This window comes from Nocardia sp. NPDC058658 (assembly GCF_042716665.1).
In the GTDB taxonomy this organism is placed as follows: Bacteria; Actinomycetota; Actinomycetes; order Mycobacteriales; family Mycobacteriaceae; genus Nocardia.
In genome coordinates this window covers 506,549-561,641 of the sequence record NZ_JBHXRR010000001.1, presented here as the reverse complement: position 1 = coordinate 561,641, position 55,093 = coordinate 506,549, and the positions used below count along the sequence as shown (strand labels likewise).

The window sequence follows — 55,093 nt, the reverse complement described above, 5'->3', positions numbered from 1 at the left end:
CCGCCGACGCGGTCATTTGAGGAGCCGGAGATTCGTCCCTTCGAGGGTCCGAAAGTACCCGTCCCTGATCACTCGTACGAAGTCTCACCAGTGCCGGCACCACCCCTCGATGGTCTGGAATTCCCCGCCCCGGCCCGCCCGTTCGACGGCCCGGAAGTGCCGGCACCACGGCTCCCGTTGCCCGTCCCACCGCCGCCGGCCCCGCTACCCGCTCCCGCACCGCCGGTCCCGTTGCCTGCTCCCGCACCGCCGAAACCGCCGCCGGCGCCCCTGCCCTCGGCCCCCGCCCCACCGGCGACACCGCCACCCGCCCCCGAACCACCACGGACATCTGCCCCGGAACCAACACCTACCCGCGAACGGCCACCGTCACCATCACCCACTCCGAGCGTGTCGGTCAGCCCCGAACCGGCCCCGCTGCCCTCACCCGCGGAACCTCCGCCCACGCCAGTCCCCACGCCGGCGAAGTTGATCGCACAGCCCGCGAGAGAGCCGGAAGCCGTTGTCGCCCAGCCGGTGGTGGTCGAACAGCGGCGCTGGGCACTCACTGCCGTGCTCCTGATCATCGGCAGCACGGGCGCGGCCAGGGCAGCGATGAGACGTTCGTAGAATCTGCCGACAATCGGTCAATCGCGGACTGGAATCCCCAGCTGTCGTGACTTCGCTGCCTCGATGATCGCGAGGAGGTCTGTGTGCAGTTGTTCGGTGCGGGCGGTGCCCAGGAGTTGGCCGAGTCCTTCTTCGATCGAGGGGATTGTCGATTGGGCGATGGTGATGACTTCGCGGCCTCGGTCGGTGGGGACGACGAGTTTGGCGCGCCGGTCCTTAGGGTCGGGTTCGCGGGTCACGTAGTGGTGTTGTTCCAGGTAGGCGACGAGTTCGGCCATGGATTGCTTGGTCATCTGCGCTCGTTCGGCGAGCGTGCTGACCGTGGTCCCGGTGCCGTCGAGATGCTGGAAGACCACCCCGTGCGCGGGGCGGACGGCGTCGTGACCCGCCGCGGCGAGGCGGGCGAGCGCGATGTCGTTGAGCGCGGCGAACGCCTCGCGCAACAGCACAGCGGTGTTGGTGGGGCACGAGCCGCCGTCGGCGACGAGAGGAACCGTTGACATCGACAGGGATCCTGTCTATCGTGGGGATATGGACAAGTTACCTGTCGATCGTACGACATCCGAATGCTGGCAGCTCGGCACCGATCAGATCACCGTGCTCACCAGCTCCGCCCAAACCCACGGACACCTTTTCGCGGTCGAAACCAGAATGCCGCCCGGCGGCGGGCCGCCGGTGATGCACCGCCACGACCACAGCGAGGTGTACTACGTCACCGAAGGTGAGTTCACCTTCTACGTCGGTGGCGACAGCGTCACCCGCCACCGCGCCGGCCCCGGCGACGTGGTCCCGCTCGCCGGCGGCACCCCCCACACCATCCGCAACGAATCCGACTCCGACGCAGTAGCTTTCGTCGTCCACACACCCGGCGCGGCGATGGAAGGTTTCACGCGTGCCGCCGCTGTCCTTGGCGCGCCGGGCCGGCGGCCGACGATGGAGCAGGTGCTCGCCCTGGCCCAGGAACACGGCATCGAAATGCTCGGCCCGGTGCCCGCCGAAGTTTGAGCTGCGGTTACACCGAGACCGACGCCCGCAGGGCGAGGTGGTCGCCTTCCCAGCGGCTGCGCAGGCGGCGGTCGTGGCTGACGATCACGATGGCGCCCGGGAAATGGGCGAGGGCGGTTTCCAGCTCCTCGACCAGGGCCGGTGACAGGTGGTTGGTGGGCTCGTCCAGGAGCAGGACGTCGACGGGTTCGGTGACCAGGCGGGCCAGGGCGAGGCGCTGGCGCTGGCCGGTCGACAGGTCCTCGACGCGGGTCGTGAACTGGGAGACGTCGAACAGGCCGAGGGAGAGTAGCTGGTTGCCGTGGAATTCGGGGTCGCCGGGGCGATCGCGGGCGAAGGCGACGAACATCATGCGGCCGCGGACGGCGGGCGGTGGTTCCTGGGCGAGATAGCCGATCTTGCCGTGCTTGGTGACGGTGCCGGCATCGGGTGTCAGTTGACCGGCCAGCGTGCGCAGCAGGGTTGTCTTGCCCGCGCCGTTCGGGCCGGTGATCAGCAGGCGGTCGCCCGCATTCAGTGTCAGGCTGGTCGGCTCGAGCCTGCCCGTGACGGAGATGTCGGTGGCCTCGAGCATGGTTCCGCCGGCGCCCGCGGTGGTCAGGGCGGGCGCGAAACGCAGGGGTTGCGGTGGTGCGGGGACCGGGTCGGCCAGGAGGCGACGCAGCCGTTCCTGTGCGTTGCGCACCCGGCTGGACACCGATTGCTGCACCCGACCGCCCGCACGGCTGTAGGCCATCTTGTTGTTGTCGGCCATCCCCCGACCAGGGGCGACCCGGCGGGCGGTGGTGTCGGCGGCCTCGCGGTAGCGTTCGGTGTCGGCCAGCCATTGCGCGTGCGCCTGCACCCAGCGCGCTCGTTCGGCCTTCTTCTCCGCCAGATATCCCGGGTAACCGTCGCCGTAGCGGACCACGCGCTGCCGGTCCGCGTCGACCTCCAGCAGGCTCGTTGTCACCCGCTCGAGGAATGCCCGGTCGTGCGAGACCGCCACCGTCGTGCCGCGCCGGGCGAGCAGGTGGTCTTCGAGCCAGGTCAGGGCGACGTCGTCGAGGTGATTGGTCGGTTCGTCCAGCAGCAGCACTTCCGGATCCGCCGCCAGCACCGCGGCCAGGCGCAACCGGACCTGTTCACCGCCCGACAGCTCGCCGATCCTGCGGTCGCGATCCACCAGATCCAAGCCGAGTCCGTGGAACGCCTGTTCCACGCGCGCGTCCGCGTCGTAACCGCCGTGATGTTCGAAAAGTATTGTCAGCTCACCGTATTCGTCGATCCCGGACTCGTCGCCCTCGGCCATCGCGACCTCGAGCCGACGCATCTCGGCTTCGACCGCGCGCAACTCGGCAAGGGCTCGGTCGATGAGCTGCTGCACCGTGAGGTGCTGGGGCAGCTGCTCGTCCTGCGCCAGGTACCCGACGCCACCCTCGGCATGGACCACGATCTCACCGCTGTCGGGCTGCACCCGCCCGGCGAACAACCGCAGCAACGTGGTCTTGCCGGACCCGTTCTCCCCGATGATCCCGGTCCGCTCGCCGACCTCGAGCGCACACGTCACATCCGTGAGGACGGGATCGCCGTCGAAAGACTTACTGACCGCGAGCGCGGTGATCTGGGTGGGCATGGAACTCTCCGAACTGTCGCACCACGGTAGCAACCCGTCGATTGCCTGCTCACAGCCGCGTGCGGTGCGTTTACCCGAGTCGGCGGATATCGCCGCGGACGCGGTAGAAACCGCCTCGGGCGGATTCGGAGACCGCGTCGACGACGTAGCGGGCGCCCGCGTGACGGATGTCGCGGGGGAATTGAACGTTCCAGCCGGGGTCGTAGCCCGGAGAGACCACGTGGACGCGCAGGGAATCGCCGTGCTGGAGGCATTCGACGATGACGCCGGTGCCCACATCGGTGGTGACTTCCAGGGTGGTGCTGGGGACCACAGCCGAGAATTCGGGGGCCTTCACCGAGCGGGTGGTCGGTAGCACGCCTCGGTCGGCCTCGCGGATGGCGGATTCGCTGACATCGAGGCAGGCCAGGGCGCCGGAGGTGGTGACGAGGTAGAGCTTCTCGTCGTGGTACTGCATGGAGTAGGCGGAGCCGCAGCCGGTAGCGAGTTTCCACAGGCGGGTGCCGGTGGCGTCGAAGCAGTAGACCGAGGAGTGGGAGTCGCCGGCGAAGACATAGCGGCCGTCGGGGGAGGCGGCACAGGAGAAGACGGCGGCATCGCACTGGTAGATGCGGGTGGGCTCGCCCTGCTTGGTGATCTCCTCGACCTGGTTGTGTGAGGTGCCCGCGTAGACGGTGTCGGATTCCTGCCAGCCGAACAGGACCGCGCCACGGGTGGACGAATTCCACTGTGAGCGACCGGTTTCCAGGTGGTATTTGGTGACGCCGGCACTGTGGCCGTGGTAAACGCCGGTGGGGTCGACGCGGACCATCCAGCCGGAGTTGCCCTTGCTTCGAGCTGACCAGAGGGATTCCTCTTCGTGGTCGATGACGGTCAGGCCGCCCGCGGCGTCGGAGGCGGCGAGGATGCCGTCGTGGATATCGAGCCAATAGACGTCGTCGGCGGAGACGTCGTAGGCGGCGCGGGGGACCTTGCCGGACAGGTCGTAGACGCGACCGTCATCGCAGCCCGCGTAGATCCAGAAGTCGTCGGCGACAATGCATTTGACGGCGTCGGGCAGTTTGAAACGGTTGGTCACCACGCCCGCGGGAGTGAGGGTGAAGACCTCGCCGGATTCGTTGCCGACCCAGCAGCGCTGACCGTCGACGAAGATGCCGAACGCGGCGGCACCGGAGTCGAAACGCCACAGCACGGGCGCGGACTTGGCGGTGGAGCGCTGGCTGGTGATGCTGCGCCGGGTGACGGTGCGGCGTTCCCGCGCGCCCATCACAGCGGGCGCGTACCCCTTGCGCACCTTCTCGCCGATCTTCTTCTGCGCGGCCGAGCGTGCCTTGTCCTCGGTCGCGAAGGAGCTCGCCTTGGACTGGCCCTGCTCGCCGATGCGACCGAACCGGATGCTCACCTCGGTTCCGGCGACGATCACCTCGTAGAACTTGTGCGAGGAGCCCGCGTCGTCGGACAGTTCGAGATAGGTGGTTTCGGCGGTCATGCGTCCTCGCTCAGTTCGTGGAGATCGATCTCGCGAAAAGTAGCAAGGGGCACCGACATCCGCGAGTACGTGCGGTTTTCACCGCTGGTGCGAAAGGGTTTCTCGTACAGTGGAACCAAGTGTTCGTTTGGGGGAGAGGCCGCGGGTGGCGACGAATTTGGCGAAGGGGCAGAACGGTCCGCTGAGTGTTGGGGATGTCGTGGTGTCGGTGCAGGTCGCGGCGTCCGCGGAGTTGTCGGCGCTGCTGGTTACCGAGACGGGGAAGGTGCGCAGCGATGCGGACTTCGTGTTCTACAACCAGCCGATGGGGCCCGGAGTTCGCCTGCAACCGGCGATGCCGGGGCAGCCGTCGGCGTTGGCGGTGTCGCTGGGTCAGGTGCCGGGCGATATCGCCCAGATTCGGGCGGTGATCACCCTCGATGACGTGGGCGCCACGTTCGGTCGTTTCGTGGCACCGTCGGTGGTCGTCGCCGACGGCGGCGGGAATCGGTTGTACGAGTACCGGATCGACGGTTTGACGACCGAGTCCGTGGTGATCGCGGTCGAGCTCTACCGGCGGCAAGGTGGCTGGAAGGTGCGTGCGGTCGGCGCGGGGTACGCGGGTGGGTTCGCGGATTTGGTCACCGATCACGGCATCACCGTCGACTCGCCACCACCGGTCGTCACCTCCGCTCCGGTCTATCCCGCCACACCACCGCGGCCGGTGACCGACCCGCCGCGCCTCCCGAATGCCGGTCACCGGCCGACACCACCGGCCTCCGCCGGCGAGGTCACGTTGTCGAAGAATCGCCGCGTCACCCTGGCGAAAGGGCAGCGGGTCACCCTCCGCAAGGACGGCGGCGTCGCACTGACCTTCATCCGGATGGGCTTGGGCTGGGATCCGGTCCGGCGCGGTGGGCTGTTCGGCCGCCGCGAGATCGAGATCGACCTGGATGCCTGGGTGGCGATGTTCGCCGACCGGAACCTCGTCGACGTCGCCTACTACGGCCAACTCGCGTCCAAAGACGGCTCGATCCGCCACCAGGGCGACAACCTCACCGGCGAGGGCGACGGCGACGACGAGGTCCTGCTCGTCGACCTGACCCGCGTCCCCGCCCATGTCACGACGCTCCTGTTCGTCGTCACCTCTTATCAGGGCCACACCTTCGAGAAGGTCACCAACGCGTTCTGCCGCCTCGTGGACAACACCACCGACACCGAACTGGCCCGCTACTCCCTCACCGGCGGCATGCCGTTCACCGCGATGGCCATGGCGAAAGTCTTTCGCGGCGAAGGGGACTGGCAACTACAAGCCCTCGGCGAGGGCTTCCACGCCAAGCACCCGGGCGAGGCAGTACCACTACTGGGTCGCTTCGTGAACTAGGCCGCAACAATCTCGCTGGCGCCGCTGAGTTGGGCGTAGCGGCCGCCGTGGTCGAGCAGTGTGGGGTGGTTGCCCAGTTCGGCGACTCGGCCGTGGTCGAGGACGGCGATCTGGTCGGCGTCGCGGATGGTGGTGAGGCGATGGGCGATCGTGATGACCGTGCGGCCCTGGGCCACGACGTCGATGGCGGCCTGGACCGCGCGCTCGGTTTCGTTGTCGAGGGCGCTGGTCGCCTCGTCGAGCACCAGGACGCGCGGGTCGCGTAAGAGGGTGCGGGCCAGGGCGATTCGCTGCTTTTCGCCGCCGGAGAAGCGGTGGCCGCGGGCGCCGACCACGGTGTCGTAGCCGTGGGGGAGCGAGGCGATCAGGTCGTGGATCTGGGCGGCGCGGGCGGCGCGTTCGATCTCGGCGTCGGTGGCCTCGGGTTTGGCGTAGCGGAGATTCTCGCGAATGGTGGTGTGCAGCAGGTAGGACTCCTGGGACACCACGCCGACGATGCGGGCGAGGGTGTCGAGTTCGAGGTCGCGGACGTCGATGCCGTCGATGCTCACCCGGCCGCCGGTCGCGTCGTGCAGTCGCGCCACGAGCGAGGCGAGAGTGGTTTTGCCGGAACCGGTTTCGCCGACGAGGGCGAGTGTCGATCCTGGCGGCACGACCAGCGACACGTCGTCGAGCACGTCGGGGCCGGCGGCGTCGTAGCGGAAGCTGACATTGTCGAAGCGGACTTCGCCCACGACATCGCGAGGGTCCAAGTCGACCGGCTGAACAGGCTCGTCGATCTCGACCGGAAGGTCGAGGTAGCCGAAGATGCGGCTGAACAATGCCATCGAACTGGTGACTTCGACACCGACATTGAGCAGCGCCATCAGTGGCCGGAAGAGCCCGGCTTGCAGAGTGGTGAAGGCGACCAGCGTGCCGATCGTCATGCCGCTGCTGGTCGCGGGCAGGCCCGCGGCGAGGTAGATCACCGCGGGAATGGCGGCGAAGACGATGCTCATGGTGGCCATCCGCCAGCGGCCCGCCAGCTGCGCGCGCACTTCGAGGTCGACCAGCTCGCGCGAGGTCTCCTCGAACTGAGCAGAGGCGAGCGGCCCGGTGCCGAGCGTCTTGCCCAGCTGCACCCCGCTCACCGAAAGCCCCTCCTCGACCTGACCGTGCAGGTCGGCGAGATGACGTTGGCGCTGAGCGCTGATCGTGCGGCGCAGCAGAGCCACCCGCCGGGTCAGCCAGATCGCCGGCGGCAGCACCACCAGCGACAGCAGCGACAACCGCCACGACAGCACCGCCATCGCGACGGCTGTGCCCACCACGGTGGTGACATTGCTGGCGATGGAGGTGGCCGTGCTTGTGACCACCGACTGCATGCCGCCGACATCGTTGATCAGCCGCGACTGCACCTCACCGCCGCGGGTGCGGGTGAAGAACGCCAGCGACTGCCGCTGCAGGTGGCGGAACACATCGGCACGCAGGACATGCATGACCCGCTGTCCGACGGTGGTGGAGATGAGGGTCTGGCCGACGCCGAGCACCGCGGTGAGCACGGTGACGGCGAGCATGCCGCCCACGGCCCAGAGCAGCAGCGACACATTCTGCTGTGGCAGCGCGTCATCGATCACCAGGCGCAGCAGGAACGGCGAGGCGAGGCCGATCGTCGAACCCGCCACGATCAGGACGGTCAGTAGGGTGAGCTGAAGACGGTACGGCGCGAAGAGCGCGGCGACCCGGCGCAGGGACACCGGCGACTCACGCAGCTGGTCGCGGTCAGCCGGGTCGGTGCGGCGGGTACGCCGTGATTCTTTGTCTGTCATATATGCAACCCCCTTGGGTTGTGCAGTTATGCTGAGGTTACCTCACTATCTGGTTGGGTAAACGAATCGAGAGGCGAGTTTATGCCCGACAACGAGAGCGACCTCCTGATGCAGGTGGCCAGGACGCTCCGTCGGCGCTGGTCAGCGGCCTACGCCCCGCTGGGACTGACCCCACACCAGGCCCGCGCTCTCCGCGTGACCGGCGAACACGACGGCCTTCGTCCCTCGGCCATCGCCGATGCATTGCGCATCAGCCCCCGCTCGGCCACGGAAGTGGTGGACGCACTCGAGGAAGCCGAACTGGTCACTCGGCAGCCCGACCCGACAGACCGCCGCGCGATCCTCGTGTCGGTGACCGCACTGGGCAAGCGAACACTGTCCACCCTGGCCGAGGCCCGCGCGAAAGACGCCGACGACTTCTTCGGCCGACTCACCGACCGCGAGCGCGACGCACTACGCGACATCCTCGGCAAGCTCGTTCCTTGATCGAGCTCATCGAGCGTCGTGGCGCCCGGCATACCTCTTGGCGACTTGAACGACGCCGACCAACATGGCGACCAACAAGAGCGTGCTGAGCAGAGGGACGAGATCGAGGGGCAATGTGTAGGCCATGACGAGGCGGGCACCGGCGTCGAGCAGGAAGGCGCAGCCCCAGGCGAGCGTCAGCAATCGCATCGCACGGCGGAAGGTGGGGTCGTCGCGCCAACTGTCCTGCCAGGAGCGGGCGGTCGGCTCGGGCATGAGCGACAGCGTCGCGCTCAGCACGAACGGCCGGGCCGCCAGCAAGGTGCCGATCGTCCACAGCCCGGCCAACCCGGTCAGGTAGCTCTCCCTGGCAACCAGCAGTCGGGGATCGCCGGTGACCAGGCCCACCGCGGTGCCGCACAGCAGGATGCTGAGAGTGAACAGAGTTCGGGTCTCGACGCGGCGTTCGGTGACGAGCCGATAGACAAGCAGGACAAGGGGAATCGCGCCGCTGACGACCAGTGCGAGCCACTGGTCCACGCCCGCCGCACGCAGCACGTAGAACATGGCCAGCGGGACGGCGGTATCGGCGAAAAGCGTTATGAGAGTGGCAGTTCGACTGTGTCTCGTGGCCTCGACCGCTGTCATCAGGAGTCGTTTCCGGTGGCGAGTTCCACCATGGTCACCAATTCGGCCGTGTAGGAGTCGATATCGAAGTCGGGATCCGCCGCGATACCCGCGCCCGCCGCATCGACAGCCGCTCGGATGACGATCGCCATCGGCCTGGTCGCGAAGGCGCGGAACTCACCACTGTCCTGCCCGGAACGCAGGATCGACTCGAGGTGTCGAACAAGATCGTCGGCGCCGTCGTACCGTGGCCGATCGTCGGCGCCGCGACAATTCATCAAGATGTCGGCGACCACCCGCACATCGGTCGGATATTCCTTGATGAACGCCAGGTTCGCTTCGAGGTACCCACGCAGAGCCGCGGCGACATTCGGCGCCTCCTCGACCCGCGACCCGATCGCGGCGCCCGCCCGGGTGTAGAGCTCGAGCACGACCTGCTCGGTGAGCTCGTTCTTGCCGGCGAAGTGATACGAGATCATCCCGGGACTGCTCAACCCCGCCCGCTTCGCGATCTTGACGAACGACGTATGGGCATAACCCAATTCGGCGATCGTCTCGATCGCCGCGGCAACGATCTGCGCCCGCCGGCCTACCTCGGTGAACGTCCGATCCTGCGGGTTTGCTTGCATGAACAAATTCTAGTTCATGCAAACAAATCTGGTCAGGGATTGGCGACCATAGGCAGGCACTCAAAGTCCTCGTCCGCCCGTGACCTAGCCGCGGGGCCGAATGTGACAGGGCACCTCGCCCACCGGGTGCAGAACCACGTCGGCGGTCACCTCGACCTTGCCGGGTGGGGTGGTGAATTCGAAGTCGCGAACCAATGTGGCCAGTGTCAGGGCGGCTTCGAGCATCGCGAACCGCTGCCCGATACAGCCGCGCGGACCGTGTCCGAACGGGAACCAGGCGAACCGGTGTCGCTGTTTGTCCTGGTCGGGGTCGAAACGGTCCGGGTCGAAGCGGAACGGGTCCGGCCACAGGTCGGCGCGGTGGTGAATGATCCACGGCGCCACCGTGACACCCGCACCGGCCGGGATGTGGAAGCCGCAGATGTCACTGTCCTGCACTGTCTGCCGGGGGATGTAGGGACCCGACGGATAGAGCCGGGTGGCTTCCTTGAGCACCATCGTGGTGTAGGTCAGCGCGTGGATGTCGGCAGCCGTCGCCGAGGGCCCGGTCAGGATCCGATCGGCTTCCTCGCGTACCTTGGCCTGGGCCCGCTGGTCGGTGCCGAGCAGGTGCAGCGCGAAGGTGAGCGCGGTCGCGGTGGTGTCGTGACCGGCGAACAGGAAGATCTTCACCTGGTCGCGAATCTCGTTGTCGGACAGGGCGTCCTCGCCGTCGCGAGCGGAAACCAAGCGGCCGATCAGGTCCGAGCCGGGAACCTCCGCGGCGCGGCGATGGGCGATGATCTCGTCGCACACGGTATTGATGGCGTGCTGCGCGCGGGCGATACGGCGGTTCGCCGGCGACGGCCAGTTCAACGGTAGGGACACCGGCGAGAGGCCGCGCGCGCGGACCGCACGTCCCAGAACGGGAAAGGTGGACCGCACGATCGGCACCATCCGCGTCGAATCCTCACCGAAGAGCACCCGCGCCACGATGGCGAGCGTGAGCCGGGTCATTTCCGCGCCGACATCGACGACACCTTCGGGCCGGGCACGCCACCTCGTCACCGTGCGATCGACCTCGTCGACCATCGTGGCGGCATATCCGTCGACGCTGTGCGCGGTGAACAGAGGTTGGATGAACCGTCGCTGCCGCTGCCAGGTGTCGTCCTGACTGGTGACGAGGCCGTTTCCGAACATGTCGCGCATCGGCTGATAGAACCGGCCGTCTTTGCGATAGTTGCGATTGCTCGGGGCGTTGAGGATCTGTGCGGCGCCGTCAGGGTCGCCGACGATGAAGTACTCGCGGCGCATCCCCGGCGGCCCGAATTCGTAGCGGGCGACATCGCCGCACTCGTCGAAACCACGCAGACCCGTGCCGAGCGGATCGCGGAGAAACTCCCTGGTGGTCCCGAGCAACCAGGTGCCGGACACGGTCGCGGGCTCTGTCCGATGCGGCGCTGTGGTGGTCATCGAAGTCCTCCTTCTCGGATTCTTCTATCCTCGCCCCGCGCGGACCTCGCCAGTGCGAGTATTCGACTACCTCAACCGGCTTCCGGCGCGCGTAGAGGAGTAGCGCACCACTCGCGCCGTCGCTCGAATCAGCACGCATGCTGGGGATATGAGCAAATATCAGCGGCGAAGGGCAGCGGCGATAGACCTCTTGCCGGTGCCGTACGCGCTGGCGATCCGACTGCGCGACGAGGGCGTCGACGAGGCGACGATCGCTGCGCGTGTCGGTATCGAACCCGAAGCGTGGGGGAATTTCCTGGCGATCGCGATGGCCAAACTGTCCGCTGTGGAATGTCCCGAGGAGCCTTCGAAAGGCTAGAGCAGACGCGTATAATTCGATGATGATCAGCGCGTGGCCGCTGGTGGGTCGGGACGAAGAACTGCGAACGATCGAGGCCGCGATCCGCGGGAACGGCAACGCCGGACTCGTGCTCGCAGGCGCTGCGGGCGTGGGCAAAACCCGCTTGGCGCGCGATGCCACCGCGACCGGTTCCAGAGTGCATTGGGCCGTGGCCACATCCTCCGCGCGCTGCCTGCCCTTGGGCGCGTTCGCGGACCTGTGTCAGCATCTCGGGTCGGACCCGATGCAACTCGTGCACGAGGTCATCCACGCACTGACCGTCCCCGATCAGCCGGTCGTCGTCGCCGTCGACGACGCGCACCTGCTCGATGAACTCTCGGCCTTCCTGGTCCACCAGCTCGTGGTTCGGAAGCTGGCGACCGTGCTGCTGACGGTGCGCACCGGAATGCCCGCCCCGGACGCGATCACTGCACTGTGGAAGGACCAGGCACTCCCGCTGCTGGAATTGCAGCCGCTCGGTTACGCGGAAATGCAGGCGCTGCTCGAGGTCGTGCTCGACGGCGCCGTCGAGTCCGACAGTGCGCGGCGAATCTGGTCGTTCACGCAGGGCAACGCGCTGTACACGCGCGAGCTGGTCGACAGTGAGCGCGCCGCGAATCGGCTCTACCGCAGTGCGGGACTGTGGATCTGGCACGGGCAGCCGACGGTGTCGCGCACGCTGCGCGAGCTGATCGACACGCGGATGGGAACGTTGTCGGCCGAGGTGGCCGACGTCCTCGACATCGTCGCGCTCGGCGAGCCCCTCGACGCGACGGTGCTGAGCAGGTTGGCGGATTCGCGTGCGATCGAAGCCGCCGAAGCGCAGAGCCTGATCGTGGTCACCGACGACGTTTCGCCCCGAATCCGGTTGGCACACCCGCTTTTCGGTGAGGTCCGTCGGTCCGAGGGCAGCACGCTTCGGCTTCGCCGGTTACGCGGGCTGCTCGCCACCGAACTGCGACACTCGGGCGGTCGCCCCTCCGCGCAGGGGATCGTCGCCAGGGCGGAGCTGACGCTCGAATCCGATCTGCCGCCTGATGCGGCCTTGTTCGGTGCCGCGGCCGACGCCGCGCTCGAGATGCTCGACCCCGTGCTGGCGGTTCGTTTCGCTCAGGCTGCCTGGGAGGCGGGCGGACGGGTCGACCACCGGGTTCTGCATGCGAAGCTGCTGATGCTCGTCGCCCGAGGTCGTTCTGCGGAAACAGCATTCGCGCAGCTGGCGGACTCGGATCTCTCGGAGCGAGACCGGGTGGAAGTGTCCGGTCTGCGGGCGGCCAACCTGGTCTGGATGCTCGGCAGACCCCGTGACGCGAGCGCGGTTCTCGGCGCCGCCGCAGCCGGGCAGGCCGCCACGGTGACGGCCATCCGGGCCTCGGTGGAGTCCGTACTCGGCCGACCACATGCCGCGATCGAGGCCGCCCATTCCGCGTTGCGGTCGACGCGGGTCCCCGAATTCCACACGATGATGGCACTGGGCGCACAGGTGCTGTCCTTCGGCGCGATCGGCCGGATCACCGACGCCGACACCGCTGCTCGCCGTGGATTCGAGTTGGCGGCCCGCTCGGGGGAGACGGCGCATTTCCGGTTCTGGATCGGCGCCCTGCACGCCCGCGCGCTGCGGCTGGCGGGGCTGCTGACCGACAGTGCGGCCGGGGCGGAGCAACTACGGTCCGAGGCGCTCGACGCTCCCGGACTGGCCCGCGTGCAGTCGGTGCTGCTGATCGGGCACGCGGACCTCGGACTCGGTCGCCTCGACACCGCGATCAGAGCACTGCGCGAAGCCCTCGCAGGCGCCACCGCCTACGAGACCACCGACGGACTGCGGGCGGCATGCCTGATGTGGCTGGCCGAAGCCCTCGCTATGACCGGCGACAGCACCGCGGCCGCAGCGGCGCTCACCCAATGCGACTCGATCCGATACCCGGACTTCGCCTTCACGGATACGGCCGTATCCATCGCGCGGGCGTGGACTGCAGCTGCGGAAGGTGCTGTCAGCCAAGCACTCTCGCTGCTGAACGATGCGACCTCCGTGGCGCGCGATCGAGGGCAACTGGCCAACGAAGTGATGTGTCATCAGGCAGCGACCCAGCTGGGCGACTGCTCAGGGGCCGTCCGTCTCGCCGAGCTGACCGAACTCGTGGAAGGACCCCGTGTGCACGCCGCCGCCGCGTACGCCGCCGCCCTCGCGAAGACCGACGGCGAGGCACTGGAAGTGGCGTCGCGATCCTATGAAGCGATGGGCGACGCGATCGCCGCCGCCGACGCAGCCGCACAAGCCTCGATGGCGTACTCACACCAGCAACGCCGCGGTGCCGCCCTGACCGCGCTCGCCACCGCCGGTCGCCTCGCCGCGCAATGCAGAACCGCACTCACCCCGGCGCTACGTGCAGCGTCCTGCCCCGAGCCCCTGACCGGGCGCCAACGCGAAATCGTGGCGTTGGCAGCGCAAGGATTGTCGAATCGCCAGATCGCACAACGCCTTACGGTGTCGGTGCGCACCGTCGAAGGACACCTGTACCGCGCTTCGCAACGCACCGGGGCCGTCACCCGCGACGAACTGGGAAGAATCCTCCACGGCCGCCCTTCGTGATTCTTCGGTCGAGCGATTACGCCGGGCTCAGGCGTATACGAACCAGCACTGGGGCAACCTTGTTCATCGCGAACAGTCGAGGTCCGAGTCTGGCGTTGATGTTGAATCGGCGGAGCTCCGCCGGCGTCAGGTCGGTCACCGTGGCCGTCGCCGACCTCCATCGCCACCAGATCCGCAGCCGGACCCGGGGATCGGCCTGGACATTGCGCACCCAGTCCGCGCGCGTGCCGTGCACCGAGATCAGCGACATGACCTCACCGTCCCACGGTCCGCGCGCCAAAGGGATCCGCCGCGGCTCGCCGGAGGTTCGACCGGTCGTCTCGAGAACCACCCACAGCGGATTGAGCGTAGCCATGAGGATCGCCCCCGGCTTGCCCAACCGCCAGAACCGAAGCACCCCAAGGGGTCTCAACGTGGCCATACAAGGACGGTACCGCCACACACCAAGCGGTCGGCCGTTATGGCAACGGTCAGCGCCGATCGCCGACACGGCATCCCGATGGAAGCCGCCGATAGTCGCACCGCTGAACAGCTCGCGAGTGCCACGCTCGGCCCGACCTCCGATTCCGGCCAGAACCACGTCGTCGGCATCGGCAAGGAGATCGCCACCCTGTTGGTCCCCGATCGACCCCCGGCGGTTCCCTGAACCGTGTGGCGGTTCAGCGTCCGACGTGCGTGCGGGGCGCGATCACGCGCGCGGTCCGAAGAACTCGGCGCGGGCCGCGTCGATGCGTGCTTGGGCCTGGGCGGCGCCCTGGAAACTGACCACGGCCGATCCGCCACCGGCGAGGCCGAGGGCGAGGAGGCCGCCGATCACCGAGAGGAGTTCCGGCTCGGGGAGGATGCCCGTGTTGCTGGTGGGTGCGACCTCGTGGGTGGGAACGGCCGCACCGCCGGCGGGTGCGGGTGCGGGAGTGGCAGGTTGATCACCCGCTCCGCCCGGGGCCGGTGAGCTGGGTGACTCACCAGCTTCGCCGGGCGATCCGCCGGGCGGTGTGGCGCCGCCGGGGGAGTCGCTGCCTGGTGCGCCGCCGGGTTCGGCGGTGTCAAGATCGTCAGCCTCCGGCGCAGGCGGGGGCTGTGCGCCAGGGGCTACGGCTTCGGGGGCAGGTTCCGGGCCAGGTGCCTGCGGCGCGGGCGCATTGCCGGGATTCGGGTTGTTGCCCTGGTTACCGCCACCGTTTCCCTGGTTGCCGTTTCCGTGGCCGGGGTTCTGGTTCCCGTTGTTGCCCTGGTTGCCCCCACCGTTTCCCTGGTTGCCATTTCCGTTTCCCGGGTCCTGGTTCGCGTTGTTGCCTTGGTTACCGCCACCGTTGCCTTGGTTGCCGTTTGCGTTTCCCGGGTTCTGATTCCCGTTGTTGCCTTGGTTACCGCCACCGTTGCCTTGGTTGCCATTGCCGTTTCCCGGGTTCGAGTTCCCCCCGTTCCCGTGGTCACCCGGACCCGCGACAAACCGGACAGCATCGCCATCGCCGAATCCACCGGAACCATCGGAGGACCTCCCGGCGACGGCAATCTCGTGGTCACCGATCCCCGGCTGACCAGCCATCATCCCCCCGTAACCGAGCAGCCCGAAGACACCGGCGGCCCCGGCTACCACGACCGTTCGCTTCATCCGACCGCTTGCCACACGCCCTCCGCCCCGTCCTCGAAAACCCAGCTCACACCATTGCGGTCGGATCGAACTCCTCCAGCGTTACGCACCGCCGCGCCCGAGACCAGAATTCTCGCAGGCACGGACCACACCCGGAGGCGATCCGGACATGCGGCGATCCGCTCCGGGCGGACATCGAAATCAGCCGCTGACCGCGTATCGCTACCTGCCGCTCGGCGCGCCGGCCCGGTGTCGACCGGCGAGTTGATCATCGACACACGTAGGCCACAGGGGCCGCGGCGGTCAGTGTGACGAGCGTCCACGCCAACGGTCGGGGATCGTGGGGTCACGCGATGCCGACCAGCGGCGCGACCAGGTCGACGATGGCGAAATGAGTCAGACCCAGCAGAGCGGAGGCGCTGCCCGCTGACAACGGCGAACAGGCCCCGCCAGGATGTCACCTGCAGCAGGCCGCCGACGAGCGGTGACAAGGTCGGCGCGAGCCCGCTGACCTGCATCAATGTGATGAAGAACCGCGCGGCCGCGGCGCCTTCGTAGGTCGGGCAGCGCGGGGCGGAGAGAGGTCGATCGAGAGCGGCCCGAGGGCTGTCAACGACGCCATTAGCAGCACCAGACCCGACGTGCTCCGCGTGGTGGTGGTCAATAGTGCTGCTCGAGACGAGAATGCCCCTCCCCGCCGAGGGAGGGGCATTCTCGTCTCGCTCAGACAGTTTCGAGTGTCCGTGCCTGCGGTGCGGAGGTTTCGGTGATGCGCTTGCCCAGGGTGATGAAGAAGAAGATCAGGCCCACGGTCAGGATGATGTGGCCTCCTCCGGCGAAATGGGCTGCCAACTCGGGGGTTTCGTGGCCGAGGACTGTTCGCGTACCGCGGATCGTCATCACTGTGACGGTCAAGGCGAGGCCCGCGTTGTAGGTCCAGAAGAACGGGTTGAACAGCTTGCCCGCCGACAGCGTGAACATCTTCTCCAAGGCCAGGACGATCAGGAAGAACAGCATGCCCAGAGCCAGCAGGTGGGTGTGCACGAGTCCCAGCTGGGACTCGCCCTGGAAGTCGTTGAGCTTGGTGATCTCGCGGTAGTACAGGCCGCTGATCAGACCGACGATCATGTAGGTGTGCGCCGCGTAGTAGAGCTTTTTCATCATGGTCCTTCAGTAAGAAACGGTGAAACGCTGACCCACGAAGGAGGCGTTCTGTAGTGCGTCGACGATGGCGCTCGCGTAATCGCCTACGCTGATGCGGCTTTCGCCATCGGCATCGGTGATCGGGGTGTCGCGGGCCTCGGCGCGGTAGGTGCCGGTCGCCTCACCGGGCACCAGGTGTACCGGCGGCGGGCTGGCGTAGGACCAGCGGACCGACGTATCGGACGCACGCAGAATTTCCAGTGCTTCGCCCTGGTCGCGGGCAGTTTCGAGATACTGCGGCGGGAAGTTCGGCGAGTCGACGAAACGTTGACCTGGCGCGTATTCGAGGCTGCCGCCACCGCCGAGGAACACCAGGCGGTCGACGCCCGCGAGGGGCAGTGCCTCGAGCAAGCTCGCCGCGCCACGGGGGACCAGTCGATCCTCGCCCTTGATGGCGGCGACGACAGCATCATGGCCTGCGACAGCATTTTTGACCGAGGCGGGGTCGGTGACGTCCATCGTTGACCGGTCGAGGGCGGTGACCCGCAAGCCGCGGGCGGTGGCCTCGCGGACGACCGCACTGCCGAGGTTGCCACGGGCGCCGATGACAGCGATTATCATGGGCTCCTGATTCAGGTCGTCGATGAAATCGCTGATGAGCGGGGCGATTTCGGGGAGGTTCTCCTCGAGTGCGAAGTGGCCCGTATCGAAGATGTGGATGCCTGCCTCGGGGAGGTCGCGCAGGTAGGCACTCGCGCCTGCCTCGGGAAAGAAGGCGTCGTTGCGGCCCCACAGGATCAAAGCGGGTGGCCGGTGGTCGCGCAACCACTGCTGCCAGACCGGGTAGAGAGCGAGGTTGGTGTGGTAATCCAGTCCCAGCTCGACCTGGGCATCCTTGCGGCCCGGCAGGTCGAGGAAGTGCTGGTCCAGGGTCCAGCCGTCGGGCGCGATGAGCTCGGGATCGGTGGTGCCACCCTCGTATTGGCCGCGCGTGACGGGCAGTTCGAGGATCTGGCGCACATTGTCCGCGCCGCCCGGTACCTCCGGGGTGTTCGCCGTCATGGCGCGGGCGAGGTCGGACAGACCCTCGTCGTAGGCGTTGGAGTTCTGGACGATCAGCCCGGCGATCAGTTCGGGGCGACGGGTCGCCAGGCGCAAACCCACGGGGCCACCGAAGTCGAAGGCGTACAACACAAATCGCGTCAGCCCCACCGCATCGACGAACCCCTCGACGATGTCGGCGAGCCGCTCGAAGCGGTACTCGAAGTCCGCGGGTGCCTCGGTGTGCCCGAACCCCGGGTAGTCGGGGGCGATCAGCCGGTATCGCCCGCCCAGCGCGTCCATGAGCCGCCGGAACTGATGCGAAGCCGACGGAAAACCGTGCAGCAGAAGCAAAGTCGGTGCCCCTTGCGGTCCGGTCTCGCGGTAGAACACCCGCACCCCGTCGACCTCCACGAACCGATGCCTGATGCGCGGAACGCTGACTGCCACCATGGCAAAACCGACCTCTCTGAATGTTTTTCGTAGACGAATCTATGATTGAGCGTTCGCTGGGTGTGATCAACGAGAAATCACCCAACGATCGTTAACCGGCGGGCAAGGATCACGAGGACGACAGTGGAACGAAACGAGATCGAGGCGTTCCTGACGCTGTCGGAGGAACTGCATTTCGGCCGCACCGCCGAACGACTGCGGGTGTCGACGGCGCACGTCAGCAAGACGATCAAGGCGATCGAACGCCAGGTCGGGGTGCCGCTGTTCGAGCGGACCAGCCGCAAGGTCGCGCTCACCGCGGTCGGCATCCAGCTGCGTGAGGAACTGCGCCCCGCCTATGAGCAGGTGCAACGCAGTATGCGCAACGCCAAGCTGGCCGGGCGCGGCATCGCGGGGACGTTGTGGGTGGGCTACTTCGGGTCTGCCGGTGGTCGGTATCTGCTCGAGGTGGGCGAGATCTTCCATGCCCGCTACCCCGAATGCGAGGTGCGGATCGCCGAGATGCAGCTCAGCGACGGGGCGAACCGGCTGCGCTCGGGTGAGGTCGAGGCGCTGCTGTGCTGCTTCCCGATGTGTGAGCCCGACATGGCCATCGGGCCGCCGCTGATCTCCGAGGACAAGATGCTCGCCGTCCCGTCCGGCCACGAGTTCGCGAGCAGGAAGACCCTGTGCCTGGAGGACCTCGCCGAGGTCGAGATGATCCAGAACCCGCCGGAACTCCCGGCCGACTTCGACGAATTCCACCACCCCAAGCGCACCCCCTCCGGCCGTCACATCCGCCCCGGGCCAACGGCGTGCACCTTCCAGGAAATCCTCGCCCTCGTCGGGGCGGGCAAGGGCGCCTACCTCACCACCACCCAGGCGCCGCTGTTCTACCTGCGCCCTGATGTCACCTTCGTCCCCGTCACCGACGCCCCGCCCCTGCAATTCGGCCTCGGCTGGATGACCGCGGGACTCACCCGTAGGGTCGAGGCGCTCGTGCAGGTGGCGGTCGACGCCGGGCAGCGCGCGAGCTGAGCCGCCTCAGGCGCCCTGACCCCGCTCGGCCACATCGGCCCAGCTCTTCAGCCGCTCCGCCTGCACCTGCGGCAGGATCGAGTCACCGTGCGCGGCAACGAGATCGGCGAGGGCGGCGGCCCGGCGGCTGCGTGACACCGACGGTCCGGTCGCCGAGATCGCCCACACAGTGGGCTACACCTCGGAGTTCGCGTTCTCCCGGGCGTTCTCGCGGGAGATCGGCACGGCACCGGGACGGTATCGTCGCGGCGTGGCAGTCCCGGGGCCGGTAGCCGAACTGGTGGCGCGCTAGGGGCCGCCGGTGTGTCAGCTGGTAGCGACGAGTTGCTCGGACTTGTTGTGCTGCTTGGACTTACCGCGCAAGGTCAGGGTGTAGACCAGGGCGGCCGACGCGGTGGCGGCGAGCAGCAGGTAGCCGAGGGTGTAGTCGTGCCAGTGGCTGTAGGTCAGGCCCATGACCAGCGGCGGGAAGTAGCCGCCGAGGCCGCCTGCCGCGCCGACCAGACCGGTCACCGTGCCGACCTTGCTCGGGTCGACCATCTTCGCCAACAGGGCGAACACGCCACCGGTGCCCAGACCCAGGAACAGGGCGGTCAGGACCAGGCTGGCGCCGGCCGCGAGTTCGAGCGGCGGTCCGAACGACAGCACGACCGCCATGGTCGCGGTGCCCGCGAAGGCGATGGCCAGCACCATGACCGGGCCGATCTTGTCCGACAGGATGCCGCCGAGCGGGCGGGCGGCGACGCCGGCCAGGGCGAAGCCCGCGGTGCGCAGGCCCGCGTCGGACTGGGCGAATTCGTAGACGTTGTGCAGGACGGTCGGCAGGTAGGTGGAGAACGCAACGAATCCGCCGAAGGCGACGGCGTAGAGGAACGCGCCCTGCCAGGTGGCCTTCATCTTCAGTGCGGCGCCGATCCGGGGAAGAGCGGGAGCGGTCGCGGGCGTCCAGCTGGGTGCGTCCTTGCTGAACAGGTACATCGCCACACCGGCCACCGCCAGCGCGATCGCGATCAGCACGTGGGTGGTGCCGCGGCCGAACCACTCGACCAGACGCGGGGTGAGTAGCGCCGAGAGCGCGGTGCCACCCATGCCCGCACCGAAGATGCCGGTCGCGAAACCGCGACGGCTGGGCTCGTACCAGTTGTTCACGAACGGGACACCGACGGCGAAGGTGGTGCCCGCGATGCCGAGGAAGAAGCCCCAGAAGAGCAGTGCCCCATAGGAATCGGCCCAACCGACCATCAGGACCGGGATGATGCTGACGAAGCACAGGATCGTGAACATGCGCCGCCCGCCGTACCGGTCGGCGAGGACACCGACGGGGATCCGGCCCAGCGAACCGACCAGGACGGGGGTGGCGACGAGCATGGACTGCTGGCCCGCCGACAGCGAGAGCAGCGTGGTGTAGGAGGTCGAGAGTGGGCCGATGAGATTCCAGGCCCAGAAGGTGATGCCGAAGACGAGGGTCGCCAGGGCAAGATTGCGTGACTTCACTTGAACTCGGTCCTTTCTGCGAGGAGGTCTAGGTGAGGAAGTGGGTGAGCAGGCCCGCGACGGCGCCGCCGAGCAGCGGCCCGCAGACGGGCACCCAGGCGTAACCCCAGTCCGCGTCCTTGCGGGCAGCGGTCACCGGCGAGCGGAAGCGGTCGGGGATTGAGACCGGCGAACCGACGGTGACGAGCGCGCGTGGCGACACCCGGCTGGTGGGCAGCAGGGCGTAGGCCAGGCGCGGGGCCAGGTCGCGGGCGGGGTTGATCGCGTACCCGGTGGGTCCGCCGAGCGACGCGCCGATGCCGACGACCACCAGTGCCGCGGCGAGTGGGCCGAGACCGCTGGGTGTGTGACCGAAGGACAGGATCACCAGGACCAGCGCGAACGTCGCGATCGCCTCGGTGACGAAGTTCCAGCGATGCGAGCGGATAGCGGGGCCGGTGGCGAAGACAGCGAGCTTGGTCGCCTCATCGGGTTCGGCATCGAAATGCTGCTTGTAGACCGCGAACGCGGCGCACGCACCGAGGAACGCGCCGGCGAACTGCCCGATCAGATACGCTGCGGTGGTAGCGATCGTCACCGGGATTCCCGGTGCGAATTCGGTTGCGCCACTGGTGATCATGCCGATGGTCACGGCGGGGTTGAGGTGGCCGCCGGTCTTGTAGGCGGCGTACACACCGGCGAAGACGCCGAGGCCCCAGCCGAAGGTGATCAGCAGCCAACCACCGTTGATGCCCTTGGATTTCCGCAGCGACACATTGGCGACGACGCCGGCACCGAGCAGCAGCAGGATGCTGGTGCCCAGCGCCTCGCTGACGAAAATCGAACAGAGGCTCATAGCCAGCGCGCGGTGACCAGACGGGCCGCGTTGGCGGAGGCGTCGGTGGTGGCCTCATTGGCCGCCAATTCCGCGTGTACTCGGTCGAAGTAGGCATTGACCTCGTCGTCGACACGGTCGTCGTCCCAGCCGAGCGGCCCCGCGACCAACCGGCCGATGTCCTGGGCGGCGGTCAGGCCGCGGTCGGGCACTTCGATCGAGATGCGGGTGCGGCGGGTGAGCAGGTCGTCCAGGTGCAGGACACCTTCGCTGGTTGCCGCGTAAACAACCTCGGCCGCAATGTAATTCGGTGCGCCCTCGATCGGGCGGGCCAGGCTCGGGTCGGCCGCGACGAGGTCGAACAGTTCGGTGATCAGTGAGCCGTAGCGGCCGAGCAGATGCTCGATCACCTCGGTCGACAATCCGGCCCGTTCCACCAAACCCTCGGGGTCCGACAGCAGGGTCGCCCGCAATTCGTAGTAGCCCTCGGCGCCGAGGATCGGCATGAACTCGGTCGCCGACGGTGCGACCGGGCGGCCGAGGCGCTGGGCGGCGGCGTCGACCACGTCCTTGGCCATCACCCGGTAGGTGGTGTACTTGCCACCGGCGATCACGAACAGGCCCGGCACGGGTTCGGCGACGGCGTGTTCGCGCGAGAGCTTCGCGGTCTCCTTCGTCGCACCGGTCATCAGCGGGCGCAAGCCGGCGTAGGTTCCGACGATGTCGGCGCGCGTCAGCGGTTCGCGCAGCAGCGAATTGACGTGGTCGAGGATGTACTGCACGTCGGCGGCGCTCGCGGTGGGGTGGTTCTTGTCGAGGGACCATTCGGTGTCGGTGGTGCCGATGATCCAGTGTTCGGCCCACGGGATGACGAACAGCACCGACTTCTCGGTCCGCATGATCAAACCGGTGTCCATGTTCAGGCGCTCGCGCTGCACCATGATGTGCACGCCCTTCGACATCTGTACGTGGAAGGGGAATTCGACGCCGGTCATCTCGATCATGTCGTCGGTCCACACGCCGGTCGCGCTGATCACGGTCTTGGCCTTGATCTGGTGCGTCACACCGGTTTCCAGGTCTTCGACCGTCGCGCCGGTGACGCGCTCGCCCTCGCGGAGCAGGCCGACGACCTTGGTGCGGGTGAGCACGGTGGCGCCCGCGTCGGCGGCGGTGCGGGCCAGCATCATGGTGTGGCGGGCGTCGTCGACCTGGGCGTCGTAGTAGCGGATCGCGCCGGTCATCGCGTCGTCGGTGAGCGCGGGCGCCAGTTCCAGCGCCTTGGTGCGGCTCAGGTGCTTGTGCATCGGGACCGAGCGGGCGCCGCCGAGGGTGTCGTAGAGGGCGATGCCGGCGCCGATGTAGGCGCGCTCCCATACGCGGTGCTGCAGCGGGAACAGGAACGAGACGGGGTGCACGAGGTGCGGGGCGAGCGAATTCAGCAGCAGCCCACGCTCTTTCAAGGCCTCGCGCACCAGCGCGAAGTCCATCTGCTCCAGGTAGCGCAGGCCGCCGTGGATGAGCTTCGACGAACGGCTCGAGGTACCGGCGGCGAAATCGCGGGCCTCGACCATGGTGACGGACAGGCCGCGCGAAGCGGCGTCGAGGGCGGCGCCTGCGCCGGTCACCCCGCCGCCGATGACGAGGACATCGATCTCGGTGTCGTCGAGGGCGGCGATCGCGGCGGCGCGGTAGGCGGGGTCGAGACGGGTGGTGCGGGCATGGCTGGTCATGGGGTGCTCCTCGAGCAGAAGTAAGGGGGAAAGTTATTGGTGGGGTGCGTTATTCGACGTCGACCCAGTCGAGGGTGCGGCCGACCGCGTTTTTCCAGCGGGTGTAGCCGCTGGCTCGCTGCTCGGCGGTCCACGTCGGCTCCCAGTGCCTGCCCTCATGCCAGTTGTCGACGAGTTCGTCGATGTCGGACCAGAATCCGACCGCCAGACCCGCCGCATACGCGGCGCCGAGCGCGGTGGTCTCGGCGACCTCCGGCCGCGATACCGGCACACCGAGGAAATCGGCCTGGATCTGCATCGCCAGCGAATTGGCGGTGACGCCGCCGTCGACGCGCAGCGCGGCCAAGGAGACACCGGAGTCGCGCTGCATCGCTTCGACCACATCGCGGGTCTGGTAGCAGATGGATTCCAGCGTGGCGCGAGCCAGATGCGCGTTGTTGCTGTAGCGAGAAAGCCCGACGATCGCGCCGCGGGCATCGGGACGCCAATACGGGGCGAACAGCCCGGAGAACGCGGGCACGAAGTAGACGCCGCCGGTATCGGGAACCTTGGCCGCCAGATCCTCGATCTGGGAGGCCCCGCCGATGATCCCGAGCTGATCGCGCAGCCACTGCACCGCCGACCCCGTCACCGCGATCGAACCCTCCAGCGCGTACACCGGCTTGTGGTCGTCGAACTGGTAGGCGACGGTGGTCAGCAATCCGTGGGTGGAGTGCACGATCTCGGTGCCGGTATTGAGCACGAGGAAATTGCCGGTGCCGTAGGTGTTCTTCGCTTCGCCGGGACGGAAACACACCTGCCCGACCGTGGCGGCCTGCTGGTCACCCAGCACACCGGTGATCGGCACCTCGCCCTTGAACGGGCCGTCGGGGTTGGTGAAACCGAAGGTCATCGGGTTGGACGAGGGTGCGATCTTCGGCAACATCGCCGCGGGCACATCGAAGAGCGCGAGTAGCTCGGCGTCCCATTCCAGGGTTTCGAGGTTCATCAGCATCGTGCGGGAGGCGTTGGTCGGATCGGTGATGTGCAGACCGCCGTTGATCCCGCCGGTGAGGTTCCAGATCAGCCAGGAGTCGGTGGTGCCGAACAGGGCGTCGCCGCGCTCGGCATCAGCGCGCACACCCTCGACATTGTCGAGGATCCAGCGCAGTTTGCCGCCGGAGAAGTACGGGGCGGGCGGCAGGCCGGTCACCTTGTGCACGAAGTCGGCGTGGCCGGTGCGGTGCAGGTCGGCGATGATCTTGTCGCTGCGGGTGTCCTGCCAGACGATGGCGTTGCCGTAGGGGCGACCGGTGTGGCGGTTCCACACCACGGTGGTCTCGCGCTGGTTGGTGACCCCTACCGTCACCAGGTCACGGTAGGTGAGCCCGGCGCCTGCCAGTGCGCTCTTGATGACGGTACGGGTGCGCTCCCAGATCTCGTCCGGGTTGTGCTCGACCCAGCCGGGCGCGGGCAGGATCTGCTCGTGCTCGAGCTGGTGGCGGGCCACTACGTTGCCACGCCAGTCGAACACCATGAATCGGGTGCTTGTTGTGCCCTGATCGATGGCACCTACGTATTGCGTCATCTGCGGTCCTTTCCGACCGGCTCGTCGTTGAGCCAGGCCGCCCGGCGTAACCCGGGTCCGCATTCGACGTTACGAAGCTATGACGAGACGTACCGCCTACCCCGTTCGACAATGTCGAATTGTGGCGATCCTCATGCTCACCAGCCCTGACGCTCGGGCCGCGACCCCATCAGTTCGTCGGGCTTGGCGGTCGAGCGCGACCGGTAGACGATGTAGGGCCGGTAGAAGTAGCTGATCGGGGCGCTGAAGGCGTGGACGAGGCGGGTGAACGGCCAGATCGCGAACAGGGTCAGCGCGATCAGCACATGGATGTGGAACGACGTCGGCGCTTCGGCCATGAGGTCACCGCGCGGCTGCAGGATCCAGATCGACCGGAACCACGGCGAGACCGTTTCCCGGTAGTTGTGTTCGGGGCCGACCGCGCCGGAGCCGATCAGCGTGGTCGCCAGGCCGGTGATCAAGGCGCAGACCAGGACCAGGTACATGATCTTGTCGTTGAGGGTGGTGGCGGTGAACACCGGTCCGTTGCGGCGGCGGCGGTAGATCAGCAGCGCGAGCCCGACGAGGGTGGAGACACCGGCGATGCTGCCCAGCGCGATGGCCTGGATGTGATAGACGTGCTGGCTCATCCCGATGGCGTCGGTCCAGGATTCGGGGACCACCAGGCCGATGATGTGGCCCACGATCACCACCATCATCCCGTAGTGGAACAGCGGGCTGCCGATGCGCAGCAGCTTGGATTCGTAGAGTTGGGAGGAGCGGGTGGTCCAGCCGAACTTGTCGTAGCGGTAGCGCCACCAGGTGCCGACGATCAGGATCGCCAGACTCACATACGGGATGATGTTCCAGAAGGTGCTCACCTGAGTCCTTTCGCTACAGCGGGTTCCCGATCGTCGGCGCTGCGGCGCGGCGGCACGGTCAGGGTGAACGGGGCCAACCCCACCGATTCGGCGGCAGGGCCGGTGTCGACGAGCCTGCGCGCCCAGCCGAGGTCCTGGTCGGAAGCAGGCGGCAGGGTGGCGGTGACCGCGGCCAATGCCGGGGCGTAGAGGGAGTTCTCGTCTTTCAGCGCCAGGCCGATCGCGTGGATCGCGCGGCGGTTGGCGGTGAGCAGGGCCGCACCGGCGATCGGGTCGACCGTCGCCGCGAATTCCAGGACCACCGGAAGATGGTCGGGAACCTCGCTCGACGGTGGGGTGACACCGGCGTTGCGGTAGGCCTCGGTGAAGGTGAGCATCGCCATGCCGCGGTTACGGGTGTCGCCGTCGGTCCAGTACGTGAGCAGCAGCGTCGCTCGCCTGCGCAGATCGAAGGTATCGACATACTGTTGCGCGGCAGCCCTTTCCGACAGCGCGCGCAGGGCGGCGGCGGTGTCGAGCAACGGGCCCGCCTGCTCGGGCGGCAGGTGGGCACACAACTGTGTGACGAGGTCGAGTCGCTCGTTCTGTTCGGCGTTCGGGTAGGCCAGCAGCAGCGAGGCCGCCTGCCAGGTCAGCCGATGCTCGGCGGTCTTGCGGGCGGTGCGTCCGCGCATCATTTGCCGCCGCCGGGGAACATGCCGTCGGGTGCGCCCTTGCCGTCCCAGTTCAGCAGATTCACCCGGGACGGACTGCTGGCTTCGGCACCGAGCGATTCGCTGGTCTGGCGCTGTTTGAGCGCCTGGAACGTTTCCACCGCGACCGGTACCGGCTTTCCGCTGGTCTCCCCGAACGGGCCGGAGGCCTGCTCGTACATGCCGGGACCGCCGTCGAAGTCGAGCGCGCAGTCGGTCATCGATTCCTCGAGCTGATGCCCCTGATCGGCGTAGGCCGACGGAATCACATACCGGTCTTCGATTTTCGCGAGCGCGAGCAACCGATACATCCGGTACATCTGCTCCTCGGTCATCCCGACGGCCTCCGGAATATGGGCCTGCGGTTCGCGTCCGAGATTGATATCGCGCATGTAGGAGCGCATCGCGGCCAGCTTGCGCAAGACCGCCGCCACCGGTTCGGTATCGCCTGCGGTGAACAATTCGGCCAGGTATTCCAAGGGAATGCGCAGTGATTCGAGCGCGCCGAACAGATTGCCGACGTCTTCGCCGTCGTGACCGTCGCGGCTCACCGCGTCGACCACCGGCGACAGCGGCGGGACATACCAGACCATCGGCAGGGTCCGGTATTCCGGATGCAGCGGCAGCGCCACCCGGAAATCCTTGATCAGCGCGTGGATCGGCGACCGCTGGGCGGCTTCGATCCAGCTGTCCGGAATACCCGAAGCCTTCGCTCCCGCAACAACTTCCGGATCGTTGGGGTCGAGCATCACGTCCAACTGCGCCTCGTAGAGGTCGCGCTCATCGGGCACGGCCGCCGCGTCGAGCACCCGGTCCACGTCGTAGAAGACCAGCCCGATATAGCGCAACCGGCCCACGCAGGTCTCCGCGCACACCGTCGGCAACCCGACCTCCACGCGCGGATAGCAGAATGTGCACTTCTCGGCCTTGCCGGTCTTGTGGTTGAAATACACCTTCTTGTACGGGCACCCGGAAATGCACATGCGCCAGCCGCGGCACTTGTCCTGATCGACGAGCACGATGCCGTCCTCGGTGCGCTTGTAGATCGCCCCCGACGGGCACGACGCGACACACGCCGGGTTCAGGCAGTGCTCGCAGATGCGCGGCAGATAGAACATGAACGTCGACTCGAGATCGGACTTGACCTTCTCGCTCACCTTCGCCAGCACCGGATCGCCGGGCAGGATCTCGGGCGAACCGGCCAGGTCGTCGTCCCAGTTGGCCGACCAGTTGATCTTCATCCGCTCGCCGGTGAGCAGGCTGCGCGGCGCGGCGACCGGGATCTGGTCGCTCAGTGGGGCATTGATCAGGTTCTCGTAGTCGTAGGTCCACGGCTCGTAGTAGTCGTCCATCGACGGCATCTTCGGATTGGCGAAGATATTGGCGAGCTTGGCGAAACGATCACCGCCGAGCAGCCGCAACCGGCCCTTCTTCAGTGTCCAGCCGCCGCGCCACTTCTCCTGATCCTCGTACTGTCGCGGATAGCCCTGTCCCGGACGGGTTTCCACATTGTTGAACCAGACGTATTCGGTGCCGGATCGGTTGGTCCATGCCTGCTTGCAGGTCACCGAACAGGTATGGCAGCCGATGCATTTGTCCAGGTTCATCACCATCGCCAACTGCGCCATGACCTTCATCAGTACGTCACCTCCTGGCTGCGGCGACGCACCACGGTGACTTCGTCGCGTTGATTTCCGGTGGGGCCGAGATAGTTGAACGCGAACGAGGTCTGGGCGTAACCGCCCGCCAGGTGCGTCGGTTTGATCAGGAGCTGGGTGATCGAATTGTGAATGCCGCCACGGGTTCCCGTGGTGTCCGAGAGCGGGACATCGATGGTGCGTTCCTGCGCGTGATAGACGTAGACCACGCCTTCGGGCATGCGCTGGGACACCACCGCCCGGCACACGTACACGCCGTTGCGGTTGAGCGCCTCGACCCAGTCGTTGTCGCGCACACCGATCTTCTCGGCGTCGCCCGGGCTCATCCACATCGTCGGACCGCCGCGCGAGAGCGACAGCATCAGCAGGTTGTCCTGGTATTCGGAGTGGATCGACCATTTCGAGTGCGGGGTCAGATAGCGCAGCGTCAGGCCGACGCCGTTGCGCTCACCGATCGCGGGTTCGCCGAAGAGCTTGCCCATGTCCAGGGGTGGGCGGTAGATCGGGAGTGCTTCGCCGAGTTCTTCGATCCAGTCGTGGTCGACGTAGAAATGCATGCGTCCCGTGAGCGTGTGGAACGGTTTGCCGAATTCGATGTTCTGGGTGAACGGGGCATAGCGACGGCCGCCGGTTTCGCTGCCCGACCATTCCGGGCTGGTGATCACCGGCACCGGACGAGATTGGGTCTCGGCGAACGTGATTCGGCGTTCCTCGCTGCCCTCGGACAGTTCGACCATGTGACAGCCGGTGCGGCGGTCGAGCTCTTTGAAACCCTCCACCGAGAGGCGCCCATTGGACGTGCCCGAGAGCATGAGAATGGTTTCGGCGGCCTTCTCCGCGGTGTCCAACGCGGGCCGACCGACCGCCACGCCCGCGTTCATGACCCCGTGCAAACGGCCGAGTTCGGTGACTTCCTGATCCGGGAAGATGGTGATGCCCTTGGTGGTCAGGCCCAGCTTCTCCACCAGCGGTCCCAGCGCGGTCCACTTCTCGGCGACCGCCGCGTAGTCACGTTCGACCACCGCGATCGGGCCCATCGTCTTGCCGGGCACGGGCACGTCGCCGGTGACCTGCCAATTCGATTGGGTGCCATGGGGATAGGCCATCGCGCCCGGTGTGTCGTGCTGCAGGGTGCCGAGCACCACGTCGGTCCTGGTGCCCAGATGTTGCGCCGCCATCGACGAGAACACCCGGGCGATCGCGCCGAACGCGTCGAAGTCGGACTTGGTTTCCCACGGTGGGTCGATGGCCGGGGTGAAGGCGTTCATGAACGGGTGCATGTCGGTGCTGGACAGGTCGGCCTTCTCGTACCAGGTCGCCGCGGGCAGCACGATGTCGGAGAACAGGGTGGTCGAGGTCATGCGGAAGTCGATCGACATCAGCAGGTCGAGCTTGCCCTCGGGGACCTCGTCGGGGGAGACCACGTCGACCGGGCGGTCTTTCGGCCCGGCGATGTCGTTGCGCACGTTGGAGCTGGTGCCGAGCAGATGCTTCAGGAAGTACTCGTTGCCCTTGGACGAGGAACCGAGCAGATTCGACCGCCAGACACTGAGCACGCGCGGCCAGTTCTTCGGATTGTCGGGATCCTGGACGGCGAATTTCAGTGCACCACTGTGCAATTGGTCCACGGTGTAAGCGACCGGGTCGACCCCTGCCGCCTTCGCCTCGTCGGCCAGTGCCAGTGAGGAGCGGTCGAACTGGGGGTAGAACGGCGTCCAGCCCATCGCCACGCCCGCGCTCATCACGTCCATCGTGTGCTTGTCGCGGAACAGGCCACGACCGGTGGGGGAGGCGAGCACGTCGGCGCGGTAGCCGTCGTAGCGCCACTGGTCGGTATGGGCGTACCAGTAGGAGGTGCCCGCCATCAGCCGCGGCGGGCGCGACCAGTCGGTGCCCATCGCCACGGTCGCCCACCCGGTCACCGGCCTGCACTTCTCCTGGCCGACGTAATGGGCCCAGCCGCCGCCGTTACGGCCCATCGACCCGGTGAGCAACAGCATCGCCAGGATCGCGCGGTAGGTGGCGTCGCCGTGGAACCACTGGCAGATACCGGCACCCATGATGATCATGGAGCGGCCACCGGAATCGACGGCGTTGTCGGCGAACTGGCGGGCGATCCGGATGACCTGCTCGGCGGAAACGCCGGTGATCTGTTCCTGCCAGGCGGGGGTGTAGAGGCTGTCCGAGTCGTCGTAACCGGTGGGCCACGCACCCGGCAGGGGGTCGCGCCCCACGCCGTACTGGGCGAGCATGAGATCGAAGACCGTGCACACCGGCCTGCCGTCGAGGACCATCACCGGCACGCCGCGATCGATCGTCTCGCCGTGGCCGTCGAGGGTGTCGAACCGGGGCAGCGTGACGGTCGCGCTTTGCAGCTGCGCGCCGCGTACGTCGGCCACGCTGAGCACCGGCTGCAGGTCACCCAGTTCCAGGTTCCATTTACCGGCGCCGTCCGGGCCGTAGCGGAAGCCGAGCGAGCCGTGCGGGATCACCGGTCGGCTGGTGACGCCGTCGATGAAGATCGGTTTGAAGGTGGCGTTCTCGTCGGTGCTGCCGAGGTCGGCGGCGGTGAGGTTCTTGCCGGGGACCAGCCTGCCGTCGCGCTCCTCGAGGCTCACCAGGAACGGCAGATCGGTGAACTTCTGCACGTAGTCGACGAAGAACGGTTCGCGCTTACGAACGAAGTACTCGTTGAGAATGACGTGGCCCATCGCCATGGCCATCGCGCCGTCGGTGCCCGCCGCGCACGGCATCCACTCGTCGGCGAACTTGGTGTTGTCGGCGTAGTCGGGGCTGATCGTGACGACCTTGGTGCCGCGATAGCGCACCTCGGCCATCCAGTGCGCGTCCGGTGTGCGGGTCACCGGCACATTCGAACCCCACATGAGCAGGTACGAGGCGTCCCACCAGTCCCCGGATTCGGGGACGTCGGTCTGGTCGCCGAACACCTGCGGTGAGGCCACCGGCAGGTCGGCGTACCAGTCGTAGAAGGAGGTCATCACGCCGCCGAGGAGCTCGATGAAACGCGAACCGGCGGCGAAGGACACCATCGACATGGCCGGGATCGGCGAGAAGCCGGCGACCCGGTCGGGGCCGTACTCCTTGATCGTGTGTACGTGCGCGGCGGCGATCATCTCGACCGCCTCGTCCCAGCTCACCCGCACCAAACCGCCCATGCCCCTGGCCTTTTGGTACTTGCGGCGGCGATCGGAATCGGCCTGGATATCGGCCCAGGCGAGCACCGGGTCGCCCAGTCTGTTCTTGGCTTCGCGATACATCTCGACCAGCAAGCCGCGCGCGTACGGATACCGGACGCGGGTGGGGGAGTAGGTGTACCAGGAGAACGCGGCGCCGCGCGGACAACCACGCGGCTCGTAACCGGGGCGGTCGGGGCCCGCCGACGGATAGTCGACGTCCTGGGCCTCCCAGGTGATGATGTCGTCTTTGACGTAGACCTTCCACGAGCACGAACCGGTGCAGTTCACGCCGTGGGTCGAGCGCACCACCTTGTCGTGGCTCCACCGGTTGCGGTAGAAGATGTCGCCTTCGCGTCCGCCCTTGCGGGTGACGGACCGCAGGTCGGCAGATTCGGTGCCGGGAGTGAAGAACCGGCCGCTCCGCACGAGCAGGTCTTCGACAGGACCGCCGATTCGAGCTCGGTTTGCCACGCACTTCTCCTTCGACGAGGCGGATCTTCAGTGGGAGGACTTACTCGACGGCGTGCAGCTTGACCACGGTGTAGACGAGCGCGGCCAGCGCGGTCGCCGCGAGCAGCAGCAGGCCGACGGTGTAGCTGTGGCTCGCCTCGTTGTAGGTGAGGCCCATGATCAGTGGCGGGAAGTAGCCGCCGAGACCGCCTGCCGCCGAGACGATTCCGGTGACACTGCCGACGCTCGAAGTCGGTGTGCGCCGTGCCACCCACGCGAACACCCCGCCGGTTCCGATGCCGAGGAACAGTGCCAGCGTGATGAACGTGGCCGCGGAGGCGACGTCGGCGGGCGGTTTGAAGGCGGCGATCACGGCCATCGCCGCGGTGCCCGCCAGCGAGGTGACCACGATGTACTTCGGCGCGATGCGATCCGACAGCGCGCCACCGATGGGCCGGGCGATCACCGCGGCGAGCGCGAAAGCCGCCGTGCGGGTGCCCGCGTCGACCGCGGAGAAGTCGTACACGTTCTTGATGTAGGTCGGTAGGTACGAGCTGAACGCCACGAAACCGCCGAACACCACCGCGTAGAGGAACGACATCTCCCAGGTGACACCGAGTTTCATCGCGGTGCGCAGTTTGGGTACCACGGGGTCGGTGTTCGGGGTGAAGTCGGGGGAGTCGCGCAGGAACAGGATGCACAGCACCGCGGTCACCGCGAGGACCGCGGCCACGATCAGGTGGGTCGGCAGCAGCCCGAACCAGCGCACGAACCGCGGCGTGAAGAACGCCGACACCGCCGTGCCGACCATGCCCGCCCCGAACACACCGGTCGCGAAACCGCGCCGGGCAGGCACGTACCAGGAGTTGGCGAACGGAATGCCGACGGCGAAGATCGTGCCGGGAATGCCGAGCAGGAACGCGAACACCAGCATCAGCGGATACGACTCGATGCTGCCCGCGATCCCGACCGCGACCACCGGCACGATCGAGGCCAACGACACCCCGATGAACATCTTCCGGCCGCCGATGCGATCGGTGAGCGCACCCGACACGATCCGGCCCAGCGAGCCGACCAGAATCGGCATCGCCACCATGATCGAGGCCGCCATACTGCTCAGCGCCATCTTGTCGGCGTAGTTGGGCGACAGGGGGCCGATGAGATTCCACGCCCAGAAATTGATGGCCGATACCCAGGTGGCCAGGGCGAGATTCAGGGTCGGCGACCCGGTGCGTACCGCTGCTCCAAGCGAGGTCACCCGCTCAGGAAACCACACGCTTCACCGGGCACAACGTCGAACACGCAACAATTCAGCAACCCACTCTTCCTCGTTAGAACCGGATCTGCCTGCGAATTCGGACAAGCAGGACCTCGACGTGGTGCCATTGGCAAACAGACCGTCACACTGTGGGCTGAGCCGGTTCGGCTCTGACATGGCTTACAGTCAGTTGGCACGGAGAACGTCAGAGGGCGGGCCGGACTCGGTTGGTTAACTTCACTCGGCGGGTAGCGGGTTCGAGTCCCGCCGGTCATCGAGGATGGCCGTAGCTCAAGGGTCAGAGCTGCCGACAACAACCCGGTCGAAACGCACACGCCCGCCCTCTCCCGTGCGCTGATGGCTGTCCGATACCGCGGCGACAACTCCGTGCCGATCCGCGGCGACGAGGTCCGGTGGGGCTGTCACACCGGCTGGATGAACCCGGAGAGAAGGGCGCGGGCGCTGGGTTCGCTGCGCGGAGTGGCGGTGGGGGACGGGTTCGGGGCGTGTTTCGACGACGTGATCAATCATGGCGCGTTCCGGTCTTGCGACTCATGCGCCACAAGGGTTATCACTGGCAGGAACTCGCTCTCCAGGCGCGGGAAGGTCGAGGGTCCTGGGGCAACGGTGCCGCTATGCGGGTGGCGCCGCTGGGGGCGTGGTTCGCTGACGACCTGGACCGGGTCGTCGACGAAGCCACGGCGTCAGCGATGGTCACTCATACCCATCCCGATGCCGTGGCCGGCGCCGGTGTCCCGCCTGACTGGTTCGCGCGCTGCGAGCCGCTACCTGAATGGGTGTGGCTCGCTGCGGGTAACGGGCCTTCGACCTAGAACCCGCGGAAGACACCGTTCGGGTCGGTCGCATACGCGAAGCTGTCGAAATCCATGTTGGAGAGGGAGAGGTTGTTCTCGACGCCCCACATTTGGGTCGGGATCACCCTGAACGTTCGACCTCGTCGGTGGCGGGTTTCTTCGGGCCCGGTGCCCACCACCAGAATGGGGTGTTCTGGGTTGGTGATGGCTTCGGTGTCAGCGATGAACACGAAGTACGGGAGCGCGTCACCGATTCTGTCGAGGAGAGCGGTGATCGACAGGCCGTCGTTGTCGGGATTGTCGACGCAGGTCAGGTTGGCCGCGAAATCGGAGTCCTCGCCCTCGCCGGGCGCCATTGCCGCTGCTGCGGTGTCACGCCACGCGGCGTCGTCGCCGAAATCGGTGCGGATGAGCAGGGAAACGTTGCTGCCGAGGAAGTCGTCGAGTTGACGCCCGGTTCCCAGTCTTGCGCGGAGATCGGCATCGGATCGGCCCTGTGGCGACGTCATCGACATCGCACCAGCCTACGTGGCCTGGTGCTGGGTCACGCCGAGCGTGCCTGGAAGACCTCTGGTGGGTCGAGTAGTCGGGCATCCTCGAGTTCGCGTTCGATCGCGGCTGCGGCGAAGTGCATGCCGGTGCGGCGTAGTTGCGCGATTCTGTTGTGTACCTTGGCGATTCCGTAGGACCGGACAACCTCAGCGATCCCGACCCGGCGGCTCGGGTCGACGACGAATCCCACAGCCGTGTCACTCATTTCCATCACAAGCCCCCAACGGAGATTCCTATCGATCCCACCAGAAGCTTAACGCCTTGCACGTGCATCTGCACGTGCAAGGCGTTACCCGTCCAGATGGAAAAGGTTGTGGCACACTCGGGTTCGCGAAGAGTTGATGCCGACAGGAGTGGTCGTGGGTGAGGATGTGAGCGCCGTCGTCGGCGCGTGCGGCGGGCAGGACTCGGCGGAGGATCCTGCTCTGCTGCGCCGGGTGCTCGGGGTGCGGCTGCGGCGGTTGCGGGAGGCGGCCGGGATCAGCGGGGATGCTGCCGGTCGGGCGATTCGGGCCTCGCATTCGAAGATCAGTCGGCTCGAGGCCGGTCGGGTGAGCTTCCGGGCCGCCGACGTCGATGATCTGCTGACCGCGTACGGGGTGCGTGATGTCGAACTGCGCAACGAGTATCGACGGCTTGTGCAACAGGCCAACGGGATCGGGCGGTGGCACACCGGTGCGGATCTGACGGTCGAACGGCCGGACACCTACCTTGCGCTCGAGGATGCCGCAGCTCTGATCCGGTGCTATGCGCCGAACCTGCTGCCCGAATTGGTGTGGACGCCCTCCTACGCGCACACGGTCTACACGATCGCCGACCGGCGACCGGACATCCAGCGCCGCGTCGAAATGCTCGCGCAGCGGCAGCAACTGCTCACCCGCGAGGATCCGTCGAGGGCCTGGTTCGTCATCGAGGAGTCCGCATTGCGCCGCCCGCTCGGCGGTGCCGAGGTCTGGCAGGGACAGATGGAACATCTCGCCGAGCTGGCGCAACGCCCCAATGTCACCGTGCAGGTGGTGCCCGATCATGTCGGTGGCCCGGCCATCAGCGGCACGCCCTTCACCGTGTTGCGGTTCGCGGCGCCCGAATTGAGCGACATCGCGCACTATCAGCACTTGGCCGGCCCCCAGTTCCTCGAGAAGCCCAGCGAACTGGATCGATTCAATGCGGTCTGGGATCGGCTGTGCGTCTGCGCCTTTCCGCCCGAGCGAACCACTGAGCTGCTGGACACGCTCGTCGACCTCTCCCTGTAGCGAACCTCGATCAGAACAGAGATTCCATGTCCGACAACGCCTTCGGTGCCGCATTGTCCACCGACATCGACACCACGATCGCCCACGAAGCACGCGTCTACGACTACTGGCTCGGCGGCAAAGACAACTACCCAGCAGACCGGGCGCTCGGCGACGCCATCGGCCAGCACGTCCCGGCCATCAAGACGATGGCGCGCGCCAACCGGGCCTTTCTCGGCCGCGCTGTCCGGCACCTGGTCGGCGAGGCGGGGATCACCCAATTCCTCGACATCGGCACCGGAATACCCACGGCCGGAAACACCCACGAGGTCGCGCAACAGCTGGATCCCCAAGCGCGGGTCGTCTACGTCGACAAGGATCCGATCGTGCTCGCGCACGCCCGCGCGCTGATGAGCAGCACCCCGCAGGGCCGCACCCGATTCATTCACGCCGACCTGCACGACCCCCGGTCGATCCTCGATCACCCCGACCTCGCCAGCACCCTCGACCTCGGCGAACCGGTTGCCATCATGCTCGTCGCGATCATGATGTACTTCCCCGACAGCGACCGTCCTCGCGACATCGTCGCCGAACTCCTCGATGCCGTCCCGTCCGGCAGCTACATCGCGATCACCCACCCCACCGCGGATTTCGCACCCGAGGCGGTGGCCGGAGTGACGGCGGCCGCGCATGCCGCGGGCATCTCCTTCCACCCCCGCAGCCACGCGGAAACCAGCGAGCTGTTCGCCGGAACCACCCTCATCGACCCCGGCCTGGTTCCCGTCGCGGCCTGGCGACCCGAACTCACCGACCGCCCCGTCGCTGTCGCCGAGGCCGAAAGTGCTTGGTACTGGGCAGGTATCGGTCGCAAACCCTGAGCTAGCCCCAGGTGCGGCGGGTGGCGGGCATGGCGGCGTCGCCCGAAACCTGCGGCACCACACCGAGTACCTGGTGGATTCCGAGTCCGCTGTCCTCGAAACCCAGCGCGGAGGCGGCCATGTAGAGCCGCCAGATGCGAGCTCGCCCTTCGCCGACGAGTGAAACCGCTTGCTCCCAAGCGTTTTCGAGATTCGCGACCCACTGGCGAAGCGTGAGCGCGTAGTGCTCGCGCAAGGACTCGACGTCACGAACCTCGAATCCGGCTCGCTCCATGGCCAGGACGACCTCGCCCACATCGACGAGTTCGCCGTCGGGGAAGACGTAGCGCCCGATGAAGGAGCGATTCTTCATGACGGAACCGCCGGGGGAGGAGATGGCGTGATTGAGCAGCCGTCCGCGCGGGCGCAGGAGTGCTCGCAGGGTGTCGAAATACTCGGCGGCCCGCGCGGATCCGACGTGTTCGAACATGCCGATCGAGGAGATGGCGTCGAACTCCTCGCCACGCAGGTCCCGATAGTCGGACAGCCTGATCTCGACGTTGTCCGACAGCCCGGCGTCGGCGACTCGCTGCCGGGCGAGCTCGACCTGCGCGCTGCTGATCGTGACGCCGACGACCTGCGCACCATAGGTCGACGCCGCGTGGATCGCCATGGAACCCCAACCGCATCCCACGTCGAGCAGGCGCAGACCCGACTGCTCGGCCAGACCCAGTTTGCGGCAGATCAAGTCGTGCTTGGCGCGCTGGGCGGCTTCCAACGAGCCGTCGTCGTCCGGCACGAACCGCGCGCAGGAGTAGGTCATGCTCGGTCCGAGAACCAGGCGGTAGAACTCGTTGCCGACGTCATAGTGATGACTGATCGCCGCCGCGTCGCGGCGTTTGGTGTGCAACGGCCCGCGCGGGGGCCGTGCTTCCTCTGGCGGTGGTGGGGGTCGGCGGCCCAGCGCTCCGAGTTGGCGTGCCGCACCGATGGCCTGCCAGGTCGCGCCGAGCCCGAGGCGGGCATCGTTCGGTGCGGTCGATTGGAGGGCGCGAAGCATGGTGAAGATATCGCCGTCGAGATCGACTGTGCCGGACACGAATGCACGCGCGAGGCCGAGTTCGCCGGGCGCCCAGATCAGGTGGCGCAGGGCGTCCTCTGATCGCACGCGCATCGTGCCGGGGCCGGCACCGTCGGGTTCGATCGTGCTGCCGTCCCAGAACTCGAACCCCACCGCAGGGTGCGGGCCGAGGGTGGCTCGCAGCAGAGGTTCGAAGGCGTCGGCGATCGTGGCCTGGTTGCCCATCAGACCACTCTGGCGCGCCTCGAGGTGCTGGTATGGCAATGACGCGGGTTGGGTTCGCGTCAGTCGTTGGCGCACCGGTACCCGCCCTGGGCGAGATCGGCGAGCCGCGACAACGACTCGCGGTTGCGTGGCCCGAGCAGTAGCGACTCGATGGCATCCGGTATCAGTCGACCCGGCCCGCGAACAGCTCGTTCGAACATGACCGCCTCACAGGACATCGAGTCGATGGCACGCAGCTCCACGCGGACCACCGCGGCGCCGATCGGCCAGGCCCTGGCGTCGAGTTCGATGGAGTGCGGGGCGTCGAGGGAGGAGACCGAGGTGGTGTCCTGGATGGTGCAGGGCCAGGGGCCGACGCTGTGATGAATGCGCGCGCCGACAGCCGGCCAGGTGTCGTCCACGTCGCGGATGTGGGAGGCGCCGACCACCCAACTCGCATACGACCAGCCGTCGGCCAACACCGCGAACACGTCGTCTATGGGGGCGTGGATGGTGCGTGTCACCTGAACCATGTCGTGGTTACCTCCTCGGCCGATTTCGAGCGGAGCTAACTGGCTATACCCGGTTGTCGTCGGCTGACACCGGCGACGATCGGGTCACCGCTTGCGCCATGGACAACAGCAATTCGAGCGCGTACTGCACCGAGCGTTCGACGACGTCGGCGGGATCACCGTCGAACTGCCGGTGTTCGGCGCGCGCATCGCCGCGCGAAACCACACAGAACCAGACCGAACCGGGTGGCTCACCGTCCTGCGGATCGGGGCCGCCCGCACCGGTCGTCGCGACGGCGATATCGGCGTCCATCAGCGATCGCACCCCTTCTGCCATCGCTGTCGCCGCGGTCTCGGACACGACCGGCACATCGGGAACACCCAGCACCTGCCGTTTGACTTCGGTGGCATAGGCGACCACCCCACCGCGAAACCACACCGCCGAATCCGGTGCCGCACCAAGGGCCGCGGCGACATTGCCCGCCGTCAACGACTCGGCAACGGCCACGGTGATCCCACATCGTTCGGCGAGCTCAGCGAGTCGGCGTGCGGTCACGGTGCGTCCAGCACGCTCGCCGGAACGCCGTAGGGGAGAAAGCGGACGCGACGGCGATCGTCGGTATTGTCGCGGTGGGCGCGCAAGGCCTCGAGCTCGTTCGGGAAGACCTGGTCGATCCTGGCCTGGCCCGTCCTCCTCGACTGTGTAGATCGCCCACACGCCGCTGCCGGTCGCACCGGTGGTCTCGTCCTCGGGAGCGGGCGGGCGTTGTGGCCCGACGAACTGGCCGAGCAGCGAAGACAGCGCGCCGACGCCGACTTGATCCACCCGATTCAGATAGGCGCCTGCCTTTCCCAACAGGTCGCTGAGCTCGGCTCCTGTCCCGCGCAGTGCACGTTCGAAGTCTTCCGGATCGATGCCGAACGGCCCATTTGCCATCGCGTGCCCTCCTGAGGACGAGTTGGCTTGTCTCTCCACAGTGTCCTCGCCGATCGGCGGCTTCGCCATGATCTGACGACCTGGGATGAACGGCGGGTCCCAGGTTTACGCGCTGGCACCAGGGGAGGTGGGGCCGACCACGGCGTCGTCGACATCGGGCTTGTCGATTTCTTCTGGTTCTGATCCGGTCGCCGCGTCGATCTGCTCGCCGATATAGCGGATGACCACCGCGATCATCGCGACCACCGGTACCGCGAGGAACGCGCCGGTGATGCCGTAGAGGGAGCCGCCCGCGGTGACGGCGAGCAGCACGATCACCGCGTGCAGTTCCATGCTGCGGCTCTGCAGAACGGGTTGCAGCACATTGCCTTCCAGCTGCTGCACCGCGATGACGACACCGAGCACGATCAGCGCCGTAGTGAGCCCGTTGCCGACCAGCGCGACGAGCACAGCCAGCGCACCGGCGACGAAAGCGCCGACCATCGGGACGAATCCGCCGACGAAGGTGATCACCGTCAGCACCATCGCCAACGGAACATCGAGGATGAACAGGGCCGCGCCGATGCAGACGGCGTCGACCATGCTGACGATCGCCTGGGTGCGGATGAAGCCGCCCAGGGTCGCCCAGACTCGTTCCAGGACGGCCTCGACGTGGCGGCCGCTGCGGTCGCCGAGCACCCGGTGGGTCCAGGGCAGGAACCGCGAGCCGTCTTTCAGGAAGAAGAACACCAGCACCAGGACCAGGAACACGGTGATCAGGACCGAGGTGGCAGTGGACACGCCGCTGAACACCCCGTTGGCGATCTGCGCGCCGCTGGACTGGAGGCGCGTCACGATCGCGTCGACCGCGGAATCGAGTTGCTCGTCGCGAATGTTGAGCGGTGGGCCCTGGATCCAATCGCGGACCTGGTTCACCCCGTCGGTGGCCTTGTCGGCGAGTTCGGGTGACTGATCGGCCACCGAGGGCACGATCAGCGCGATGACCCCGGCCAGCAAGGCGACGAATCCGAGCAGCGTGGTCGTGGCGGCGAGCGCGGGCGGCCACCTGTGTTTCGTGAGCCAGTGCGACAGCGGCCACAGGACCGTGGTGACCACGATCGCCAGCGCGACGGGCAGGATCACCACCCACAGTCGGCCGGTGATCGTGCCGAGCACCCACGCGCCCGCCGCGATCGCCACGATGCACAGCGACCATTTGGCCAGCCACAACAGCCCGCCGCCGATCACTTCCCCGCGCTCACGGCCCGTCTTCGGGTTCGGTTGCGCACCACTGGTTTCTTTCCCCTGCCCGCTCACGCCGTCAGTCTGGCACGAACGTCGGGTCCGCTCTAGTCGCTAACCGATTCAGGCAGGTCGGTCGGCGCGCTGAGGGAGGAAAACCCGTTCCAGCAGCGAGTGCAAAGCATCTCGGTCCTGATCGCTCAGCCTGTTCAAGCCGTCTTGGGTGACGCGCATTTTCGCCCGGATCGCGTCGGTGACGCGCTCACCCTCCGGCGTGATGACGAGATTGGTGACCCGCCGGTCGGCCGGGCTGGCCGCGCGCTGCACGAGGCCGCGCTTTTCGAGCCGGTTGATGATCCCGGTGACGTTGGAGGCATCACAGGACAACTTCTCCGCCAGCGCGCGCATCGCGACCGGGCCCCGGCGCAGCACGGTCAGCGTCTTGCCCTGGCTCGCGGTGAGGTTCTCGCTGGCCGCCGCGGCGATGAAGTCTCCGGAGAAGGCGCCGAACGACACCGAGAGCAGCTCCATGAGCTGATCGGTATCGAAGCGGGGAGTCGCTGCCATGAGTGCCAGTTTATGCGCAGAAACTTGACTATCTCAAATATCTGTCTCTAGCGTGGAGGTATTGCTTGAAGTTCTCAACCATCGAAGTTGTCAAGTACTACGAGGAGTATCCAGTGATCGTCACCGAGTCCGAGGCCTCCCGCACGGCGGAGATCCTGTCACGGCCCATCACGCTGAACGGCCTGACCGTCCCGAACCGCATCGCGATGGCGCCGATGACGCGCATGTTCTCCCCGGGCGGTGTTCCCGGTGACGACGTCCGCTCGTACTACGCCCGGCGCGCCGCCGCCGGTGTCGGCCTGATCGTCACCGAGGGCACCTATGTCGGCCACGAGTCGGCCGGGCAGAGCGATCGGGTGCCGCGGTTCCACGGCAAGGAGCAGTTGGCCGGGTGGGCGAAGGTCGCCGCGGACGTGCACGCTGCGGGCGGCACGATCGTTCCGCAGCTGTGGCATATCGGCATGGTGCGCAATCAGGGCGAGGCGCCGTACCCCGACGCGCCTGCCGTCGGTCCCTCCGGTATCCGTGTCGACGGCACCGAGGGCATGGGCAAGGCCATGACCCAGCGTGACCTCGACGATGTGATCGGCGCCTTCGCCGGCGCTGCCGCCGATGCGGAGCGGATCGGGTTCGACGGCGTCGAACTGCACGGTGCCCACGGCTATCTCCTCGATCAGTTCCTGTGGGCGCGCACGAACCGCCGTGACGACAGCTACGGCGGTGACGCGGTGGACCGGACGAAGTTCGCGGCCGAGATCGTGGCCGCGGTCAAGGCGGTCGTCTCGCCGGAATTCCCGGTGATCTTCCGCTATTCGCAGTGGAAGCAGGACGCCTACGACGGTCGTCTCGCGCAGACCCCGCAGGAGCTCGAGGCGATCCTTGCCCCGCTCGTCGCCGCCGGTGTCGACGCCTTCCACGCGTCTACCCGTCGCTACTGGCTCCCGGAGTTCGACGGCTCGGACCTGAACCTGGCGGGCTGGACCAAGCAGCTGACCGGCAAGCCAACCATCACCGTCGGTTCGGTCGGCCTCGACGGTGACTTCCTGCAGGCGTTCCGTGGTCAGGGCGCCGAGCTCGGCACCCTCGACAATCTCCTCGACCGCATGGAGCGCGACGAGTTCGACATGGTCGCCGTCGGCCGTGCGCTGCTCCAGGACCCGGAGTGGGCGGCCAAGGTCCTCGCGGGCCGGGTCGACGAGCTGAAGCCCTACGACGCGGCGGCGCTGAAGACGCTGAGCTGAGGTTCGCGACCCGCGGTACCGCTGGTGTGGCGAGCGACACCAGCGGGTGCGCGGTTGATTTCGTCGCCGCTGCGTAGTCCGTCCCAGTCGGGGTATGCGCTGAATACTTCTGTTCGGCGATGCTGGGAGGCGTCATGGTGGATGTAGACGAGAAAGTCTCGACCGGCCGCGGCGGACGGCTGCGGATTCCGCGGAGCCGGGGCGCGTTGGGCGGGCTTGCGGTGCTGCTCCTCGGGATCTGGGGCGCACTCATCCCGTTCGTCGGCCCGTATTTCGATTTCGCGTACACCCCCGACGAGGCGTGGGCCTGGACGTCGGCGCGCGGCTGGCTGCAGGTTCTGCCGGGTGTCGTCGCGATTGTCGGTGGGCTGCTGATGCTGATGAGCCGCAACCGACTCGTCGCGAGTTTCGGTGGCTGGCTGGCGGTGGCCGCGGGCGCGTGGTTCGTGATCGGGCCGTTCCTGGCCGCGCTGCTGCGGCTCGGCGACATCGGCGAACCGGTAGCGACCACGGATCTGAAGCGCGCACTGCTGCAGCTGACGTTCTTCTACGGACTCGGCGCGCTGATCCTGTTCTTCGCCGCGAGCTCGCTGGGACGACTGTCGGTGCGCAGCACGCGAGACATCGCCTTCGCCGAACGCGTCGGTGCCGATCAGCGCCGCGTGGTCGAGAAGGAGGAAGTGGTTCCAGACGGCGGCGCCCACACCACTACCGGCCGACTACACCCCACCGACATCCGGCACCGGCCGGTCTGATCAGGCCGCTTTGACGGTGACCATGGTGTCGGCGCTGGGGAAGTCGAGCACGCGGAGGCGGCCGGTGACCAGGTCGACGGTGTCGGCGACGACTCGACCGGCACGGCGGGCGTCATCGGCGAAGCTCGTGCTGACCACCCGGTAGCTGCGCTTGGTGGTGACCACGACATCTCCTGGCTGCAGCGACCCGGCCGCGGTGGGGGGCTCGGTCGTGGTCGTGGGCTGAGCCGGTTTCCGTATGAGCTCGATCAGTTTCAGCAACCTGTTCTCCACACTGTGCAACGTCCGCCAGGACGTCCCGTTCGCCGGATGCGCGAACGGAGTCGAGCTGTTTGTACCCAGCCTCATCGCGTTCGAACCCTCGGGTTTCGGGCATCCATTCGCCTGCCTCCGCGCACAACCCGCCGTAGCGCACTCGCGCGAATATCACTCCGCGGTCCGATTCCGTCTCATACCAAGGGATTACGGCTGACGAGAAATCGGTCGATAGCGTCGAACGTACTGAAATCGGCGCCCTTCGATCAACCGTCGCGACGGAGAAATGGTGGCGTCTCCCACTCAGCTCAGTAGGAAGACCTATGACGACACCTGCTCTGGTCCCCGAGTCCACTCCACGAGCACCCCGGCGCGGCGCCGACGGTGACTACGCCCGGTTGCTGCGCCGCATCTCGGAAGCCGGGCTGATGAACCGCCGTCCCCGCTACTACGTCATCCGGATGAGCCTCGTCGCAATCGCGTTCGTCGGCAGTTGGGCGGCGTTAGTTCTGGTCGGTGATTCGTGGTGGACGCTGCTGGTCGCGGCGTTCATAGCCGTGACATTCGCCCAGGTCGCGCTGGTGATGCACGATGTCGCGCACCGCCAGGTGTTCCGGCTGCGCCGGCCGACCGAGCTGGTGGGGCGCATCGCGGGCAATGCCGGCATCGGCCTCGGTTACGGCTGGTGGCAGGACAAGCACACCCGTCATCACGCCAACCCGAACCACGAGGAACTCGACCCCGACGTCGCGCCCGACATCCTGGTCTGGTCTCAACAGCAGGCCCGCGCCAGCCGCGGTCTGCCCCGCCTGATCGGGCGGGCGCAGGCGTTCCTGTTCTTTCCACTCCTGCTGCTGGAGGGGCTCAACCTGCATGTGGCGGGCGTGCGCGCGCTGCGCAATCGCTCGGTCAAGCACCGTGGCTGGGAGGGCGCGCTGCTGTTCGGCCACTTCGCCGTCTACCTGACCGCGCTGTTCGCGGTGCTGCCTGTCGACAAAGCGCTCGTGTTCTTCGTCGTCCATCAGGGCCTGTTCGGCCTCTACATGGGCTGCATCTTCGCCCCCAACCACAAGGGCATGCCCACCCTGACCGGCGACGATCGCCCCGATTACCTGCGTCGTCAGGTGCTGACCTCCCGCAATGTGCGCGGTGGTGTGGTCACCGACCTCGCATTGGGCGGACTCAACTATCAGATCGAACACCACCTGTTTCCGAGCATGCCGACGCCGAACCTGCGGCACGCCCAGGTGATCGTCCGCGACTACTGCGTCGAAATCGGCGTCCCGTACCACGAGACCGGGCTGATCGCCTCGTACCGCGAGGCGTTGACCCACCTGCACCAGGTCGGGGCCCCGCTCCGCTCGTGACGTCAGGGCAGGTCTTCGAACCGGACATCGTGCGCGACGGCGGTGGCGTGCAGGCCGTCGTCGCCCGGTTGGATCGCGGTCAGGCGCGCGCCGAGCGGCAGTTCCTCGAGCGGGACGACGAAGGCCAGGGATTGGCGCACCAGCGCCAGCGAGACGGTCGGCCCGCCGCCCACGGCCTGCACGGAGACGGGCGTGACCTCGATGCCCGCCTCGGTAAGCGCAACGGTGGCGAAGACCGTCGCGGGCACCGAGAGCCCCGCCACCTTGAACGTCCCGGTGGCCCGCAGCCCCTCCGGACTGTTGGAGATCGACTCCACCCCCGACGGTGCGAAACGCTGCACGACATCGAAGGGAACCACGGCCGTCGCGGTCGCCGTACCCGCGACGAGATTCGAGGTCCGATTGCCGATCACGTCGGCCAGCGGCGCGGAGACATCGGTGAGCGCGACATCGAGATTGCGCACCGAGATATCGCCCCCACTCCAGTCGCCGATCCGGATGTCGATCTCGCGATAAGTGCCGTCGACAGCCTGCGTCAGAAACGGAAACCCACCGATCTCGACGTCGGGTTGCCGCGGAAGGTTGTACTCGGCAGCAACCTTGCGCCCGATCTCGTTCTGCGCCACCACAACTCCGACGCGATCGCCCACCACCAGCGTAATCGTCAGCACCACGATCAATATCAGCAGCGCGCGCATACATTCACCATCTCGCCCATCCCCCCATCATGGCGCGAATCCCGGACCAGTGGCGATTTCGACCCGCCACCGGCCGTGCGCACGCCCTAAGCGGGGACTGAGCTCGCGTCGCGCTCGAACCGCCGCACGAGAACCGCATGCGCTACCGGGATCACCAACTCGACGGGAATCATCAGCACGTAAAACCCGTGCGGCGCCCCCGCCACCACCCACGCCAGGATCCGGGCCAGCCCACCGAGAAAGAACAACAACCCCAACCCATCGATCACCCTGGCCCGCCCCACCACATCGCCCGCCGCCCAGACGAACGCCGCACCGTACGCGGCGAAGAGCACATTGTAGAACCGCAGATCCGACTCCATCGTGGCGTTGACCTCACCGCCCCCGAAATAGGTCACCTGACCGAACAGCAAGTGCGCCAACGCAATACCCACCACGACCACACCGAACACCCGAAGCCACACCTGGAACACCCGCATCGCGAACCCCCTTGTTTGACAAATGTCTAATAGATCTACGGTAGCTGTCACAGGCCGCTCAGGACAACCCCTACACTGGGCTCGATGCCGCCTCGCCGCATGACCCCGGACGCTCGTCGCGCACAGCTGCTCGACGTCGGTGAACAGCTCTTCAGCACCGAGCCGTTCGATGAGGTGTCGATGGAGCAGATTGCCGCGAGCGCCGGTGTCACCCGGGCTCTGCTGTATCACTACTTCCCGACCAAGGCCGATTTCTTCGCCGCCATCTGGCATCGCGCACACGACAGCCTGCGCGCCACCGCCCCCTTGCACGCTGCCGCGACAGTGCGCGAAGGCCTGCTCGCCACACTGACCGGCTACCTCGACTTCTACGCCCGCAACCTGCCCCTGGTCCTGATCGCCAACCGTAGCTCGATCGCCGGGTCGCCCGTTGTCCGCGAGCCGATCGACGCCACCTTTCGCACGCTGTGCGCGGCAATCCTCGACGCCACCGGTGCCACCGGACACCACCGCGAACTTGCCGAGGCGGCGTTCGCCGGCTGGGTGGCGTTCGTCCGCGAGACAACCCTGGCCACCCTCGTGGACCGGACCATCACCCCCGAAGACAACCTCGCGCTGTGCACCGCGGCCCTCGACGCCACCGTCGGAGCGCACGCCGATCTGTACGCCGCGGCGCGCGGGACGGTCCGGTGAGGGGGCCGATCCGGTGCCTGAAATGATCGGTGGTGGCGTGCTGCCCGGTGGGGGTGGCCTTGGGTGGAACGGGAAATCGTGGGCTCCGCTGTGGTTCTGATCGTGGTTGTGCTGGTGGTGGCGGTGATGTTCGCGGTGCCGTGGTGGGTGTTGGTTGCCGCGCCGACCGGGCGGAGTGGGCGGCTGTATCGGGTTGGTTCCGGGATTTGTGTGGCCGGTTTTCTGGGTTTGCCGGTCGCCATGTTCCTGGGGCACGGGCCGGCGCAGTCCGACCTGGCGTCGATCGTGGGGGACATGCTGCTCGGGGTGTTGTGGGTGGTGTTCGTGTGGTCGGTGATCGGGGCGGTGGTGCGGGGTGGGCTGAGTGTTGCCGGGGTGAAGGGGTTGGGTGTGAGTAGGGGGGTTGCGCTTGCGGTGGTGGTGATCTCGGTGGGGCTCACCGGGTACGGGGTGTACGAGGCGCGGCGGGTGCCGCAGGTCGAAACTGTCGACATCGCGATTCCGGGGTTGGCCGAGGGGCTCGACGGGTTGCGCGTTGTGGTGCTCACCGATACCCATTTCGCGGCGATCGATCGCGAGGGATGGTCGCGTGAGGTGGTCGAGGTGGTCAATGCGCAGCGGCCCGATCTTGTCGGTCTCGCGGGGGATCTCGTCGACGGGTCGGTGGAGCGGCGACGCGATCAGGTCGCTCCGCTGGCCGATGTGCGAGCGCCGCTCGGCCGGTTCTACATCACCGGCAATCACGAGTACCTCGATGACGCGCAGAGCTGGATCGACTACATGGCCTCGATCGGCTGGCAGCCGCTGCACAACGCCCACCGGACCGTCGAACGCGACGGAGGCCGCCTGGTTGTCGCCGGTATCGACGACGCCACCGCCGACGCGCCCGGCCACGGTCCCGATCTGCCCGCCGCGCTCGCGGGCACCGACCCCGATCTGCCGGTCGTCCTCCTGGCCCACCAGCCGAAACAGGTTACCGACGCCGTCGCGGCGGGGGTCGAACTGCAGATCTCCGGGCACACGCACGGCGGTCAGATCTGGCCGTTCAACTACCTGGTCCGGCTCGATCAGCCCGTCGTCTCCGGCCTGAGCCGACACACGAACACCCAGCTCTACACCAGCCGCGGCACCGGCTACTGGGGTCCGCCGATGCGGGTGTTCGCGCCGAGTGAGATCACCGTGCTGGTGTTGCACCCGCAGCGGTGAGTCGGACGATGCGGTCGTCCCCGGGAGCGGGGTCGCCGCGTCCGTCGGTGTTGTTCGTCAGCACCCAGAGCGACCCGTCCGGTGCGACGGCCACATCGCGAAGGCGCCCGTATTCGCCGACCAGGCTTTCGGTCGAAGATGAGAGGTTGTCGAGCGGTATTCGACGTAGCCGCTCGCCGCGCAGATTCGCGACAAACAGCGACCCGTCGACATTCGTCATCCCGCTGGGGCTGGCCTCGGCCGGTTTCCACTGCTGAACGGGATCGATGAAACCTGCCCGCCCGGCGATGCCCTCGACCTCGGGCCACCCGTAATTGCCGCCGGGTTCGATGAGATTGAGTTCGTCCCAGGTGTTCTGGCCGAATTCGCTGGCGAACATCCGCCCGTCCGGCGTCCAGGTGATGCCCTGCGGATTGCGGTGACCGTAGCTGTAGACGAGCGACCCCGGTGTCGGATTGTCGGCCGGCGCTTGCCCGCCCGGCGTCATGCGCAGGATCTTCCCGCCGAGGCCGGCGCGATCCTGGGCACTCGGTCGATCGCCCGCATCGCCGACGGTGGCGTACAGCATTCCGTCGGGTCCGAACGCGATCCGGCCGCCGTTGTGGTTGGCGGCGGCAGGCAGCCCGGTGAGAATCGTCGTGCCGTCGCCGAGTGCGTGGTTGCCCGGCTGTCCGGTGAGATCGAATCGTTCGATGCGGTTGTCGTCCGCGGCGGTGTAGTAGGCGAACAGCTGCCCCGCACGCACGGCGAGACCGAGCAGACCGCCTTCACCGGAAGCCTCGACGCCGTCGATGACCCCCACCTCGAATTGTGTTCCGTCGCTGCCGATTTCGAGAATCCGCCCGCTGTCCCGTTCGCTCACCAGCGCGGTGGTGCCGTGGAAGGCGATCGACCACGGGGCGTCGAGATCGTCGGTGATGGCGGGGAGGCGCTCCGGTGGGCCGGTGCTCGGCCGCTCGTCACTCGGGGCGCACGCGCACAGCACACCGAGCGTGACAAGAAACGCGGTAGTGCGGAACTCCATGAGTCGAGGGTAAGCGAGCTGTTCGACGGCCTGCCAGGTGCTGCGAGTTCGGGTGTTCGCAGCACCCGGGGGTCACCCGACCTTGTACGTCCCCGCGCCCGCGGCGATGAGACGACCGTCGTCGGTGGCGACGATGTCGACCCGGCAGGTGCTGAGTTGGCGGCCCGCGCGCAGTCGAGTGCCGATGATGTCGACGCTTTCGGCGTGGGCGGGCTGGATGAAATCGATCGACATCGAGACCGTCACGCCGCGCAACTGTTCGGGCAGCCGGTCACCGGCCCACGACGCGGCCATGATGCCGATATCGATGCAGCCCGCGAGAGCGCCGCCGTGCACCATGTTGCCGACCGTGACGAGCTCTTCGCGGAACGGCATCCGCAGGCGAGCTCGACCCTCCTCGATATCGACGAGTTCGATGCCCATGTACCGGACGAAGGGCGACTGCGGCAGGAACAAGGCCATGGCTTCGCTGCCGGTGCGGGGGAGTTGCGGGGAGAGGGTCATCGGGACTCCTATCGGAAGTTGACTACGATATCGGAACGAGACTACGGTATCCAGTATGACGTTGGAAGCCCCCACCGATCGACGCAAACGTCGGACCCACACCGCGGTACTCGATGCCGCCCAGGTCCTGTTCCTTCGAGAGGGCTACCGCGGCACCACGATCGATATGCTCGCCGCCGAAGCCGACGTGGCGGTCAGCTCGATCTACGCCAACTTCCGCGAGGGCAAAGCTGACGTGTACGCCGCGCTGGCCTGGCGCATCGCGACCCTGCACGCCGACGCGATGTCCGCACCGATGACCGGTGAATCGACCCCGCGCGACGAGGTGGCCGCCGTCTACGACCGCTACGTCGCCTTCCATCGGGAAAACCCCTTAGCGCTGCGAATTCTCGCGCTCACCGACATCGACGTCGGCGAATCCGAACTGGCGACGGCTGCGAAGGCGCGCATCGACACCGTGCTCGGCGGCTTGATCGAATCCTTCGCCACCACAGTGAAACTGGTGGGCTGCGACGTCGAACCCCATGCGCTGGTGATGGTTTCGTGGGCTGCGGTGAACGGGGCCTACTCCCTGTTCCAACGCCGGGTCGTCGACGAATCGACTCTGCAAGCCATGCTCGGCATCGCCCGAGCCGACCTGCTTTCCCACGTAGGAGATAACCGTGCGTCGTGACGGCGAACTGAGTTTCCAGCAGCAGATCCGCACGGCGGGTTCAGCATTGGCGATCCAGACCGCGGCCCTACCGCATCTGATCCGAGGGCTGCGTGGGGAGGGTAACGGTGCGGAGTGGACAGCACCGGATTCACGACTGTGCCGCTCCGCCCTGGACGAAGCCACCCAGACACTCACCCCCGCGCTGCTCGCCCACAGCCTGCGCTGCTGGGAATTCGGCATGGCCCTGGCGCAATTGGACGACCTACGCCCAGATCCCGAGGCCCTCTACATCGCCTGCGTGCTCCACGATGTCGGCGTCGGCGAACCGGCTGATCCCGCCGTGGGGTGCTTCGCGTTGCTCGGCGCACGCCACGCCCGCACCTTCGTGCTCGACCGCGGCGCCACCCCCGAGCTGGGTGAGTGCGTCCACACCGCCATCGCCCGCCACCTGGACCCCGCGACCCCGCGTGACCATGGCCCGGAAGCGGCACTGCTGCACGACGCCGCCCACCTCGATGTCACGGGTTTGCGTGCCCACCAACTGGATTCGCGTCAACTCGCCGTCACCGTCGCCCGCCACAGCAGGGCCGGATTCGCCGCCGAGTTCACCGCCGCCATGCGAGACGAGGCGCGCATCAGACCGCGCTCGACCGCGGCGACGCTCTGGTACTCGGGCATGCGGGTGGCGATCGCGCTCAACCCGTTGGATCGCTGACGGCTCAGCGCGCCCCAACGATACGCAAGGCCATGTCGGCGTAGGCGGCGGCGATGTCCTCAGGGCTCCAGTCGCCCTCGTCGCGGTACCAGCGGGCGATGTCGATACCGAGCGAGAGCAGCGCGACCCCGGCGATGCGCGGGCTGGGCGTGTCGAAAACGCCTGCCGCGACACCACGTTCGACCAGATCGCGGATCTCCCGGTCGATCCGGTGGCGGATGGCGAGGATCTCCGCGTAGTGCTCAGGCGTGAGCGCGGACAGTTCGTAGTTCACGACCCGGGCGCCGGTGTGGCCCCTGGCATGATGAGCGGCGAAGGCGTGCACCACATTTCGAAGCGCGGTGGCCGGTTCGTCGGATGACTCGACCCCCTGCAGGACGAGGTCGAGTGTTTCCTCGTGCCCGGACCGCGAGATCAGATAGAGCAGCTCTTCCTTCGATTTGTGATGCACGTAGACCGCGGCGGGACTCAAGCCGGCGGCCGCGGCGATATCGCGCGTGGTGGTGCCGTTGAAGCCCTTCTCGGAGAAAGCGGCGATGGCCGCGTCGAGGAGACGCGCGCGGGTCGCGTCGGAGCGGGCTTCTGTCGTATCGGTCATCGCGGGCTCATTATCTCGCCCTGGAATCGCCTTCCTCGGAGCAGGTGGTGTGACGTGGATTACAGAGATCGGCATATTGACGCCCACCGCCGACCTGTTGCACCATGCTGACTAAGCAAGCGCTTACTTAATTGAGGAGATTCGATGCCGGAAGCCGTAATCGTCGCCGCCGCCCGTTCCCCGATCGGCCGGGCAGGCAAGGGGTCGCTGAAGGACATGCGCCCCGACGACCTGACCGTGCAGATGGTCCAGGCGGCATTGGCACAGGTACCGGCGCTGAACCCCGCCGAGATCGAGGACCTGGTACTCGGCTGCGGGCAGCCCGCGGGCGAGTCGGGCTTCAACATGGCCCGGGTGGTCGCGGTGTTGGCCGGCCTCGACGCGGTGCCCGGCACGACCGTCAACCGCTATTGCTCGTCGAGCTTGCAGACCACCCGCATGGCCCTGCACGCGATCAAGGCCGGTGAGGGCGAGGTCTTCATCTCGGCCGGTGTGGAGACGGTGAGCCGCTACTTCAAGGGCAACGCCGACGGTCTACCCGACACCCAGAACCCGTCCTTCGCCGACGCGGTGGCGCGCACCGAAACGCGGGCCGCGGGCGGCTCGACCTGGGCTGATCCGCGCGTCGACGGGCTGACGCCCGATGTGTACATCGCGATGGGGCAGACGGCGGAGAACGTCGCCCAGTTCACCGGCATCACCCGTGCGGAGCAGGACGCCTTCGGTGTCCGGTCGCAGAACCTGGCGGAGAAGGCGATCGCCAACGGTTTCTGGGCGACCGACATCACTCCGGTGACGTTGCCGGACGGCACGGTGGTCAGTGCTGACGACGGTCCGCGCGCGGGTGTCACCCTGGAGGCGGTGTCGGCGCTGAAGCCGGTGTTCCGTCCCGACGGCACGGTCACCGCGGGCAACTGCTGTGCGCTCAACGACGGCGCGGCCGCCCTGGTGATCATGTCCGACACGCGCGCGAAGGAACTCGGGCTCACCCCGCTGGCCCGGGTCGTCAGCACCGGCGTCTCGGCGCTCTCGCCCGAGGTCATGGGCCTGGGCCCGATCGAAGCGTCCAAGAAGGCGCTGCAGCGCGCCGGTCTCACCATCGATGACATCGACCTGGTGGAGATCAACGAGGCCTTCGCGGTGCAGGTACTCGGCTCGGCCCGCGAGCTCGGCATCTCCGAGGACAAACTCAATATCAACGGCGGCGCGATCGCAGTGGGACACCCGTTCGGCATGACCGGGGCGCGGATCACCAGCACCTTGATCAACTCACTTCGCTTCCACGACAAGCAGTTCGGCCTCGAGACCATGTGCGTCGGCGGCGGCCAGGGCATGGCGATGGTGCTGGAGCGTCTGTCGTGACCGGCCGTTTCGCGGGCAAGACCGCGATCGTGACGGGGGCGAGCCGGGGCATCGGTTTCGGCATCGCTGAGCGCCTTGTCGCCGAGGGGGCGAAGGTCGTGATCACCGCCCGCAAACAGGACGCGCTCGATGACGCGGTCGAGCAGTTGGGCGGTGCGGAGCATGCGCTCGGGGTGGCCGGACGCGCCGATGACACCGATCATCAGGCCGATGCCGTGGCCCGGGCGATCGAGGCGTTCGGCAGCGTCGACCTGCTGGTGAACAACACCGGTATCAACCCGGTGTACGGGCCGATGATCGAGATGGATCTGCCAGCTGCCCGCAAGATCATCGAGGTCAACTGCCTCGCGGCACTGTCGTGGGCGCAACAGGTGCACAAGGCGTGGATGGGTGCGCACGGCGGCGCGGTCGTCAATGTCTCCTCGGTCGCCGGGTTGCGGCCCGCGCCGGGCATCGGTTTCTACGGTGCCAGCAAGGCGATGCTCACCTACATCACCCAGGAACTGGCTGTCGAGCTCGGCCCGAACATCCGGGTCAACGCGGTGGCACCGGCCGTGGTGAAGACCAAGTTCGCCACCGCGCTCTACGAGGGTCGCGAGGAGGAAGTCGCCTCGACCTACCCGCTCAAGCGGCTCGGAGTCCCAGAGGACATCGCCGGCGCGGTGACGTTCCTGCTCTCCGCCGACGCCGCCTGGATCACCGGCCAGCTGCTGGTCGTCGACGGCGGCATGACCTTGACCGGCGGCGTCTGAAACACCCACTCGCACAAACACATCGAACCCACCAGGAGTGACATGAGTACCACCAAGACCGCGATCGTCACCGGTGCCGCCCGAGGCATCGGCGCTGCCGTAGCCCGCCGCCTGGCCTCGGACGGATTCGCCGTCGCCGTCATCGATCTCGACGAAGCCGCCGGCAAACCGGTGGTCGCGGAGATCGAAGCCGCAGGTGGCCGGGCGATCGCGATCGGCGCCGACGTCGCTGACGAGGCCGCCGTCGAAGCGGCTGTCGAGCGGGTCGCCACGGAGCTCGGGGCGCCCACCGTGCTGGTCAACAATGCCGGTGTCCTACGCGACAACCTGCTCTTCCGGATGACCGCCGATGACTGGGACACGGTCATGAACGTGCACCTGCGCGGGTCGTTCCTGATGACAAGGGCGGCCCAGAAGTACATGACCAAGGCCGGTTTCGGCCGCATCGTCAACCTGTCGAGCACCTCGGCGCTCGGCAACCGCGGCCAGGCCAACTACGCCGCCGCCAAGGCCGGGCTGCAGGGCTTCACCAAGACCCTCGCCTTCGAACTCGGCAAGTTCGGCATCACGGCGAATGCGGTCGCACCCGGCTTCATCGAAACCGAGATGACCGCGGCGACGGCGGCACGCATGGGTGTCGCGTTCGAGGACCTCAAGGCTGGAGCGGCAGCGGAGATCCCTGTGGCGCGCACCGGTGTGCCCGACGATATCGCGCACGCGGTGTCGTTCTTCGTCAGCGAGGGCGCCGGTTTCGTCTCCGGACAGGTGCTCTACGTCGCGGGCGGGCCGAAGGCATGAGGAACTTCCAGGGCATCGACGAACTCGTTGGCGCGGTCGGCACCCACCTCGGCTACTCCGAGTGGCACACCGTCACCCAGGCCCAGATCGACACCTTCGCCGACGCTACCGGCGACCACCAGTGGATCCATGTCGATCCGGCGATGGCCGCACACGGCCCGTTCGGAACCACCATCGCGCACGGCTACCTGACACTGTCGCTGGTCCCCGACCTGGTCGGCCAGGTGTATCGCGTCGAGGGCGTCCGCATGGGAGTCAACTACGGCGCCAACAAACTTCGGTTCCCGGCACCGGTGCCGGTCGACTCGAAGGTTCGCGCCGGTGTCGAGTTGCTGTCGGTGCAGCCGGGCGGCGGCGGACACCTGGTCACCGCGAAGGTCACCGTCGAACGCGAGGGCGGCGACAAGCCGGTGTGCGTGGTCGAGACCGTTTCGCTCGTGGTGGTCTGATGGGGACGGATCTTCCCGGGCTCGATCTCGACCGCTTCTCGGCGTGGTTGCGCAGCGAGATCCCAGGAGTCGATGCGCCGGTCAGCGGTCGGTTGATCGCGGGCGGGAAGTCGAATCTGACCTATGAGGTCACCGATGGCGCCCGACAGTGGATCGTTCGTCGACCGCCGCTGGGGCATGTGCTGGCGACCGCGCACGACATGGCGCGCGAATACCGGGTGATGGCGGCGCTGCAGCCGACCGCGGTTCCGGTGCCCGAGATGTACGCGTTGTGTCAGGACTTCGAAGTGCTCGGCGCGCCGTTCTATGTGATGGAGCGCGTCGAAGGCATCCCGTATCGCGATGCCGCCGAGTTGGTCGCGCTGGGACCCGAACGGACCAGGGTGATTTCGGCCGGTCTGATCGACACCCTCGCCGCGCTACACGCTGTCGACCCGGCAGAAGTCGGACTTGCGGACTTCGGTCGCCCGGCGGGTTTCCTTGCGCGCCAAGTGAACCGGTGGCGCAAGCAGCTCGACGCATCACACACCCGCGACCTGCCCGCGGCCGTCGAACTGCACGCACG

Annotated in this window: 57 protein-coding genes and 1 pseudogene (1 of these 58 only partly in view); 23 read left to right on the top strand and 35 right to left on the bottom strand. The window is 67.2% G+C overall.

The window, feature by feature from the left end; translation table 11 throughout:
* Positions 1-626 precede the first annotated feature (626 nt).
* Positions 627-1,112 (bottom strand): MarR family winged helix-turn-helix transcriptional regulator, encoded by a 486-nt coding sequence (locus tag ACFWUP_RS02730; RefSeq protein ID WP_379230067.1) that lies wholly within the window; start codon positions 1,110-1,112, stop codon positions 627-629.
* 28 nt (positions 1,113-1,140) lie between these two features.
* Between ACFWUP_RS02730 and ACFWUP_RS02725 the strand changes: the two genes are divergently transcribed.
* Positions 1,141-1,614, top strand: a complete 474-nt coding sequence (locus ACFWUP_RS02725) for a cupin domain-containing protein (RefSeq protein ID WP_379230065.1) — start codon at positions 1,141-1,143, stop codon at positions 1,612-1,614.
* A 7-nt stretch (positions 1,615-1,621) separates the two neighbouring features.
* Here the strand turns inward: ACFWUP_RS02725 and abc-f are convergent, their stop codons facing one another.
* Positions 1,622-3,229: a ribosomal protection-like ABC-F family protein gene (gene abc-f, locus ACFWUP_RS02720; protein ID WP_379230063.1), complete on the bottom strand. Its 1,608-nt coding sequence runs from the start codon at positions 3,227-3,229 to the stop codon at positions 1,622-1,624.
* Positions 3,230-3,299: 70 nt separating this feature from the next.
* Positions 3,300-4,718, bottom strand: coding sequence for a WGR domain-containing protein (locus ACFWUP_RS02715; RefSeq protein ID WP_379230061.1), 1,419 nt, complete (start codon positions 4,716-4,718; stop codon positions 3,300-3,302).
* A gap of 145 nt (positions 4,719-4,863) precedes the next feature.
* Between ACFWUP_RS02715 and ACFWUP_RS02710 the strand changes: the two genes are divergently transcribed.
* Positions 4,864-6,081 (top strand): TerD family protein, encoded by a 1,218-nt coding sequence (locus tag ACFWUP_RS02710; protein ID WP_379230059.1) that lies wholly within the window; start codon positions 4,864-4,866, stop codon positions 6,079-6,081.
* On the opposite strand, the gene ACFWUP_RS02705 is transcribed toward ACFWUP_RS02710, so the two are convergent.
* A complete protein-coding gene (locus tag ACFWUP_RS02705; protein ID WP_379230057.1) occupies positions 6,078-7,889 on the bottom strand; it encodes an ABC transporter ATP-binding protein in 1,812 nt (603 codons plus the stop codon). The genes ACFWUP_RS02710 and ACFWUP_RS02705 overlap by 4 nt on opposite strands.
* Positions 7,890-7,970: 81 nt before the next feature.
* Between ACFWUP_RS02705 and ACFWUP_RS02700 the strand changes: the two genes are divergently transcribed.
* Entirely contained in the window at positions 7,971-8,375 is a 405-nt protein-coding gene (locus ACFWUP_RS02700; RefSeq protein WP_379230055.1) for a MarR family winged helix-turn-helix transcriptional regulator, read from the top strand.
* Positions 8,376-8,381: 6 nt separating this feature from the next.
* On the opposite strand, the gene ACFWUP_RS02695 is transcribed toward ACFWUP_RS02700, so the two are convergent.
* The 3 genes from ACFWUP_RS02695 to ACFWUP_RS02685 form a co-directional block, all read right to left on the bottom strand.
* Positions 8,382-9,002 carry a VC0807 family protein gene (locus tag ACFWUP_RS02695; RefSeq protein WP_379230053.1) on the bottom strand — a complete coding sequence of 207 codons (621 nt, stop codon included), beginning with the start codon at positions 9,000-9,002 and terminating at the stop codon, positions 8,382-8,384.
* On the bottom strand, positions 9,002-9,610 hold the full coding sequence (locus ACFWUP_RS02690) for a TetR/AcrR family transcriptional regulator (protein WP_379230051.1): 609 nt from the start codon (positions 9,608-9,610) through the stop codon (positions 9,002-9,004). The genes ACFWUP_RS02695 and ACFWUP_RS02690 overlap by 1 nt, the downstream gene beginning before the upstream one ends.
* An 84-nt stretch (positions 9,611-9,694) precedes the next feature.
* Positions 9,695-11,062 (bottom strand): cytochrome P450, encoded by a 1,368-nt coding sequence (locus ACFWUP_RS02685; RefSeq protein ID WP_379230050.1) that lies wholly within the window; start codon positions 11,060-11,062, stop codon positions 9,695-9,697.
* 148 nt (positions 11,063-11,210) lie between these two features.
* On the opposite strand from ACFWUP_RS02685, the gene ACFWUP_RS02680 reads away from it, so the two are divergent.
* Both ACFWUP_RS02680 and ACFWUP_RS02675 read left to right on the top strand, forming a co-directional pair.
* On the top strand, positions 11,211-11,420 hold the full coding sequence (locus ACFWUP_RS02680; RefSeq protein WP_379230048.1) for a hypothetical protein: 210 nt from the start codon (positions 11,211-11,213) through the stop codon (positions 11,418-11,420).
* Between the two features lie 22 nt (positions 11,421-11,442).
* Entirely contained in the window at positions 11,443-14,031 is a 2,589-nt protein-coding gene (locus ACFWUP_RS02675) for a LuxR C-terminal-related transcriptional regulator (protein WP_379230046.1), read from the top strand.
* 16 nt (positions 14,032-14,047) lie between these two features.
* Here ACFWUP_RS02675 and ACFWUP_RS02670 read toward each other — a convergent pair whose 3' ends face one another.
* Positions 14,048-14,452, bottom strand: a complete 405-nt coding sequence (locus tag ACFWUP_RS02670; protein WP_379230044.1) for a nitroreductase family deazaflavin-dependent oxidoreductase — start codon at positions 14,450-14,452, stop codon at positions 14,048-14,050.
* 39 nt (positions 14,453-14,491) lie between these two features.
* Between ACFWUP_RS02670 and ACFWUP_RS02665 the strand changes: the two genes are divergently transcribed.
* Positions 14,492-14,677 (top strand): hypothetical protein, encoded by a 186-nt coding sequence (locus ACFWUP_RS02665; protein WP_379230042.1) that lies wholly within the window; start codon positions 14,492-14,494, stop codon positions 14,675-14,677.
* Between the two features lie 42 nt (positions 14,678-14,719).
* On the opposite strand, the gene ACFWUP_RS02660 is transcribed toward ACFWUP_RS02665, so the two are convergent.
* The 3 genes from ACFWUP_RS02660 to ACFWUP_RS02650 all read right to left on the bottom strand — a co-directional run bounded on the left by ACFWUP_RS02660 (position 14,720) and on the right by ACFWUP_RS02650 (position 18,262).
* A complete protein-coding gene (locus ACFWUP_RS02660; protein ID WP_379230040.1) occupies positions 14,720-15,646 on the bottom strand; it encodes a hypothetical protein in 927 nt (308 codons plus the stop codon).
* Positions 15,647-16,348: 702 nt separating this feature from the next.
* Positions 16,349-16,789 (bottom strand): DUF2871 domain-containing protein, encoded by a 441-nt coding sequence (locus ACFWUP_RS02655; protein ID WP_379230038.1) that lies wholly within the window; start codon positions 16,787-16,789, stop codon positions 16,349-16,351.
* Between the two features lie 6 nt (positions 16,790-16,795).
* A complete protein-coding gene (locus tag ACFWUP_RS02650; protein WP_379230036.1) occupies positions 16,796-18,262 on the bottom strand; it encodes an alpha/beta fold hydrolase in 1,467 nt (488 codons plus the stop codon).
* 123 nt (positions 18,263-18,385) lie between these two features.
* Between ACFWUP_RS02650 and ACFWUP_RS02645 the strand changes: the two genes are divergently transcribed.
* On the top strand, positions 18,386-19,279 hold the full coding sequence (locus tag ACFWUP_RS02645) for a LysR family transcriptional regulator (protein ID WP_379230034.1): 894 nt from the start codon (positions 18,386-18,388) through the stop codon (positions 19,277-19,279).
* Positions 19,280-19,285: 6 nt separating this feature from the next.
* Here the strand turns inward: ACFWUP_RS02645 and ACFWUP_RS02640 are convergent, their stop codons facing one another.
* The gene (locus ACFWUP_RS02640; RefSeq protein ID WP_379230032.1) at positions 19,286-19,447 is read right to left on the bottom strand and encodes a hypothetical protein; all 162 of its coding nucleotides are present in this window, start codon (positions 19,445-19,447) and stop codon (positions 19,286-19,288) included.
* Between ACFWUP_RS02640 and ACFWUP_RS02635 the strand changes: the two genes are divergently transcribed.
* Entirely contained in the window at positions 19,407-19,571 is a 165-nt protein-coding gene (locus tag ACFWUP_RS02635; protein ID WP_379230932.1) for a helix-turn-helix domain-containing protein, read from the top strand. The two genes, ACFWUP_RS02640 and ACFWUP_RS02635, sit on opposite strands and share 41 nt — an antisense overlap.
* A 14-nt stretch (positions 19,572-19,585) precedes the next feature.
* Here ACFWUP_RS02635 and ACFWUP_RS02630 read toward each other — a convergent pair whose 3' ends face one another.
* The 9 genes from ACFWUP_RS02630 to ACFWUP_RS02590 all read right to left on the bottom strand — a co-directional run bounded on the left by ACFWUP_RS02630 (position 19,586) and on the right by ACFWUP_RS02590 (position 32,999).
* Complete coding sequence (locus ACFWUP_RS02630; protein ID WP_379230030.1) at positions 19,586-20,773, bottom strand: nitrate/nitrite transporter; 1,188 nt, start codon at positions 20,771-20,773, stop codon at positions 19,586-19,588.
* A gap of 28 nt (positions 20,774-20,801) precedes the next feature.
* Complete coding sequence (locus tag ACFWUP_RS02625) at positions 20,802-21,608, bottom strand: MIP/aquaporin family protein (RefSeq protein ID WP_379230028.1); 807 nt, start codon at positions 21,606-21,608, stop codon at positions 20,802-20,804.
* Positions 21,605-23,317 (bottom strand): glycerol-3-phosphate dehydrogenase/oxidase, encoded by a 1,713-nt coding sequence (locus ACFWUP_RS02620; RefSeq protein WP_379230026.1) that lies wholly within the window; start codon positions 23,315-23,317, stop codon positions 21,605-21,607. Before ACFWUP_RS02620 ends, ACFWUP_RS02625 begins: the two co-directional genes overlap by 4 nt.
* Before the next feature lie 49 nt (positions 23,318-23,366).
* Positions 23,367-24,884: a glycerol kinase GlpK gene (gene glpK / locus ACFWUP_RS02615; protein ID WP_379230024.1), complete on the bottom strand. Its 1,518-nt coding sequence runs from the start codon at positions 24,882-24,884 to the stop codon at positions 23,367-23,369.
* A 137-nt stretch (positions 24,885-25,021) separates the two neighbouring features.
* Positions 25,022-25,744 (bottom strand): respiratory nitrate reductase subunit gamma, encoded by a 723-nt coding sequence (gene narI / locus ACFWUP_RS02610; RefSeq protein WP_379230022.1) that lies wholly within the window; start codon positions 25,742-25,744, stop codon positions 25,022-25,024.
* On the bottom strand, positions 25,741-26,418 hold the full coding sequence (gene narJ, locus ACFWUP_RS02605) for a nitrate reductase molybdenum cofactor assembly chaperone (RefSeq protein ID WP_379230020.1): 678 nt from the start codon (positions 26,416-26,418) through the stop codon (positions 25,741-25,743). The genes narI and narJ overlap by 4 nt, the downstream gene beginning before the upstream one ends.
* Entirely contained in the window at positions 26,418-28,073 is a 1,656-nt protein-coding gene (narH, locus tag ACFWUP_RS02600; RefSeq protein ID WP_379230018.1) for a nitrate reductase subunit beta, read from the bottom strand. The genes narJ and narH overlap by 1 nt, the downstream gene beginning before the upstream one ends.
* Positions 28,073-31,762: a nitrate reductase subunit alpha gene (locus ACFWUP_RS02595; protein ID WP_379230017.1), complete on the bottom strand. Its 3,690-nt coding sequence runs from the start codon at positions 31,760-31,762 to the stop codon at positions 28,073-28,075. The genes narH and ACFWUP_RS02595 overlap by 1 nt, the downstream gene beginning before the upstream one ends.
* A 40-nt stretch (positions 31,763-31,802) precedes the next feature.
* Positions 31,803-32,999 (bottom strand): MFS transporter, encoded by a 1,197-nt coding sequence (locus tag ACFWUP_RS02590; protein WP_379230015.1) that lies wholly within the window; start codon positions 32,997-32,999, stop codon positions 31,803-31,805.
* A 554-nt stretch (positions 33,000-33,553) separates the two neighbouring features.
* Here ACFWUP_RS02590 and ACFWUP_RS02585 point away from each other — a divergent pair.
* A complete protein-coding gene (locus ACFWUP_RS02585; protein ID WP_379230013.1) occupies positions 33,554-33,832 on the top strand; it encodes an ADP-ribosylglycohydrolase family protein in 279 nt (92 codons plus the stop codon).
* Here the strand turns inward: ACFWUP_RS02585 and ACFWUP_RS02580 are convergent.
* Both ACFWUP_RS02580 and ACFWUP_RS02575 read right to left on the bottom strand, forming a co-directional pair.
* Entirely contained in the window at positions 33,829-34,329 is a 501-nt protein-coding gene (locus tag ACFWUP_RS02580; protein ID WP_379230011.1) for a DUF6924 domain-containing protein, read from the bottom strand. The genes ACFWUP_RS02585 and ACFWUP_RS02580 overlap by 4 nt on opposite strands.
* Before the next feature lie 29 nt (positions 34,330-34,358).
* Positions 34,359-34,571 carry a hypothetical protein gene (locus ACFWUP_RS02575; protein ID WP_379230009.1) on the bottom strand — a complete coding sequence of 71 codons (213 nt, stop codon included), beginning with the start codon at positions 34,569-34,571 and terminating at the stop codon, positions 34,359-34,361.
* Positions 34,572-34,725: 154 nt separating this feature from the next.
* Here ACFWUP_RS02575 and ACFWUP_RS02570 point away from each other — a divergent pair, with 154 nt between their 5' ends.
* Positions 34,726-35,619: a helix-turn-helix domain-containing protein gene (locus ACFWUP_RS02570; protein WP_379230008.1), complete on the top strand. Its 894-nt coding sequence runs from the start codon at positions 34,726-34,728 to the stop codon at positions 35,617-35,619.
* 26 nt (positions 35,620-35,645) lie between these two features.
* Positions 35,646-36,476 carry an SAM-dependent methyltransferase gene (locus ACFWUP_RS02565; RefSeq protein ID WP_379230006.1) on the top strand — a complete coding sequence of 277 codons (831 nt, stop codon included), beginning with the start codon at positions 35,646-35,648 and terminating at the stop codon, positions 36,474-36,476.
* Between the two features lies 1 nt (position 36,477).
* Here ACFWUP_RS02565 and ACFWUP_RS02560 read toward each other — a convergent pair whose 3' ends face one another.
* The 6 genes and pseudogenes from ACFWUP_RS02560 to ACFWUP_RS02535 form a co-directional block, all read right to left on the bottom strand.
* Positions 36,478-37,761: a class I SAM-dependent methyltransferase gene (locus tag ACFWUP_RS02560; protein WP_379230004.1), complete on the bottom strand. Its 1,284-nt coding sequence runs from the start codon at positions 37,759-37,761 to the stop codon at positions 36,478-36,480.
* 59 nt (positions 37,762-37,820) lie between these two features.
* The gene (locus ACFWUP_RS02555) at positions 37,821-38,273 is read right to left on the bottom strand and encodes an SRPBCC family protein (protein WP_379230002.1); all 453 of its coding nucleotides are present in this window, start codon (positions 38,271-38,273) and stop codon (positions 37,821-37,823) included.
* Positions 38,274-38,316: 43 nt separating this feature from the next.
* A complete protein-coding gene (locus ACFWUP_RS02550) occupies positions 38,317-38,808 on the bottom strand; it encodes a CinA family protein (RefSeq protein WP_379230001.1) in 492 nt (163 codons plus the stop codon).
* Positions 38,805-39,189: pseudogene (locus tag ACFWUP_RS02545) on the bottom strand (hypothetical protein). The gene ACFWUP_RS02550 and the pseudogene ACFWUP_RS02545 overlap by 4 nt, the downstream one beginning before the upstream one ends.
* A 105-nt stretch (positions 39,190-39,294) precedes the next feature.
* Positions 39,295-40,485 carry an AI-2E family transporter gene (locus tag ACFWUP_RS02540; protein WP_379229999.1) on the bottom strand — a complete coding sequence of 397 codons (1,191 nt, stop codon included), beginning with the start codon at positions 40,483-40,485 and terminating at the stop codon, positions 39,295-39,297.
* 48 nt (positions 40,486-40,533) lie between these two features.
* Positions 40,534-40,941: a MarR family winged helix-turn-helix transcriptional regulator gene (locus ACFWUP_RS02535; RefSeq protein WP_379229997.1), complete on the bottom strand. Its 408-nt coding sequence runs from the start codon at positions 40,939-40,941 to the stop codon at positions 40,534-40,536.
* A 149-nt stretch (positions 40,942-41,090) separates the two neighbouring features.
* Between ACFWUP_RS02535 and ACFWUP_RS02530 the strand changes: the two genes are divergently transcribed.
* A complete protein-coding gene (locus tag ACFWUP_RS02530) occupies positions 41,091-42,218 on the top strand; it encodes an NADH:flavin oxidoreductase (protein WP_379230930.1) in 1,128 nt (375 codons plus the stop codon).
* A 134-nt stretch (positions 42,219-42,352) separates the two neighbouring features.
* Positions 42,353-42,973, top strand: a complete 621-nt coding sequence (locus ACFWUP_RS02525; RefSeq protein ID WP_379229995.1) for a hypothetical protein — start codon at positions 42,353-42,355, stop codon at positions 42,971-42,973.
* Here the strand turns inward: ACFWUP_RS02525 and ACFWUP_RS02520 are convergent, their stop codons facing one another.
* Positions 42,974-43,321, bottom strand: coding sequence for a hypothetical protein (locus ACFWUP_RS02520; protein WP_379229994.1), 348 nt, complete (start codon positions 43,319-43,321; stop codon positions 42,974-42,976).
* A gap of 230 nt (positions 43,322-43,551) precedes the next feature.
* On the opposite strand from ACFWUP_RS02520, the gene ACFWUP_RS02515 reads away from it, so the two are divergent.
* Entirely contained in the window at positions 43,552-44,595 is a 1,044-nt protein-coding gene (locus ACFWUP_RS02515; protein ID WP_379229992.1) for a fatty acid desaturase family protein, read from the top strand.
* A gap of 2 nt (positions 44,596-44,597) precedes the next feature.
* Here the strand turns inward: ACFWUP_RS02515 and ACFWUP_RS02510 are convergent, their stop codons facing one another.
* Positions 44,598-45,293 (bottom strand): DUF2993 domain-containing protein, encoded by a 696-nt coding sequence (locus ACFWUP_RS02510; protein ID WP_379229990.1) that lies wholly within the window; start codon positions 45,291-45,293, stop codon positions 44,598-44,600.
* A gap of 86 nt (positions 45,294-45,379) precedes the next feature.
* Positions 45,380-45,772, bottom strand: a complete 393-nt coding sequence (locus tag ACFWUP_RS02505) for a DUF4345 domain-containing protein (RefSeq protein ID WP_379229988.1) — start codon at positions 45,770-45,772, stop codon at positions 45,380-45,382.
* Between the two features lie 84 nt (positions 45,773-45,856).
* Between ACFWUP_RS02505 and ACFWUP_RS02500 the strand changes: the two genes are divergently transcribed.
* Both ACFWUP_RS02500 and ACFWUP_RS02495 read left to right on the top strand, forming a co-directional pair.
* Complete coding sequence (locus ACFWUP_RS02500; RefSeq protein ID WP_379229986.1) at positions 45,857-46,465, top strand: TetR/AcrR family transcriptional regulator; 609 nt, start codon at positions 45,857-45,859, stop codon at positions 46,463-46,465.
* A gap of 63 nt (positions 46,466-46,528) precedes the next feature.
* Positions 46,529-47,671, top strand: a complete 1,143-nt coding sequence (locus ACFWUP_RS02495; protein ID WP_379229984.1) for a metallophosphoesterase — start codon at positions 46,529-46,531, stop codon at positions 47,669-47,671.
* On the opposite strand, the gene ACFWUP_RS02490 is transcribed toward ACFWUP_RS02495, so the two are convergent.
* Together ACFWUP_RS02490 and ACFWUP_RS02485 are read right to left on the bottom strand one after the other, a co-directional pair.
* Complete coding sequence (locus tag ACFWUP_RS02490; RefSeq protein WP_379229983.1) at positions 47,640-48,695, bottom strand: PQQ-dependent sugar dehydrogenase; 1,056 nt, start codon at positions 48,693-48,695, stop codon at positions 47,640-47,642. The genes ACFWUP_RS02495 and ACFWUP_RS02490 overlap by 32 nt on opposite strands.
* 72 nt (positions 48,696-48,767) lie before the next feature.
* Positions 48,768-49,199, bottom strand: coding sequence for a PaaI family thioesterase (locus ACFWUP_RS02485; RefSeq protein ID WP_379229981.1), 432 nt, complete (start codon positions 49,197-49,199; stop codon positions 48,768-48,770).
* A gap of 55 nt (positions 49,200-49,254) precedes the next feature.
* Here ACFWUP_RS02485 and ACFWUP_RS02480 point away from each other — a divergent pair, with 55 nt between their 5' ends.
* Positions 49,255-49,872 (top strand): TetR/AcrR family transcriptional regulator, encoded by a 618-nt coding sequence (locus tag ACFWUP_RS02480; protein ID WP_379229979.1) that lies wholly within the window; start codon positions 49,255-49,257, stop codon positions 49,870-49,872.
* Positions 49,862-50,569 carry an HD domain-containing protein gene (locus tag ACFWUP_RS02475; RefSeq protein WP_379229977.1) on the top strand — a complete coding sequence of 236 codons (708 nt, stop codon included), beginning with the start codon at positions 49,862-49,864 and terminating at the stop codon, positions 50,567-50,569. Before ACFWUP_RS02480 ends, ACFWUP_RS02475 begins: the two co-directional genes overlap by 11 nt.
* A gap of 4 nt (positions 50,570-50,573) precedes the next feature.
* Here the strand turns inward: ACFWUP_RS02475 and ACFWUP_RS02470 are convergent, their stop codons facing one another.
* Positions 50,574-51,167, bottom strand: a complete 594-nt coding sequence (locus ACFWUP_RS02470; protein WP_379229976.1) for a TetR family transcriptional regulator — start codon at positions 51,165-51,167, stop codon at positions 50,574-50,576.
* 144 nt (positions 51,168-51,311) lie between these two features.
* Here ACFWUP_RS02470 and ACFWUP_RS02465 point away from each other — a divergent pair, with 144 nt between their 5' ends.
* The 5 genes in view from ACFWUP_RS02465 to ACFWUP_RS02445 are tightly spaced (at most 42 nt apart) and all read left to right on the top strand, a layout consistent with a single transcriptional unit that may run on beyond the window.
* Positions 51,312-52,529, top strand: a complete 1,218-nt coding sequence (locus ACFWUP_RS02465) for an acetyl-CoA C-acetyltransferase (protein WP_379229974.1) — start codon at positions 51,312-51,314, stop codon at positions 52,527-52,529.
* Positions 52,526-53,281, top strand: a complete 756-nt coding sequence (locus tag ACFWUP_RS02460) for an SDR family oxidoreductase (protein ID WP_379229972.1) — start codon at positions 52,526-52,528, stop codon at positions 53,279-53,281. Before ACFWUP_RS02465 ends, ACFWUP_RS02460 begins: the two co-directional genes overlap by 4 nt.
* A gap of 42 nt (positions 53,282-53,323) precedes the next feature.
* Positions 53,324-54,079, top strand: coding sequence for a 3-oxoacyl-ACP reductase FabG (gene fabG / locus ACFWUP_RS02455; RefSeq protein WP_379229970.1), 756 nt, complete (start codon positions 53,324-53,326; stop codon positions 54,077-54,079).
* Positions 54,076-54,528, top strand: coding sequence for a MaoC family dehydratase (locus ACFWUP_RS02450; RefSeq protein WP_379229968.1), 453 nt, complete (start codon positions 54,076-54,078; stop codon positions 54,526-54,528). The genes fabG and ACFWUP_RS02450 overlap by 4 nt, the downstream gene beginning before the upstream one ends.
* Positions 54,528-55,093 carry the 5' portion of a phosphotransferase family protein gene (locus tag ACFWUP_RS02445; RefSeq protein WP_379229966.1) on the top strand. Its footprint extends 472 nt past the window's final position, so 566 of the gene's 1,038 nt are visible here — the first part of the coding sequence; the start codon lies at positions 54,528-54,530; the stop codon falls past the right edge of the window. The genes ACFWUP_RS02450 and ACFWUP_RS02445 overlap by 1 nt, the downstream gene beginning before the upstream one ends.

Excerpts from the sequence above, each read along its gene's own strand:
- ACFWUP_RS02555 (WP_379230002.1), bottom strand. The coding sequence starts at position 38,273 with ATGGTTCAGGTGACACGCACCATCCACGCCCCCATAGACGACGTGTTC.
- narJ (WP_379230020.1), bottom strand. The coding sequence starts at position 26,418 with ATGCGCGGACGCACCGCCCGCAAGACCGCCGAGCATCGGCTGACCTGG.
- ACFWUP_RS02695 (WP_379230053.1), bottom strand. The coding sequence starts at position 9,002 with ATGACAGCGGTCGAGGCCACGAGACACAGTCGAACTGCCACTCTCATA.
- ACFWUP_RS02565 (WP_379230006.1), top strand. The coding sequence starts at position 35,646 with ATGTCCGACAACGCCTTCGGTGCCGCATTGTCCACCGACATCGACACC.
- ACFWUP_RS02520 (WP_379229994.1), bottom strand. The coding sequence starts at position 43,321 with ATGAGGCTGGGTACAAACAGCTCGACTCCGTTCGCGCATCCGGCGAAC.
- ACFWUP_RS02510 (WP_379229990.1), bottom strand. The coding sequence starts at position 45,293 with ATGCGCGCGCTGCTGATATTGATCGTGGTGCTGACGATTACGCTGGTG.
- ACFWUP_RS02500 (WP_379229986.1), top strand. The coding sequence starts at position 45,857 with ATGCCGCCTCGCCGCATGACCCCGGACGCTCGTCGCGCACAGCTGCTC.
- ACFWUP_RS02625 (WP_379230028.1), bottom strand. The coding sequence starts at position 21,608 with ATGAGCCTCTGTTCGATTTTCGTCAGCGAGGCGCTGGGCACCAGCATC.
- ACFWUP_RS02480 (WP_379229979.1), top strand. The coding sequence starts at position 49,255 with ATGACGTTGGAAGCCCCCACCGATCGACGCAAACGTCGGACCCACACC.
- ACFWUP_RS02535 (WP_379229997.1), bottom strand. The coding sequence starts at position 40,941 with ATGGAGCTGCTCTCGGTGTCGTTCGGCGCCTTCTCCGGAGACTTCATC.
- ACFWUP_RS02690 (WP_379230051.1), bottom strand. The coding sequence starts at position 9,610 with ATGCAAGCAAACCCGCAGGATCGGACGTTCACCGAGGTAGGCCGGCGG.
- ACFWUP_RS02655 (WP_379230038.1), bottom strand. The coding sequence starts at position 16,789 with ATGATGAAAAAGCTCTACTACGCGGCGCACACCTACATGATCGTCGGT.
- ACFWUP_RS02660 (WP_379230040.1), bottom strand. The coding sequence starts at position 15,646 with ATGAAGCGAACGGTCGTGGTAGCCGGGGCCGCCGGTGTCTTCGGGCTG.
- ACFWUP_RS02515 (WP_379229992.1), top strand. The coding sequence starts at position 43,552 with ATGACGACACCTGCTCTGGTCCCCGAGTCCACTCCACGAGCACCCCGG.
- ACFWUP_RS02725 (WP_379230065.1), top strand. The coding sequence starts at position 1,141 with ATGGACAAGTTACCTGTCGATCGTACGACATCCGAATGCTGGCAGCTC.
- ACFWUP_RS02465 (WP_379229974.1), top strand. The coding sequence starts at position 51,312 with ATGCCGGAAGCCGTAATCGTCGCCGCCGCCCGTTCCCCGATCGGCCGG.
- ACFWUP_RS02450 (WP_379229968.1), top strand. The coding sequence starts at position 54,076 with ATGAGGAACTTCCAGGGCATCGACGAACTCGTTGGCGCGGTCGGCACC.
- ACFWUP_RS02525 (WP_379229995.1), top strand. The coding sequence starts at position 42,353 with ATGGTGGATGTAGACGAGAAAGTCTCGACCGGCCGCGGCGGACGGCTG.
- ACFWUP_RS02705 (WP_379230057.1), bottom strand. The coding sequence starts at position 7,889 with ATGACAGACAAAGAATCACGGCGTACCCGCCGCACCGACCCGGCTGAC.
- ACFWUP_RS02715 (WP_379230061.1), bottom strand. The coding sequence starts at position 4,718 with ATGACCGCCGAAACCACCTATCTCGAACTGTCCGACGACGCGGGCTCC.
- ACFWUP_RS02470 (WP_379229976.1), bottom strand. The coding sequence starts at position 51,167 with ATGACCGATACGACAGAAGCCCGCTCCGACGCGACCCGCGCGCGTCTC.
- fabG (WP_379229970.1), top strand. The coding sequence starts at position 53,324 with ATGAGTACCACCAAGACCGCGATCGTCACCGGTGCCGCCCGAGGCATC.
- ACFWUP_RS02490 (WP_379229983.1), bottom strand. The coding sequence starts at position 48,695 with ATGGAGTTCCGCACTACCGCGTTTCTTGTCACGCTCGGTGTGCTGTGC.
- ACFWUP_RS02650 (WP_379230036.1), bottom strand. The coding sequence starts at position 18,262 with ATGGTGGCAGTCAGCGTTCCGCGCATCAGGCATCGGTTCGTGGAGGTC.
- ACFWUP_RS02585 (WP_379230013.1), top strand. The coding sequence starts at position 33,554 with ATGCGCCACAAGGGTTATCACTGGCAGGAACTCGCTCTCCAGGCGCGG.
- ACFWUP_RS02580 (WP_379230011.1), bottom strand. The coding sequence starts at position 34,329 with ATGTCGATGACGTCGCCACAGGGCCGATCCGATGCCGATCTCCGCGCA.
- ACFWUP_RS02670 (WP_379230044.1), bottom strand. The coding sequence starts at position 14,452 with ATGGCCACGTTGAGACCCCTTGGGGTGCTTCGGTTCTGGCGGTTGGGC.
- glpK (WP_379230024.1), bottom strand. The coding sequence starts at position 24,884 with ATGACGCAATACGTAGGTGCCATCGATCAGGGCACAACAAGCACCCGA.
- ACFWUP_RS02575 (WP_379230009.1), bottom strand. The coding sequence starts at position 34,571 with ATGAGTGACACGGCTGTGGGATTCGTCGTCGACCCGAGCCGCCGGGTC.
- ACFWUP_RS02505 (WP_379229988.1), bottom strand. The coding sequence starts at position 45,772 with ATGCGGGTGTTCCAGGTGTGGCTTCGGGTGTTCGGTGTGGTCGTGGTG.
- ACFWUP_RS02700 (WP_379230055.1), top strand. The coding sequence starts at position 7,971 with ATGCCCGACAACGAGAGCGACCTCCTGATGCAGGTGGCCAGGACGCTC.
- ACFWUP_RS02620 (WP_379230026.1), bottom strand. The coding sequence starts at position 23,317 with ATGACCAGCCATGCCCGCACCACCCGTCTCGACCCCGCCTACCGCGCC.
- narH (WP_379230018.1), bottom strand. The coding sequence starts at position 28,073 with ATGAAGGTCATGGCGCAGTTGGCGATGGTGATGAACCTGGACAAATGC.
- abc-f (WP_379230063.1), bottom strand. The coding sequence starts at position 3,229 with ATGCCCACCCAGATCACCGCGCTCGCGGTCAGTAAGTCTTTCGACGGC.
- ACFWUP_RS02560 (WP_379230004.1), bottom strand. The coding sequence starts at position 37,761 with ATGGGCAACCAGGCCACGATCGCCGACGCCTTCGAACCTCTGCTGCGA.
- ACFWUP_RS02730 (WP_379230067.1), bottom strand. The coding sequence starts at position 1,112 with ATGTCAACGGTTCCTCTCGTCGCCGACGGCGGCTCGTGCCCCACCAAC.
- ACFWUP_RS02675 (WP_379230046.1), top strand. The coding sequence starts at position 11,443 with ATGATCAGCGCGTGGCCGCTGGTGGGTCGGGACGAAGAACTGCGAACG.
- ACFWUP_RS02485 (WP_379229981.1), bottom strand. The coding sequence starts at position 49,199 with ATGACCCTCTCCCCGCAACTCCCCCGCACCGGCAGCGAAGCCATGGCC.
- ACFWUP_RS02685 (WP_379230050.1), bottom strand. The coding sequence starts at position 11,062 with ATGACCACCACAGCGCCGCATCGGACAGAGCCCGCGACCGTGTCCGGC.
- ACFWUP_RS02680 (WP_379230048.1), top strand. The coding sequence starts at position 11,211 with ATGAGCAAATATCAGCGGCGAAGGGCAGCGGCGATAGACCTCTTGCCG.
- ACFWUP_RS02665 (WP_379230042.1), top strand. The coding sequence starts at position 14,492 with ATGGCAACGGTCAGCGCCGATCGCCGACACGGCATCCCGATGGAAGCC.